45 protein-coding genes and 1 pseudogene are annotated in these 49,156 nt (G+C 28.5%); 2 read left to right on the forward strand and 44 right to left on the reverse strand.

Annotation, left to right across the window (positions count from 1 at the left end):
- Positions 1-151: 151 nt before the first annotated feature.
- The 20 genes from BN899_RS16600 to BN899_RS20220 form a co-directional block, all read right to left on the reverse strand.
- Positions 152-802 (reverse strand): glycoside hydrolase family 73 protein, encoded by a 651-nt coding sequence (locus tag BN899_RS16600; RefSeq protein WP_042277786.1) that lies wholly within the window; start codon positions 800-802, stop codon positions 152-154.
- A 101-nt stretch (positions 803-903) separates the two neighbouring features.
- Positions 904-1,956: an ABC transporter substrate-binding protein gene (locus tag BN899_RS16605; protein WP_042277788.1), complete on the reverse strand. Its 1,053-nt coding sequence runs from the start codon at positions 1,954-1,956 to the stop codon at positions 904-906.
- Positions 1,956-2,630, reverse strand: coding sequence for an ABC transporter permease (locus BN899_RS16610; RefSeq protein WP_147568598.1), 675 nt, complete (start codon positions 2,628-2,630; stop codon positions 1,956-1,958). The genes BN899_RS16605 and BN899_RS16610 overlap by 1 nt, the downstream gene beginning before the upstream one ends.
- A 104-nt stretch (positions 2,631-2,734) precedes the next feature.
- Positions 2,735-3,571 carry an ABC transporter permease gene (locus BN899_RS16615; protein ID WP_042277792.1) on the reverse strand — a complete coding sequence of 279 codons (837 nt, stop codon included), beginning with the start codon at positions 3,569-3,571 and terminating at the stop codon, positions 2,735-2,737.
- Between the two features lies 1 nt (position 3,572).
- Positions 3,573-4,616, reverse strand: a complete 1,044-nt coding sequence (potA, locus tag BN899_RS16620) for a spermidine/putrescine ABC transporter ATP-binding protein (protein ID WP_042277794.1) — start codon at positions 4,614-4,616, stop codon at positions 3,573-3,575.
- Between the two features lie 17 nt (positions 4,617-4,633).
- Complete coding sequence (locus BN899_RS16625; RefSeq protein ID WP_042277796.1) at positions 4,634-5,173, reverse strand: helix-turn-helix domain-containing protein; 540 nt, start codon at positions 5,171-5,173, stop codon at positions 4,634-4,636.
- A 323-nt stretch (positions 5,174-5,496) separates the two neighbouring features.
- Positions 5,497-6,189, reverse strand: coding sequence for a YczE/YyaS/YitT family protein (locus tag BN899_RS16630; protein WP_042277799.1), 693 nt, complete (start codon positions 6,187-6,189; stop codon positions 5,497-5,499).
- Between the two features lie 94 nt (positions 6,190-6,283).
- Positions 6,284-7,624 carry an MATE family efflux transporter gene (locus BN899_RS16635; protein ID WP_042277801.1) on the reverse strand — a complete coding sequence of 447 codons (1,341 nt, stop codon included), beginning with the start codon at positions 7,622-7,624 and terminating at the stop codon, positions 6,284-6,286.
- A gap of 11 nt (positions 7,625-7,635) precedes the next feature.
- A complete protein-coding gene (locus BN899_RS16640; RefSeq protein WP_042277803.1) occupies positions 7,636-8,418 on the reverse strand; it encodes an ABC transporter ATP-binding protein in 783 nt (260 codons plus the stop codon).
- A gap of 15 nt (positions 8,419-8,433) precedes the next feature.
- Positions 8,434-9,447: a FecCD family ABC transporter permease gene (locus BN899_RS16645; RefSeq protein ID WP_042277806.1), complete on the reverse strand. Its 1,014-nt coding sequence runs from the start codon at positions 9,445-9,447 to the stop codon at positions 8,434-8,436.
- 3 nt (positions 9,448-9,450) lie between these two features.
- Positions 9,451-10,464 (reverse strand): FecCD family ABC transporter permease, encoded by a 1,014-nt coding sequence (locus BN899_RS16650; RefSeq protein WP_042277808.1) that lies wholly within the window; start codon positions 10,462-10,464, stop codon positions 9,451-9,453.
- 134 nt (positions 10,465-10,598) lie between these two features.
- Positions 10,599-11,534: an ABC transporter substrate-binding protein gene (locus tag BN899_RS16655; RefSeq protein ID WP_042277811.1), complete on the reverse strand. Its 936-nt coding sequence runs from the start codon at positions 11,532-11,534 to the stop codon at positions 10,599-10,601.
- A 164-nt stretch (positions 11,535-11,698) separates the two neighbouring features.
- Positions 11,699-13,495: a CotH kinase family protein gene (locus BN899_RS16660; RefSeq protein WP_042277813.1), complete on the reverse strand. Its 1,797-nt coding sequence runs from the start codon at positions 13,493-13,495 to the stop codon at positions 11,699-11,701.
- Between the two features lie 16 nt (positions 13,496-13,511).
- Complete coding sequence (locus BN899_RS16665; protein ID WP_042277815.1) at positions 13,512-14,186, reverse strand: DUF4956 domain-containing protein; 675 nt, start codon at positions 14,184-14,186, stop codon at positions 13,512-13,514.
- 24 nt (positions 14,187-14,210) lie between these two features.
- Positions 14,211-14,897: a polyphosphate polymerase domain-containing protein gene (locus BN899_RS16670; protein WP_042277817.1), complete on the reverse strand. Its 687-nt coding sequence runs from the start codon at positions 14,895-14,897 to the stop codon at positions 14,211-14,213.
- Between the two features lie 116 nt (positions 14,898-15,013).
- The gene (locus BN899_RS16675; protein ID WP_042277819.1) at positions 15,014-16,456 is read right to left on the reverse strand and encodes a sensor histidine kinase; all 1,443 of its coding nucleotides are present in this window, start codon (positions 16,454-16,456) and stop codon (positions 15,014-15,016) included.
- Complete coding sequence (locus BN899_RS16680; protein WP_042277821.1) at positions 16,446-17,144, reverse strand: response regulator transcription factor; 699 nt, start codon at positions 17,142-17,144, stop codon at positions 16,446-16,448. The genes BN899_RS16675 and BN899_RS16680 overlap by 11 nt, the downstream gene beginning before the upstream one ends.
- Positions 17,145-17,390: 246 nt before the next feature.
- The gene (gene nagB, locus BN899_RS16685) at positions 17,391-18,140 is read right to left on the reverse strand and encodes a glucosamine-6-phosphate deaminase (protein ID WP_042277823.1); all 750 of its coding nucleotides are present in this window, start codon (positions 18,138-18,140) and stop codon (positions 17,391-17,393) included.
- Between the two features lie 17 nt (positions 18,141-18,157).
- Positions 18,158-19,288, reverse strand: a complete 1,131-nt coding sequence (gene nagA, locus BN899_RS16690; protein WP_042277825.1) for an N-acetylglucosamine-6-phosphate deacetylase — start codon at positions 19,286-19,288, stop codon at positions 18,158-18,160.
- Between the two features lie 9 nt (positions 19,289-19,297).
- Positions 19,298-20,032: a GntR family transcriptional regulator gene (locus BN899_RS20220; protein WP_042277826.1), complete on the reverse strand. Its 735-nt coding sequence runs from the start codon at positions 20,030-20,032 to the stop codon at positions 19,298-19,300.
- A gap of 173 nt (positions 20,033-20,205) precedes the next feature.
- On the opposite strand from BN899_RS20220, the gene BN899_RS16700 reads away from it, so the two are divergent.
- Entirely contained in the window at positions 20,206-21,045 is an 840-nt protein-coding gene (locus BN899_RS16700; RefSeq protein ID WP_042277828.1) for a CvfB family protein, read from the forward strand.
- Positions 21,046-21,146: 101 nt separating this feature from the next.
- Here BN899_RS16700 and BN899_RS16705 read toward each other — a convergent pair whose 3' ends face one another.
- The 23 genes and pseudogenes from BN899_RS16705 to BN899_RS16805 form a co-directional block, all read right to left on the reverse strand.
- Positions 21,147-21,461, reverse strand: coding sequence for a PTS lactose/cellobiose transporter subunit IIA (locus tag BN899_RS16705; protein ID WP_042277830.1), 315 nt, complete (start codon positions 21,459-21,461; stop codon positions 21,147-21,149).
- A 19-nt stretch (positions 21,462-21,480) separates the two neighbouring features.
- Positions 21,481-22,791 carry a 6-phospho-beta-glucosidase gene (locus tag BN899_RS16710; protein WP_042277833.1) on the reverse strand — a complete coding sequence of 437 codons (1,311 nt, stop codon included), beginning with the start codon at positions 22,789-22,791 and terminating at the stop codon, positions 21,481-21,483.
- Positions 22,792-22,819: 28 nt separating this feature from the next.
- On the reverse strand, positions 22,820-24,139 hold the full coding sequence (locus tag BN899_RS16715) for a PTS sugar transporter subunit IIC (RefSeq protein WP_042277835.1): 1,320 nt from the start codon (positions 24,137-24,139) through the stop codon (positions 22,820-22,822).
- A 165-nt stretch (positions 24,140-24,304) separates the two neighbouring features.
- A complete protein-coding gene (locus BN899_RS16720) occupies positions 24,305-25,009 on the reverse strand; it encodes a GntR family transcriptional regulator (RefSeq protein ID WP_042277837.1) in 705 nt (234 codons plus the stop codon).
- Between the two features lie 196 nt (positions 25,010-25,205).
- A pseudogene (locus tag BN899_RS16725) lies at positions 25,206-26,389 on the reverse strand (NAD(P)-dependent malic enzyme).
- Positions 26,376-26,924 (reverse strand): Fe-S-containing hydro-lyase, encoded by a 549-nt coding sequence (locus tag BN899_RS16730; protein ID WP_042277841.1) that lies wholly within the window; start codon positions 26,922-26,924, stop codon positions 26,376-26,378. Before BN899_RS16730 ends, BN899_RS16725 begins: the two are co-directional and overlap by 14 nt.
- Before the next feature lie 18 nt (positions 26,925-26,942).
- The gene (locus tag BN899_RS16735) at positions 26,943-27,773 is read right to left on the reverse strand and encodes a fumarate hydratase (protein WP_042277843.1); all 831 of its coding nucleotides are present in this window, start codon (positions 27,771-27,773) and stop codon (positions 26,943-26,945) included.
- Positions 27,774-27,895: 122 nt separating this feature from the next.
- Positions 27,896-28,375, reverse strand: coding sequence for a Cys-tRNA(Pro) deacylase (gene ybaK, locus BN899_RS16740; protein ID WP_042277845.1), 480 nt, complete (start codon positions 28,373-28,375; stop codon positions 27,896-27,898).
- 159 nt (positions 28,376-28,534) lie between these two features.
- Positions 28,535-30,328 (reverse strand): aminopeptidase P family protein, encoded by a 1,794-nt coding sequence (locus BN899_RS16745; RefSeq protein ID WP_081712305.1) that lies wholly within the window; start codon positions 30,326-30,328, stop codon positions 28,535-28,537.
- Positions 30,329-30,408: 80 nt separating this feature from the next.
- Positions 30,409-31,089 (reverse strand): ABC transporter ATP-binding protein, encoded by a 681-nt coding sequence (locus tag BN899_RS16750; RefSeq protein WP_147568597.1) that lies wholly within the window; start codon positions 31,087-31,089, stop codon positions 30,409-30,411.
- Entirely contained in the window at positions 31,077-31,514 is a 438-nt protein-coding gene (locus BN899_RS19965; RefSeq protein ID WP_242824220.1) for an ABC transporter permease subunit, read from the reverse strand. Before BN899_RS19965 ends, BN899_RS16750 begins: the two co-directional genes overlap by 13 nt.
- A 26-nt stretch (positions 31,515-31,540) precedes the next feature.
- Positions 31,541-31,852, reverse strand: a complete 312-nt coding sequence (locus BN899_RS19970) for a hypothetical protein (protein ID WP_242824221.1) — start codon at positions 31,850-31,852, stop codon at positions 31,541-31,543.
- On the reverse strand, positions 31,824-32,822 hold the full coding sequence (locus tag BN899_RS16760; RefSeq protein ID WP_042277849.1) for an ABC transporter substrate-binding protein: 999 nt from the start codon (positions 32,820-32,822) through the stop codon (positions 31,824-31,826). Before BN899_RS16760 ends, BN899_RS19970 begins: the two co-directional genes overlap by 29 nt.
- A 191-nt stretch (positions 32,823-33,013) precedes the next feature.
- The gene (locus BN899_RS16765; protein WP_042277851.1) at positions 33,014-33,844 is read right to left on the reverse strand and encodes an energy-coupling factor transporter transmembrane component T family protein; all 831 of its coding nucleotides are present in this window, start codon (positions 33,842-33,844) and stop codon (positions 33,014-33,016) included.
- Complete coding sequence (locus BN899_RS20680; protein WP_330362591.1) at positions 33,841-34,890, reverse strand: DUF3744 domain-containing protein; 1,050 nt, start codon at positions 34,888-34,890, stop codon at positions 33,841-33,843. Before BN899_RS20680 ends, BN899_RS16765 begins: the two co-directional genes overlap by 4 nt.
- A 43-nt stretch (positions 34,891-34,933) precedes the next feature.
- Complete coding sequence (locus BN899_RS20685) at positions 34,934-35,548, reverse strand: ABC transporter ATP-binding protein (protein ID WP_330362592.1); 615 nt, start codon at positions 35,546-35,548, stop codon at positions 34,934-34,936.
- A gap of 21 nt (positions 35,549-35,569) precedes the next feature.
- A complete protein-coding gene (locus BN899_RS16775) occupies positions 35,570-36,127 on the reverse strand; it encodes an ECF-type riboflavin transporter substrate-binding protein (RefSeq protein WP_042277854.1) in 558 nt (185 codons plus the stop codon).
- A gap of 251 nt (positions 36,128-36,378) precedes the next feature.
- On the reverse strand, positions 36,379-36,843 hold the full coding sequence (locus tag BN899_RS16780; RefSeq protein WP_042277856.1) for an S-Ena type endospore appendage: 465 nt from the start codon (positions 36,841-36,843) through the stop codon (positions 36,379-36,381).
- A gap of 152 nt (positions 36,844-36,995) precedes the next feature.
- A complete protein-coding gene (locus BN899_RS16785; RefSeq protein ID WP_042277858.1) occupies positions 36,996-39,011 on the reverse strand; it encodes a YgiQ family radical SAM protein in 2,016 nt (671 codons plus the stop codon).
- Between the two features lie 202 nt (positions 39,012-39,213).
- The gene (locus tag BN899_RS16790) at positions 39,214-40,557 is read right to left on the reverse strand and encodes a hypothetical protein (RefSeq protein ID WP_042277860.1); all 1,344 of its coding nucleotides are present in this window, start codon (positions 40,555-40,557) and stop codon (positions 39,214-39,216) included.
- 321 nt (positions 40,558-40,878) lie between these two features.
- Positions 40,879-42,510 (reverse strand): amidohydrolase, encoded by a 1,632-nt coding sequence (locus tag BN899_RS16795; protein WP_042277863.1) that lies wholly within the window; start codon positions 42,508-42,510, stop codon positions 40,879-40,881.
- 63 nt (positions 42,511-42,573) lie between these two features.
- A complete protein-coding gene (locus BN899_RS16800) occupies positions 42,574-43,908 on the reverse strand; it encodes an alanine:cation symporter family protein (protein ID WP_042277865.1) in 1,335 nt (444 codons plus the stop codon).
- A 295-nt stretch (positions 43,909-44,203) separates the two neighbouring features.
- Positions 44,204-45,718, reverse strand: coding sequence for a hypothetical protein (locus BN899_RS16805; RefSeq protein ID WP_042277867.1), 1,515 nt, complete (start codon positions 45,716-45,718; stop codon positions 44,204-44,206).
- A 267-nt stretch (positions 45,719-45,985) separates the two neighbouring features.
- Between BN899_RS16805 and BN899_RS16810 the strand changes: the two genes are divergently transcribed.
- The gene (locus BN899_RS16810) at positions 45,986-47,293 is read left to right on the forward strand and encodes a conjugated bile salt MFS transporter (protein ID WP_042277869.1); all 1,308 of its coding nucleotides are present in this window, start codon (positions 45,986-45,988) and stop codon (positions 47,291-47,293) included.
- Between the two features lie 50 nt (positions 47,294-47,343).
- Here the strand turns inward: BN899_RS16810 and BN899_RS16815 are convergent, their stop codons facing one another.
- A complete protein-coding gene (locus BN899_RS16815; RefSeq protein ID WP_042277872.1) occupies positions 47,344-48,978 on the reverse strand; it encodes an EAL domain-containing protein in 1,635 nt (544 codons plus the stop codon).
- Positions 48,979-49,156: the final 178 nt, after the last annotated feature.

The following is a 49,156-nucleotide window of genomic DNA, read 5'->3' on the forward strand; positions in this document are numbered from 1 at the left end:
ATTTAGCAACTTACTTGTTGCTATCTTTTATTTGTCGTCCGTATCTCTTGGACAAGTAATACTATATCACCTTAAATATATATCGTCAACACTTTTTGTAAAACTTTTTTTATTTTTGTCGTATTTTGTTTAAATTATTGTATTATAATCTTTATATTTTATAGTCCAATTCCTGTAAATTGTAACGTTTTATCACACTTATAAGCATATCAGCATAAACAGGATTACCTTTTTTATCTTTCTTTGTGCTATACCCTGCATCTTCTAAAACCTGCGCTTGCTCTTTATAATTTTTAGCTTTAAATAATCCATTTTCTTCATACCTCTTATTTTCTGTTAGAAACTCTCCATGATCATATATAGATTCATTAACGTGATTGTACTTTCTAAACTTTGCGTTTATTCTATCATTATGATTTTCTAAAGTGCTTACTTCTACAAATTCGCCATCCCAACTATTATCAGCTTTTATACCAAATAAATTATTACTCTTCTTCGCTAATTCTGATTCTCCCCATCCAGATTCTAGTATAGCTTGAGCCACTGTTATAGATGGTAATATTTTATGTTTTTTATAGTTTTTCTTAGCTCCAGACTCAATTTTTTTTATAAAATCATTTTGTTCTTGTGTAATACTTATTTCTTCTTTACCTTTTACATCCTCTATATCTTTTGTTACATTAAAAAGCGCATATATACTCAATAATACACCTATTGTAATTAATATCTTATTAGAAACAAATTTAATTCTATTTTTTATTCTTTTATTTTTTCCAAGATGTTTTATTTTCTTCTTCCCCATAGTTTCCCCCTAAACATATCACTAATTTTGTAATGTAAAAATATTTCCTATGTAATTTATATTATAACAAAATAAAAAAGAGTAGAATATTCTACTCTCTTTTATTTTGATTTTAATTCTATCCATGCTCTGTCATATACTTTTATATCATTACCAATATCTATAAATGTCTCAGACTTATCAAGTACATCCTGTGGAGGATATGCTACTGGATTACTTGTTATTTCTTCATCTAATAATTCTAATGCTCCTATATTAGGTATTGAATAACCTATATACTCTGCATTTACCTTAGCATTTTCAGGGTCTAATAAAAAGTTTATAAACATCTCTGCTTCTTTTTTATGCTTTGCTGTAGTTGGTATACACATTGCATCAACCCACTTATTACTACCTTCTTTTGGTATTGAATATTCTAGATTAGGATTTTCTTCCATTAAAGTTACTGCATCTCCTGAGTATATTATCCCCATTGCAGCTTCTTCTCCAAGTAATCTATCTTTTCCTTCATCATTTACGTATGCTAATACTAAGTCTTTTTGCTTCATAAGAAGCTCTTTTGCTTCATTTATTTCTTTTGGATTAGTAGTGTTCATACTATATCCAAGTTTTTTAAGTGCGATTCCCATAGTATCTCTTACAGAGTCAAACATCATTATATTACTTTTATATTTAGGGTTCCAAAGTATATCCCAGCTATCTACTGGCTCATCTACCATTTTTTTGTTATATAAAATTCCAAATGTTCCCCACATGTAAGGTACACTATATTCATTAGTTTCATCGTATATAGGATTTTTGAAATTTTTATCTATATACTTAAAGTTTGGTATATTTTTAAAATCTATTTTTTGAAGAAGCTTCTCACTTTTCATCTTTTCTACCATGTAATCAGATGGAAAAACTAAATCATAGCTTGTACTTCCACTTTTTACTTTTTGATACATCATTTCATTCGTATCATAAGTTTCATATTGTACTTCTATTCCTGTCTCTTCTTCAAATTTTCCTATAAGGCTTTCGTCTATATAATCTCCGACATTATATACACTAAGAACATTTTTGGGTTCATTACTCTTCCCACATCCTACTGTAAGTCCTAAGCTTAATCCAGTAATAGTTAAAAGTGATATTATTTTTTTTGATATAGCCATTACTTCTCACCTCTTACTATAGATTGTTTTTTATTTGATAGTAAAAGTAAACCTAAAACTACAACGAACATTATAGTTGATAATGCATTTATTTCAGGTTTTATACCTCTTCTAGCCATACCATATATCTCTATAGAAAGATTACTAACACCATTTCCTGTATTAAAGAAACTTATTATGAAATCATCTATAGACATAGTAAAAGCAATTAAAAATCCAGATATTATACCTGGCTTTATTTGAGGAAGTATTACTTTTCTAAGGGCATACATAGGTTTTGCTCCTAAATCCATAGCTGCTTCTTCAATATTTTGTGGTAATTGCTTTACTCTAGGTAAAACCGATAGTATTACATATGGTATATTAAACATTATGTGAGCTAAAAGCATAGTAGTAAATCCAAATTCTACATTTAAAAATACAAATAAACTCATAAGTGCTACTGCTGTAACTATATCTGGGTTTAATACTGGTAGATAGTTAATGTTTAACATTAACTTTCTGTTTTTACTTCTCATCTTCTGTATCCCTATTGCGCTTATAGTTCCAACTATTGTAGCTATTATAGATGAAATTAATGCTACTACAATTGTATAATATAAAGCGCTCATAATACTTTCATTATGAATTAGTCTTTCATACCACTTAAATGTAAATCCGCCCCAGTGAGCCATTGATTTAGAATCATTAAATGAAAATACAACTAATGCAAATATTGGTGCATATAAGAATATAAACACTAAAAATAAATATATATTAGATATTGATTTTCTTAACTTTAAAATAATAACCCACCGCCTTCCTTGTCTGATTCATCTTCAAACTTAGCCATAATAGCCATAGATATTAATATAACTATCATCATAAATATTGATACAGCAGATCCGAAGTTCCAATCTCCTACTACTGTAAATTGTTGTTCTATTAAATCTCCAAGTAACATAAACTTACCGCCACCTAATAGTCTTGATATAGCAAATGTTGTAACTGCTGGCATAAATACCATTGTTATCCCAGATATAACTCCTGGTAGACTAAGTGGGAAAATAACTTTTGTGAAAACTTGGAATTTATTTGCTCCTAGGTCATGTGCTGCATTAACTAAATCATTATCCATTTTTGATAATGATGTAAATATTGGTAACACCATAAATGGTAGGAAGTTATATACCATACCAAGAAGTATTGCAAAATTAGTATATAAGATACTTATTGGCTCCACTCCAAATAATCCAAGGAAAGAATTTAACAAACCATTTTTACCTAGTATTGCTACCCAAGCATAAGTTCTTAAAAGGAAATTCATCCACATCGGTAGAATAAATAATAATATTAAAGTTCCTCTTTTACTTATAGGTGCTTTAGAAATTATATAAGCAACTGGGTAACCAACTATAAGGCATATTAATGTTGCTATTCCTGCTAACATAATTGATCTAAAAAATACTGTAAAGTATATTGGGTCCATTAGTTCTTTATAATTTGCTAAAGAAAATACATATTTACCATCTACTTCTGCACTAAAACTGAAAAATATTACTAATATTAAAGGGATTACTATGAATATTGCACTCCATATTACGTATGGATAAGCTAAGAATGATTTTTTCTTCATATTACTCAGCTACTTTTCTCATAATATGAATATCTTCTGGATATATATCCATACCAAGAGTTGAACCTACTTCAGCATTTTTAGTATTGTGAAGTATCCAACTTCTGTCATTTTCTTTTACTGTTATTTCATAGTGAACTCCTTTAAATACTGTAGATGTAACTGTTCCCTTTAACATACCATCTTCGGCATTAACCATTTTTATATCCTCTGGTCTTATTACAACTTCTATATCTTCATTTTTTTCAAAACCTTTATCTACGCAATCAAACTCTTTGTCACAAAATACTACTTTAAAATCATCAAGCATAACTCCATCAAATATATTACTTTCACCTATAAATCTAGCTACAAATGAGTTTTCTGGCTCATTATATATATCTTCTGGTGTTCCCATTTGTTGAATTTTTCCTTTGTTCATAACTATTATAGTGTCTGACATACTTAGTGCTTCCTCTTGGTCATGAGTTACAAATATAAAAGTTATTCCTAATTTTTGTTGCATTCTTTTTAGTTCTATTTGCATCTCTTGTCTTAGTTTTAAATCTAGTGCTCCTAAAGGCTCATCTAGTAAAAGAACTTTAGGTTCATTAACTAATGCTCTAGCTATAGCAATTCTTTGTTGTTGACCACCACTTAAAGAATCAACATTTCTATTTTCGAAACCTTCTAATGCAACTAGCTTTAGCATTTCTTTTACCTTTTTATCTATTTCTGTCTTTGGCATTTTCTTAATCTTAAGACCGAATGCTATATTTTCATAAATATTCATATGTGGAAATAACGCATACTTTTGGAATACTGTATTTACTTGTCTTTCATATGGAGGAAGGTTGTTCATTTCCTTACCTTCAAATAAAACTTGACCTTCATCTGCATATTCAAAACCTGCTATTATTTTTAAAGTTGTAGTTTTACCACAACCACTTGGACCTAGTAATGTTAAAAATTCATTTTTCTTTATATCTAAACTTAATTTATCTAAAACTGTGTTATCGTCGTATGTTTTAGATATGTTGTGTAATTCTATTATATTTTCTACCAATTATTAACACCTCTTCTCTAGAATGACGGTGGCGTACTCACCCAAATCACCTTTGCTGTAGTTTTTCCTGCATTTGATATATAATGATTGGCTCTTGGTTTAAAATAAAAACTTTCGCCTTTTCTTACTTTACTTTTTTTGTCACCTATATGTAAATATATAGCTCCAGCAAGTACATATCCGAATTCTTCTCCCTCATGTGGCTTTTCTTCTTTATATTGCCCACCAGGATATAAAGTTATTATTACAGGTTCCATTTCATTTTTTTGTGAATTTGGGATTAGCCATGTAAATGTGTATTTTAAGTCCTCATCTTCTGTTTCAAACATATCATCTTTTGTGAAAGAAATTCTTTCATCATCTATTTCATTAAAAAATTCCCTTAAATTTGTACCTAATATTTCAAGTATATCTATAAGGGTAGCAATGGATGGTGATGTTAAGTTGTTTTCTAATTGAGATATAAATCCTTTTGACAACTCACATCTATTTGCTAATTCTTCTTGGGTCAGTTGCTTTTCTATTCTCATTCGTTTTATTTTTTCACCGATATCCATAGTTCCACCTCCTAAGGTTTTGTTATTATAACTAAACACTATGTTTAAAATTTCTAAACAACAAAATTTATTATATAAAAATTCATACTATAATTCAATAGATTTTAGTTATTTTTTTATTTTTTATTTTCACATATAAAAAGTAGTATTTTACACACTTTGTCTAATATCTCTTATTAAGCGTGTTTATATTAATATTTATAAAGTTTAGTATCCCTAATTTATATAAATTAATTTATATAATAATAAAAATTAATTTAATATATTTTTTGATTATTTTTATATATAAAAATAACATCTTTATTCAAAGATGTTATTTTTGGTTAATCATTTTCAATCACTTCTTCTATCATATCATTTTCTCTATTTAAATGTTTTCTAATTCCTATTACATTATCTTCAATAGACTTATGATTAATTTTAGAAGAGTCAAATTTACAAATTTTAAATACTATTTGCATAATATATCCTAAGCTTAAAGCAGCTATAATTGTTCCTATTCCAGTTTTTCCTCCTAAAATAATTCCAACTAATAAGGCTCCTAGTTCTATACATCCTCTTATTAATTTTACTGGTTTTTTTGTCTTCTTTTGAAGAGCAACCATCAAACCATCCCTCGGACCGCTACCAAGGCCACATCCCATATAAAATACTGTGCCAAGAGATAAAAATATCATACCTATTATTAATGTAACAAATCCTGTTACTTTATTATTTGGCAATGGTACCATATTATTAAAAGCTATTATATCCATAAAAATTCCAATAAATATCATATTTAATACAGTAGCAATACCTATTTTTTCTCCAAGTAGTGCATCTATAATTACAATAAGTAATCCTACTATAATACTAGCTGTACCTATAGTTATACCCGTTCTATATGACACACCTTGATGGAACACATCCCATGGTGCAGCACCTAGACTCGAATTTATAACACATATAGTACCATAAGAACACATAAAAAAGCCTACGAAAAGCCTTAACACCTTCAATAAAATTTTACCCAACAATGCCTATCCCTCCATTTTTATCCAACAATCTAGTCACCTATTATAATACATTACCATTATAAAAATAACTAGTTAAAACGATTTTATTCTGTAATTATTTAGCTTGAGATTTAAATTCTTTAATTAAGAATATACTAACTATAATAACTGCCATTATATCTGCTATTGGTTGTGATATCCATACTCCATCTAACCCTAAAATTCTTGGTAAAGTTAATATTAATGGTACTAATATTATAAATTGTCTAAGTAGTGTTAAAAACATAGATTGCTTAACTTTTCCTATAGATTGGAAATATACCGGACCAATTATAGCTATAGAAACTATCGGCATTGCAAATAAATTTATATTTATACCTTTTTTAGCTAAATCTATAAGCGCTTCATCTTTATTAAAAATACCTATAAAGAATTCTGGGAATATTTTTATCAATATAAATCCAGTCGTCAATATAAATATAGCCGTTATTATTGCTAAAATTAACGCTTTTTTACTTCTATCATACTGCTTAGCTCCATAATTATAAGCTATTATTGTTTGCATACCTTGACTTAATCCAAATACAGGCATCATAAATAAAAGATATATAGAAGTTACACAAGTCATTGCCCCTATTGCAAAGTCCCCTCCATACACTTTTAAAGAAGTATTACTTATTACATGTATTAATCCATTTGCCATTTCCATTAAAAAAGGAGCTAAACCTACCGCTATAATTACTTTTACTATTTTAAAATCCAGTTTAAGATTTGATTTTTTTAGTTCTAAGCTTGATTTCCTTCTTAAGAAATAGCTTAATACCCACATCGATATTATTATTTGACATAATACTGTAGCTATAGCTGCCCCCTTTATGCCTAAATCAAATACAAATATAAATATAGGATCTAATATTACATTTAATATACATCCTACTATCATAGTCTTAGCAGCTAATTTAGGATTACCTTCTGCTCTAATTGCATTATTTAAACTAAATGCAATTAAATTAAATGGCGTTCCTAAAAATATAACTCCTATATAATCTCTTGCATAAGAAATTGTATGCTCACTTGCACCAAATAAGTAAAGTATTTTATCTATAAATAAAATACCTATTATCATTACTATTAAAGATATAATAATAGCTAGCATTAATGTATTTCCTAAAACTTTTTCTGCATTTTCTTTGTCTTGTTCACCAAGCTTTATAGAAATATTCGTACTTCCTCCAACTGATATTAAAACACCAAAACCTACTATTATTGTAAATATTGGCATAGTAATCCCAAGGCCAGATATAGCAAGTGCCCCTACACCATCAATAGAGCCTATAAAGGCCCTATCTACAGTGTTATAAAGAGATGTTACCATCATAGCAAGTATTGCAGGTACTGAATATTTTATTAATAACTTACTTATACTTTCATGTCTTAACGATTCTTGATTGTCCACTTTTTCACCTTTTAAACCATATCATAAGTTATACATACCGGCCTCTCAGTTCTTGGATCTTTAACAATTTCTGCATCTATATTAAATATTTCTCTAAGATTTTCTTTTGTCATAACCTGATTAGCACTACCTTCACATACTATTTTACCTTTTTTAACTCCTATCATATGATCGGCAAACCTAGCAGCATTATTAAGCTCATGTATAACCATTACAATGGTTCTTCCTTCTTTTTTATTTAATTCTTCTAATAACTTTAAAATTTCAAGCTGATGAGCTAAATCTAAATAAGTAGTCGGCTCATCAAGTAAAAGTATATCCGTTTCTTGAGCTAAAGCCATAGCTATCCAAGCTCTCTGTCTTTGTCCACCTGATAAATCATCTATATCTCTATCCTTAAAATCTAAAATTCCTGTTACTTCTAAAGCCCACTTTACAATGTCTTTATCTTCTTTCTTAGCTTTTCCAAATCCACTTTGATGCGGAAATCTTCCATAAGAAATTAATTCTTCAACAGTCAATCCACTTGGTGCTTGAGGACTTTGAGGAAGTACTGCCATTTCTTTAGCTAAATCTTTTGGGTTTTGTTTGTGTATATCCTTACCGTTTACGTAGATATTTCCACTTTTAGGATTTATAATTCTACCAATAGTTTTTAATATAGTAGATTTACCACATCCATTTGCACCTATTATTGTAGTTATTTTTCCTTTTGGTATGTTTAAGTTTAAATCTTTAACAATATCTATATTTCCATAACTTATATTCAAATTTTTCGTAGTAATACAATTCATATTTATTCCCTCTTTCTAGTTTGATAGCATTAAATAAATGAAATATGGTACACCTATTATAGATACTACGATACCTACTGGTATCTCTATAGGTGCTAATAAGTTTCTTGATATAGTATCAGAAACTAATAATATCAATGTTCCCATAAGTGCCGCTGTTGGTATTAACTTTTTATGCTTAGGACCAACTAGTTTTCTCGCAATGTGAGGTGAAACTAATCCTAAAAATGCTATACTACCTGCCACTGATGTAGCAACTCCAGATAATATAACTGCGTAAACAATTAATTTTCTTCTTTCCTTTTCAACATTTATACCCAACCCAGTAGATATCTCATCTCCTAGGTTTATTGCATCTAAGTATCTGGCCTTATAAATAGTAAGTGCCATAAATAGTAATATAAATGGTAAAACCGCAAGTACATACTTCCAGCTAGTTCCCCATATACTTCCTGATGTCCATGCCATAACTCTATTAAATTCTTGTGTTGTAAACTTCAATTGGAATATTGTTAAAATAGATGTAAATGCTACATTTATTCCTATTCCTATTAGTAATAATCTCGATGAACTTATACCATTTTTCCAAGCTAACATATATATTAAAAACGCTCCAAATAAAGCACCACCTAGTGCCACTATTGGCATTGTAAATATCGTAAAATCACTAACTCCATCATACACATTTCCATTCATTAAAAAAATATATACTACTACAAATAATGCTGCTCCTGAATTTATACCTAATATACCTGAGTCTGCTAAATCATTTTTTGTTACACCTTGAAGTATTGTCCCTGCTGTTGCAAGTGCAGTCCCTACTAATATAGCCATTACAATTCTAGGCAGTCTTAATTTAAATATAGCTATTTCATGATTTCTTTGCCCTTGCCCAATTAATGTTTTTATAACATCATCTGGACTTATAGCAAATGAACCTAAGTTTAAACTTACTAAAAATGTAATAAATATTAATGCTATCAGAATTACACTTATAAGTACAAATTTTTTATTTTTGTTCATTTTCATAGTCTATTTAGTTTCCTTTCTTACAAGATATATAAATACTGGAACGCCTAAAAGTGCAGTTAATGAACCTATTGGTGTTTCAAATGGTGGATTTATCATTCTTGCCATAATATCACTATATACTAACAGTATTGCTCCTAATACTAAAGAACAAGGAATTATATACTTGTAATCCGCTCCAACTATCGCTTTAACAATTTGAGGTACTATAAGACCAACAAACACTATATTTCCAGCAACTGCTACTGATGAACCAGCTAATAGTATAACTAGTACTAGGCATATAAACCTTACTAAATTTGTATTCTGTCCAAGTCCTATCGCTACTTCTTCACCTAAACTTAGTATAGTTATCTTAGGTGCCATTATCATAGCTAATATAGTAGATACTCCTCCTACTATGAAAAGCAATTTAACACCTTCCCATTTAGCACTTGTAAGACCACCTGCTATCCAAAAACTTAATTGTTGTGATAAATTAAAGTACATTGATACCGCCATTGCCAATGATACTAATAATGTACCTAGAGCAGTTCCTGCTAAAGCAAGCTTTACAGGATCAACCTTACCTCTTGATTTAGAGCTTACAAAGTAAACTAATAAACCACTAATACTTGCGCCTAAAAAAGCAAATATCATAAGACCAAAACTTCCAAGTGCAAACCCAGGAATTAATACTTGTAATACTAGGGCTATTGCTATTGTAAATGTAGCTCCTTGAGTTATCCCCATAACAGATGGATCTGCAATTGGATTTCTAGTTATCCCCTGCATTATAGCACCGGATACTGCTAAAAATCCTCCTACCAATACTGCTGCTAATGCTCTTGGTAATCTTATATCTTTAACTATATTTGTATTTATATCAACATTTGATGAAAATAAGCTTTGTATCGTTGTTTTAAAACTCATATCATTCGCCCCAAGAGATATTGATAGCAAAACTCCTAATGTAAGAATGATAAGTCCAAAAACAATTAACAGATATGCTTTTTTCTTTTTATTCAACTTAACCATATTTCCCTCCAAAACTTTATTAGCTTAAAATTCGATTTTTTCATATACCAATTCATTTGTATTTTATAAAATTCCTTAAATATAAAATAAGGTGTGAAAAAATGTATACATTATCTCACACCTGTATTAATCAATTATTTTGTTAAAGCTTCCATCATTGGCTCTAATAACATTTCTCTTCCTATTGGGTTATAGCATTGAGTAAAGTATGGGATAGCATCAAGTATTGTTGCATTGTCTTCTTTAACAGCTCTTACTTGTGACCATACACTACTTTTATCTAAATCTTTTTTATCAGATTCAGTAGCTATTGCTACTATATGGTCTGAATCTATTTTAGTTAAACCTTCCATAGTAACAGTTGGTAATGTTATACCATCTTGTTTTGGCATATTTTCTGGTCTAGCTAATTTCATATCTTCATTGATTATAGTTCCTATACCTGCATCACTAAATACCATGAAGCTTCCTGTTGTTGATAATACTGGTAAGTATGATTTATTTCCATTTTTAGCTATTACTTCTTTACCCATTTTTTCTGCTTTTTCATCATATTTTTTTAACCAATCATTTGCAACATTTTCTTGATCAAATAATTTAGCTACGTCAACTAACTTAGTTTTCCAATCATTTGCATAGTCTTTCATCATAACTACTGGAGCAATTTCTTTTAATTGGTCATATATTTTTTCTTGTCTTTGGCTCATTATTATTAAATCTGGATTTAATGATAATATAGCTTCCATATCCATAGTGTCCATCATAGAATGACCAACTATTTTTGTTCCTTCTAATTTATTTTCTATGTATGATGGGAATTTATCAGTTTGATAAGAATCTACATTCGCTGATCCAACTGGCTTTTTATCTAATATTAATAATTCCTCTGTTGATCCTGATATATCTACTATTTTTTGTGGATTAGCTGGTATTTCAACTTCACCTTTTACACTTTGAACCTTTCTTGTTTCATTGCTAGATTTATTTATACTTTTACTTGAACATCCACTTAAAACACCCATTGTTAAAACTGATGTTAAAAGTAATGCTAATGATTTTTTCTTTAACATGAATATTCCTCCTAATTGTTTTCCGTTTATATTTGATACTAATTATCATTCCGTATTTTATTATAACATTTCTTCGCATTTAGTCAATATTTTTATAAAATTTTATCTTTTACCAAATTTATGCATAGAAATAAAACTAGATTTAATATATAGTTTTATTTCTATCACTTTTTAATTACTCTTCTTCTTTTATATCTAGATGATACAATAACCACTATTATCATACATGAAATGTATATTATACTTAATTTATTTTTTTGTAAGCTAATATTTTTTTCATTTGGATTTTTATGTTGCCCCTTTATATCATTTAGTTTATTACCATCTTTGTTGAAAGCTTCTTTAGAGTTTTCCATACTAGAATTTTGGTTCATATCACCTTGATTGTTAATCATTTTATTAGGAGGTTTATTCATATTACCTTGAGGATTTTCCATTCCGTCAGGAGGGCTAGGTCTTTCTCCTTGATTATCTACCATACTTTCTGGTAAATTAGGCATACCACCCATGGATTCTTCTTTATTTTGATTATCATTTGAGCTTTGATTACTATTAACACTACTTAATTCTCCGCTTAACTGTTTAGTAATAGTTTCACTCATAGTTTTAGATATTGCCAATAATCCAGGAATATTTTTGCCACCTTTACCTTCCATATCTTTATTATTTTCTTGATTATTTATATTTTCATTATCTTGATTTTTATTATTTAAGTTGCTTTGTTCTCTATTTTTTCCCATTTTATTTTCAGATGTATCTTCTATAGATGACTTTATATTAGCCTCAAATTGTTCATATGTATAAAATGCTGTTGGATCTTCTTTCACATATGATGCTATCAAGCTATGTAATTTACTTGTTATTTTTTCCATATAATCTGAGCTTAAATAATTTTCAACTATTTCCTTCAGATATCCGTGGTATATTTTTTTATACTCTTCATTTTCTAACAACTTAGCTACAAGGGGTCTTTGGCTTATATTTCCTGTTGTTGGAGTATCAATATATATAGGTTGTCCATTACCATCTTTTGATGCCCCCTGCATAAACCCTCCAAAAGACATATTCATATCCCATGGTAATATAGTAAATACTCCATCTTGTTCATATAAATAATAGTTATGCCCAAAATTACCTTGGTAGCTATCAAGATTTAAAAGTGATGTGTTTAGAGCTATATATTTTAATGCACTATCTACATCAAGATACTTTTCAATATCCTCTCCACTTTCTAAGGCTTTCATCATTTTTGTTAGTTTAGACCAATCTGCTGATTTTCTATCACTTTTCACTTCAAGACCATTATAATTTTTTTCATCGTCTCCTTTATATTCTAAGGTTGAACCAGATCCACTAAGAGCTTTATATAAATCTCCGGTTATATTTCCAAAATTATTTTCCAAATATGGCTCTAATATACTTTCAACAGCTAAATATAATCCATGATATTTTCCATTTATAGATACTTTTGCATATGCAAACTTAGGTGTTGGCATACCCATATCTTCCATTATGCTATACGTTATAAACTCCCTCATATATGTTGGGTCTGAATAATTATTATTTAGATTTAACTGAGTTAATCCTTCCAAGCTTTGTCCACTTATATATTCATCAAAGTTTATTTTAAAGCTATATCTATTACTGTCACTTCCTACAACTGCATTAAGGCTTGAATTCCCTTTAGGTCTTATTGAAATATTACTGTATTCATCTCCATTTACAGTTATATTAGCAACTTTAGACTCTTCACTTTTTGCATTTTCATACATTTCATTTAAATCATTTTCATTTATTTTTATATTAATATCCATTACTTCATCTCTGTTAAAATACTTTTCAATATAATTATCGCTATATACATCAATAGTAGAATTACCATATTTATTATACAAAGCAATCATTAAAAATAATAATACAATCATAGATAAAGTAACTATTATAATTTTTTTATTCTTCATAAGGAATTACTCCTTTCTATGCAACATAATCTCCATTGTAACTTACAAGCACTGCATTAGTTACTCCTTCTACTTGACTTAAATCATTTATAAAGCTTGTTTCTCCATTTTTCATTCTAACTTCAAATACTAATTCTATTCCTTTTTGTGCTGTAACACTTTTTGACTTAACTTGATATTTAGAAAATACTGACTTAACTTTATCTGTTACTACAAACTCTGCATTTTCATTAGTACAATTTATCATTAGTATGTATGGTGTTTCTAAAACAGTTTTATTAGCAAATAATATTAATACTAATCCCATAACTATAGAACCAAGTATAGCAAGTGGTATAAGTCCTGCCCCTAAAACTATTCCTGATGCTATTGACCAAAATAAAAATACTAAATCCATTGGATCTTTAATCGCCGTTCTAAAGCGTACAATAGATAGCGCGCCTACCATACCTAGTGATAATACAACATTAGATGTTACTGCTAATATAACAAATGTTGTAAGCATTGTTAGTGCTATTAAAGATATATTAAACGGCCTTGAATACATAACACCCATAAAAGTCTTTTTATACACAATATATATAAATAAGCCTACTAAAAAAGCTGCTCCTAAAGCTAAAATACTATCTATAGCAGAAAACCCTGCTACTTTATCTACAAAACTTGATTTAAAAATATCATTGAATGTCATAATAAAATTTCTCCTTTTCATTTATTACATGTATTGCCTACTTGTTGCATACTTTGATACTGCAGTTGCACTACACTTATTTATTTGAACTAAATCTAATATAAAGTCTGGTATAAACTCATCATATTTAATTTCTAAAACACTCATATTACTTTCCAATATTTCTACCATTGGAAGCTTTGGATTAAATAGTTCACATGAATTTATAGATGTTTTAATTTCACTATCAATAGTAATCCTTACATTTCCTAGAGGAAACACAAAAGCTTCCCTTTTATAATCAACAATTGATTTTGGCAACAACCTTTCACATTTTAACTTTATATAAAACTCTCTAAGTAATGAATTTGAAGATTCTTTTAAGAAATCTATATCATTGTTAATAATTTTATTTACTTCTCCTTTTGTTAAAGGTGCTGATAATTTTGCAGTCATACTATTTTGTTTTAATTTTTTTTCTAATCTTATAAAAGAAGTGTCGTGATTATAAAATCTTATTCTAAATTTTTCTCTATAAGCTATCCCATTTATTTTATCTAATAGAGCCTTATCTTCTGGAGTATCAAAATAAAGACTTCTTATTAAATATTCTCCATCTTCACAATTCTTATCTTTTTTAACTATTCCTGATATTCTTGATTTCATAGTTAATGCATCGATATTCATAATTTTATGTTTTAGTTCAAACCTATAGTTTAATTCTTTTGTCATTTTCTCACCTCCATACCTTAAGTTATATTTAAAGTATAAATATTTTTAACTTTTATAGTTACCGTATATACAAGGCATGTTTGTGGCATATTTGTGGCACTCTAAAAAAAGACCTACTATTGTAGGTCTTTAATCTTATTAAATACTATTGTAAATTTTGCTCCTTGTTTTTTATTCTCAGCATATATCCTTCCATTGTGTTTGTTTATTATGGATTTTACTATAGATAATCCTATTCCATGCTTACCTTTATTTCCTTTATAAAATCTATCAAATATATAAGGCATGTCTTTTTCATCTATTCCCATACCATCATCTTCTATACTGATTAATATAATGTTATCTTCATAATATTTGCATGTTAACTTAATTTCATTTTTTGCATATCTAATTCCATTTTCAATAAGATTTAAAAATGCTCGACTCAAGTTTTTTTCATCACAAATATATTCTACCGCTTCTTCATCAAAATCATATGAAAAACTTATTCCCTTATTTATAGCATTTATATTTTGTCTTAATACACAGTTAGATAATACCTCTCTTAAATCACAACTTACTAATTCATAATCTTTACTTATATTATCCATCTTAGATAGATACAATAAATCTTCAACCATTTCCTTTAATCTATCACTTTCCTGTAATATAATATCACTTGCTTTATTTTTATCCATTACATCATACTTTATAGCCTCTGCATATCCTTTTATAGACATTAATGGAGTTCTTAGTTCATGTGATACATTTTGAAAAAATGTTTTTTGTTCTTTATCATATTTATTAAGATAATCTGCACTCTGGTTCATAACTTTTGATAATTCTATTAGTTCCTTATCATCAAAATCAAAGTATGATTTACTAAAGTCTCCTCTACCTATTTTTTGAGCAGATTTACTTATCTCCTTTATTGGTCTTGATATTTTCTCTGATAAAAATACTGCTGTAAATATGGTTAGTATTCCAGCTATACATATTACAAAAATTAAAAGTGTATTAATACTTCTTGCTAATAATAATTGGCTTGATATATCTATAAATAGTACTAAATATAATTGCTCATTTTTTACCAAGCTATTTATTTTTACTGTTGATATATAGTAACTTTTACTTTCCGTTGATATTTTAATATTACCTTTATAATTTAAACTTATTTTATTACTTTTAATAGAGCTAATTATATCTTCCATTTCATCAATGTCTTTTAAAAAATCTTCTTGCCTATTTGGAAAAACAAGTTCATAATTCGAATTTATAACCATAGCTCCTGCACTTGACCTAACCTCTGCCATTCTAACTTTCTCTTGAATATCTCTCATAAAATTAGGAAATATATTCGGCTCATTTCTTCCCATTTCCGGAGGTGGCTTAATACCTTTTTTATTATAGTCAAATTTTTCAACTACTTCAGTAGCTTTTGTTAACTCTTCATTAGCATTTACCTCTATGTACTGATTTACTAAAATATTAAACGCTATCCATATTCCTAATAATATAAGACATATAAGACTTAATATGCTAACCAATATCCTTGTCTTTATACTTATTTTAGTTTTCATCAGCTTCTCTTTTCTTTAACCTAAACCCATATCCCCAAACAGTCTCTATAGATATATTAGTATTTGCTATTTTTTTTCTAAGCCTTTTTACTGTATCATCTGCTGCTCTTGTCTCTACTTCCGCATCATATCCCCAAACTTTATTTAGTAATTCTTCTCTTGATACTGCTTTATCTTTATTTTCGAATAGATATGTTAACAGACTGTATTCATTTGGAGTTAGGTCTATAATATCATTTTTATAACTTACAAGTTTTGTATTAATATTTATTATTATGTCTCCAAATTTTAATTCCTTATTTTCATTTTTATTGTTATTTTCAAAGTCTATCCTTCTAAATATAGATTTAACTCTCATTACCAATGACATTGGGCTAAATGGTTTTGTAAAATAATCATCACTTCCTAAAGTTATTCCTGTTATATAATCTATATCTGTATCTCTTGCTGTTAGCATTATTATTGGAACTATACTTATTTGTCTTATCTTTGTACAAATTTCAAATCCATTAGACCCTGGCATCATAATATCTAATATAACTAAGTCACATTCTCTTTTTTTAAATTCTTCTAGTAACAGATCTCCATTTTCAAAATCTAACACTTCATACCCAGAAGTTTCTAAAAATGTTTTAACTAAAGATCTGATATTATTTTCATCATCTGCTATATATATTAATTTTGACATTTTAATTCTCCTATTTATTATAACGCATAGGAAATTATAATCTTTTTAAGTTATGAGTAAATATAATTTCCGTTAGTGCGTTTCAAAAAAGTCACCCTTTAAATTCTTTAATAAAATACTTTTTTATTTGCTTTAAATTATATCAGTTTTAAGTCTAAAAATATCATTTTGAATTTAGGCAATTTTGTGGCAAAATATAAAAAGACCATGATGTATTATTTTCATCATAGCCTCTTTATATTTATATTAAACTATTTTATAATCTTCTGGATTTAATTTGCTTGCAGCTTCTTCATCTAATATTAATACTATATCATTGTGGAATTGTAATATTGATGCTGGAACTTCTGGTATAACTTTTCCATATACAGTGTTGTATATAGCTTCTGCTTTACCTTCTCCACAAGCTAGTAACATTATTTTTCTAGCCTTAAATATAGATCCAGTTCCCATTGTTATAGCTTTTCTAGGAACATCTTCTATCTTATCAAAGAATCTTGCGTTAGCTTCTATTGTACTCTCTTTTAAGTCAACTAAATGAGTTCCTCTTTCAAAGTTTATAGTTGGTTCATTAAATCCTATATGAGCATTGTGACCTATACCTAAAACTTGTATATCTATACCACCAGATTCCTTTATAAAGTTATCGTATCGGCTACATTCCGCTTCTATATCTTTAACCATACCATTTGGTACATGTATATTTTCTTTTTTAACATTTATATGATTAAATAAATTTTCATGCATGAAATAATGATAACTTTGGTCATTAGTTATAGGTAATTGATAGTATTCATCTAAATTAAATGTAGTTACTTCACTAAAATCTATAACTTTATTTTTATACATACTTACTAATTCTTTATACATACCCATAGGAGTACTTCCTGTTGCTAATCCTAAAACCGAATTTGGCTTTAATGTAACTTGGCTTAATATCATTTGTGCTGCTTTTTTGCTCATTTCTTCATAGTTCTTACATACTAATATTCTCATGTTTTTCCCCCTATATATTATTTTTTAAATATAACGTTTCCTTTGTTTATAGTCATACAGCAATTTATATTTTCATCAAATATAGCTATATCTGCATCTTTTCCAATTTCTATACTTCCTTTAGTTTTATCAACACCTATTGATTTAGCTGGATTTAATGAAGCAAGCTTTACAACTTTTCTTACATCTAAATCAGTATTGTTTAGGAAATTATATACCATTTTATTAAGTGGCATTACACTTCCTGCTAAAGACCCACTTTCAAGTCTTGCTTGACTATCTTTTACTATGACTTTTTGACCACCTAAAGAATATTCTCCATCTTCAAGTCCACCAGCTTCTATAGAATCTGTTATAAGTATTATTTTATCTTCACCTTTATTGTCTAATATAAACTGGAATAAATCTGTAGTTATATGAATTGTATCTGCTATTATCTCACAGTATGCATTACTTGTAAGAGCAGCACCTACTACACCAGGGTTTCTATGATTAAGAGGTGTCATACCATTAAACATATGAGTTATATTTCTAGCTCCTAAATTTATAGCATCCATAGCTTGTTTATATGTCGACTTGCTATGTCCTATTGATAATGCTATATCTGTATTTCTAACTACTTCTTTAGTAAATTCATAATTTTCATCATTTTCTGGAGCATAAGTTATTACCTTGATTACATCTTTATACTTTTTAATAAACTCATAGCTTGGGTTTGCTATAAATTCTTCATTTTGAGCACCTTTATATTTTTGGTGTATAAATGGACCTTCTAAATGAGCGCCTAATATTTCTGCTCTGCCTTCTCCACTTCCCATTAATCTTTCAACAACATCTAATGAATTATATATAGATTCCTTATCCATTGTCATAGTTGTTGGTAAGAATGATGTTACACCATATCTAGCAACAGATTTTGCTATAGTTGTAACTGATTCTTCAGCTGCATCCATTGTATCTTTTCCCATATTTCCATGAATATGTATATCTATAAATCCTGGAGATACAAATTGTCCCTTAGCATCAATAATTTCACAACCTTCAGGTACATTATTACTTATATCTACTATCTTTTCATCAAATACTAATACTTTATCTTCTAGTATTTTATTTTCTAATATTATCTTCCCATTAACTATACATTTCATATCAATCACCTACTCACTTAATATTAATTCATATTGGAACTTATCACTTCTAAACACTGAAATAGTATATTCTATAGGTTCTTTGTTTATGTCGTATGAATTTCTTTGTATCTTAAGTGCTAATGAACCTTCTTCAGCTTCTAAAAGCCTGCATTCTTCTTTTGATAAAACTATTGGTTCTATGCTTTGGTTTGCTTTTGTAATTTTATGATTATATGTTTCATTTAGTATTTTATATAATGAATTATTATCAATCATACCTTTAGTAAAACCTTTGCATGAAGCTTCTGATAAATATACTGTTTCTATAGCAAATGGCTCTCCATCTGTATATCTTAATCTAACAATTTTATATATATTAGTTTTATCATCTCTTATTCCTAATTTTCTTTTTATTAGTTCACTTGGAATTTCCATCTCGAAGGAAAGTATATCAGTCCTTATATCTATTCCCTTTTCTTTCATTACATCTGTAAATCCTCTTATATTTGAGAATTGGTATTTTTTTTTATTTTTTGCCACAAATGTACCCCTACCTTGAACTCTATAAAGTAAACCTTCTGAAACTAATGTAGATATTGCTTTATTTACTGTCATTCTACTAACATCTTGCATGCTACATAGTTCTCTTTCGGCAGTTATAGAATCACCTTCTTTTAACTCTCCTTCTTCTATCATTTTTCTTATTATAGAACTAAGTTGAGTGTGTATAGGTACTGTACTATTTTTATTTACCTTATCCATTTGTTCATTACCTCTTTATAATTGGTATATACCAATTATACATTATTTTATCTATTTTTATCAATACTTTCCTTGAATTCTTAACAAAATTTTTGTGTATAATATATTTCTTATATATGGTATTATATTAAATTATAACTAAGTAATAATAACAACTAAGGAGATGATATAAATTGATAAAAATAGGTGATTTTAATACACTTGAAGTAAAAAGAAAAACTGACTTCGGATATTTCTTAGACGCTAAAACTGGAAACACTAAAGACGATGTATTACTTCATAATAGATTATTAGGTAAAAATAAAATTGAAGTTGGTCAACAAGTTAATGCTTTCATATATAAAGATTCTGAAGGTAGACCTTCTGCAACTTTAATAGCGCCTAAAGCTAAAGTCGGTGATGTAGCTTATCTAAAGGTAGTTGCTCATACACAAATAGGTAGTTTTATAGATGTAGGTCTTCAAAAAGACATATTAGTACCTTTCAGTGCTAAAACTTATGAACTTGAAAAAGGTTCTAGATACCCATTCTACATTTACCTAGATAAGTCAGGAAGAATAGCTGCAACTACTGATATAAACGAACATCTTACAACAGACCATGAATACAATATAGGTGATAGTGTAACTGGTGTAGTTTACGGGTTCCAAACTAATAACTCTGCTATGATTTGTGTAGATAACAAATATGCAGGTGTTATACTTCATAACGAATACTTCACTGAATTAAAAATAGGTGATGAATTAAACTTAAACGTTATAAAAATATACGAAGATGGTAAATTAGGGCTTACTCCTAGAGCGGGAAGAAAAGATGAACTAGATTCTCTGGAAAGTTCAATCATGAGTTATCTAGAAGGTTCTGATGGTCATATGAGATTTAATGATAAATCAACACCTGAAGAAATCTCTACTGTTTTTAATAGCAGTAAAAAGAACTTCAAGCGTGCCCTTGGTGTTTTAATGAAAAAAGGATTAATAACTCAAGATGAAAATGGAACTTCTATAAAGTAGTTCGTCCACACGTGACTCAAAGTACACGTGACTCAAAGTAGTTCTCCCACGCAGTGGCTCAAAAAAGACTAGTCTAATGACTAGTCTTTTTTATTTTATAATTAATTTCCTATTCTTTCATATAAATCTATGAACTCTTCAGCTAATTGTTGGAAATTCATAGCATTCATAAGATGATCTTGTGCATGAACTAATATAACACTCATCTCTGTTTTATTTCCACTTGCTTCATTTTGTATTAATTCAGTTTGGAATCTATGAGCTACAACCATACCTTCTTTAGATTTAGCTATATTTTCTCTAGCTGCTTCTATATTTCCAGCTTTAGCCTCTCTTATAGCTTCAAAAGCTAATCCTTTAGCATCTCCTGCATGAGCTATAATATTAAATGATATTTCAATTATTTTTTCATCCATTATAAATTTCCTCCTTATGTTATCTATTAAACTGTGGTAAATATTCTTTATGTGCTTCTAACATTTCGTCTAATAATACCTTAGCAGTATCATCAGATGGTATTAATGGATTTATAGAAAGTGCAAGAAGCGCTGTATCATAATCTCCATATACAGCAGCTTTTGCTGCTAATAATTCAAATGATTTTATCTCACTAACTAATCCATGAACAGCTTCAGGTAAGTAACCTATTGATAAAGGCTTTGGACCATTTTTAGTGATAACACTACTTACTTCTACACTTTGATCATCTTTAAAATCTCTTATAGCTCCATTATTTAAGGTATTTACTACTTGTATATCACCCTTGTCGTTATATATAGAACTTATTAAGTTACATGCTGCATCACTATAGTATGCCCCACCTCTTTTTTCTAATTGAGGAGGTTTTACATCTAAATTTTCATCTTTATATAATTCAAATAGTTGATCTTCTAATTCTTTAACTACTTGACCTCTAGCTTTTCCTTTTGAGAACTCATGAAGTTCTTCTTCTAACATCTCTTTAGATTTGTAGTAGTATCTATGATAAGGACAAGGTATTACTCCTAAAGCTTTAACAAATTCAGGATTAAAATCTATAGCTTTAATATTTTGCATAGATATTTTTGAATTTGTAAATTTCTCTATAGCTTCCTCTGTCACATCTATACCATCTAAAGATACATTTAGACCATAAACCATATGGTTAAGCCCTGCAAAGTCCATATGAATTCTTTCATGTTCAACTTCAAATTCCTTTGCTATACCATTTCTCATACCTATAGGTACATTACATAAACCTATATAGTTTTTAAAATTAGTGTATCTAAATACAGCTTCAGTTATTATACCTGTTGGATTTGTAAAGTTTATAAGCCATGCATTTGGACATAATTCTTGAATATCTTTAACTATATCTAATACTACAGGAACTGTTCTTAAAGCTTTGAAAAGCCCTCCTGCACCATTAGTTTCTTGACCTATTATCCCATGAGATAAAGGAATACTTTCATCCTTTATTCTAGCATCTAATAACCCAACTCTTAATTGAGTTGTTACAAAGTCAGCATCTTTTAAAGCTTCTCTTCTATCTAATGTTAAATGTACATCTATATCTAATCCTGCTTTTTTTACCATTCTTTTTGCAAGATTTCCAACTATATTAAGTTTTTCTTTTCCTTCTTCTATATCCACTAACCAAATTTCGCTTAGAGGAAGTTCTTCACATCTTTTTATAAAACCTTCTATAAGTTCCGGTGTGTAACTAGACCCACCGCCTATAGTTACTATCTTCAGTCCTTTTTTCATAAATGTCTACCACCTTATCTATAGATTATTAATTTGCGTTTTGTTTATCTAATTTTTTCTTTGCCATTCTTTCATCAGCTGCAACGAATGGTAAGTAAATACCTATAGATATTAATAAGTTTACTGCTGCTAATGCTCCACCTGTCCAGTGACCTGTAGCCATTAATCCTCCCATTATTGGTGGTGTAACCCATGGTATTTTAGACATTATTACTGGATGAACTAATCCTGATGATATTGCAAAATACGAAAGTGCTGCACATATAATCGGCGCTAGTACAAATGGTATTGCATACATTGGATTTAATACTATTGGTAAACCAAATATCATAGGTTCACTTATATTGAATAATGATGGTGGTCCACCTAAAGCTATCATTTCTTTACGTCTTCTACCTGCTATTAATAATGCTATTATAAGACCAAGTATCATACCTGATCCACCTAAGTATACGAATGCATCAAGGAATGCTCCTGCAAATACATTGTATCCTTCTGTAGCTCCTGCTGCTGCTAAAGCTTCATTGTGTCCTCCTAATTGAAGTAATATTGGCTCAACAACTGGTAAAGCTATATTTGAACCATGAAGTCCAAATATCCAAAGTACATGAATAAATAATACTACTACTATTGCTCCTATAAATGAATCAGCTACTCCTACTAATGGCATTGATAAATATTTTGATAATAAATCATTTAGGTATAATCCACCTGAGAATTTATTAATAAATATCCCTATAATACCCATTATAAATAATGTTATTACTCCTGGTAATAATTTTGCAAATGATCTTGAAACTGCTGGTGGTACACTATCAGGCATCTTAATTGTTAACCATGATACTTTTGATAATTTAACGTATAATTCAGTTGCTATTATTGCTACTATAATTGCTGTAAATAATGCATCAGTTGATATATATCCCTTCGGAATGAATCCCCATCCTTCAGCTACAACTGCTCCAGCTTCATCCACTACCTTAGCTACTTGAGGAGCTAATAATAAGAATGAGCTTAAAGATATAAGTCCTGCTTGTAATTCATTTTCGTTATATGATTTCGCTAAGAAATATGCTACTGAAACTGCTAAGAATAAAGCCATTGTGGCAATTGATGCCCACCATATATTTCCCCCTAGTGTAGTCCATCCTTCACCAAATATACTAGCCATCATATTTTTGTATGCTTGAACTGGTAAGTTATTAATAAGCGTTGCAAATGCACCAGCCATTGTTATAGGTATCATCGCAACGAATCCATCTCTTACTGCTACTAGATGTCTTTGTGATCCTATTTTTGCGGCTACTGGTACTAAGTATTTTTCCATAAAAGCCATTAGTTTTTCCATTACTATACCTGCCTTCCCTCATCTTATTTTTGTTTTAGGGTTTGGATAACATTTTCCTACCCCTTTGTATATAATTGTATTTCAAATGTATATACATTTCAACTGTTTTTTTTACATTTCAATATTTTTTTTGAAAGGCAGAGTAAAGTTAGCAATAGTTTCTATTTATTTTGGCACTGCATTTAACGTTAATGTGTATCCATAGTGATATGTATGAGAGTATTCAAATGCTTCACTATTTTGTAATTTACATACCTGAGCTATATATAATAAAGCTTGAGGACCATCTAATTCTAAAGCTTCTTCTGTTTCTGAATCAGACATAATCGCTGTTACTTCTCTTTCAGACATAGCTATTTTATATCCACAATCTTCCTCTACATATTTATATAAAGATCCATTACAACGTTCTTTGCTTAAATTAGGAAATAATTTTACAGGCATATATGTTACCATGTATGAAACTCTTTCATCGTCAGCAATTCTTACTCTTTTGATTTCCCATACATTATCATTTTCTTCTAGGTTTAACTTTTCTTTAAGTGTTTCATCAGCTTGGACAATATTAAGATCAAGTACTATATTAGAAACTTTATATCCTTTACTCTCCATCTCTCTTGTAAATCCACTTATTGTAGATATATTGTCATATATATTATTTCCTAGTACTATGCTACCTATTCCTCTTCTTCTTGCTATGTATCCTCCGTTAACTAAGTTATTAAGAGCTGATCTTACAGTCATTCTAGTTACATTAAATTTTTCTGTTAATTGTTTCTCAGATGGTATCAAGTCACCTTCTTGTAATTGTCCACTTTCTATTAGGTTCATTACGTAATTTTCAATATTTTTATAAATAGGTTCTTTCATTTCAATATTTTCCTCTCTCGTTTTTATTTTCTATATTTTATCTCTATAAAAATTCATATCACTATTTTCGACATTTATATCAAATATAAGCAATCGTCCTTTAATGCATAAAATTCTAATAATAAAAGTATATTATAATTTTATATAAATTTAAAGGCTAGCAAAATTATAGTAACTTTACTAGCCTTATTTTTAATTATATTTTATTAACTTTAGTGTCAATAGCCGCTCTTTTAACTGCATTTGAAACATTTTCAACTACATTTTGTTAAATGCATCTGGTAAAATATAATCTACTGATATTTCTTCTTCACTTATAGTATTTGCAATAGCATAAGCTGCTGCTATTTTCATTTCTTCATTTATTTCTTTAGCTCTAACATCTAATGCCCCTCTAAATATTCCAGGGAATGCTAATACATTATTAACTTGGTTTGGAAAATCTGAACGTCCTGTTCCAACTACTAATGCTCCACCTAATTTAGCTTCATCTGGCATTATCTCAGGAGTTGGGTTTGCCATAGCTAATACCATTGATTTATCATTCATAGTTTCTACCATTTCTTTATTTAACATATTTGGTCCTGAAACTCCAATAAAAATATCTTTTCCTTTTATTACTTCTTTTAGGCATCCTTTTTCATTATTTATATTAGTTTTATCTAGCATTTCTCTTTGTGCCCAATTTAAGTCATTCATGTTTTCTTCAAGTGCGCCTTGCTTGTTACAGAATATTACATTTTTTACATTCATACTTAATAATATCTTTCCTATTGCAATACCTGCAGCACCTGGACCATTTATTACTATTTCTAAATCTTCAATTTTTTTAGATGATAATTTAACATAGTTAATTACAGCAGCTGCTACAACTATTGCTGTACCATGTTGATCATCATGAAATACTGGTATATCTAATTCTTTCTTTAATCTATTTTCTATCTCAAAACATCTTGGAGAACTTATATCTTCTAGGTTTATTCCTCCAAATACAGGTTCTAATAATTTTACAGTCTTTACTATTTCCTCTACATCATTAGTTTTTAAGCATATTGGAAATGCATCAACATCTGCAAACTGCTTAAATAATATTGCCTTTCCCTCCATAACTGGGATAGATGCATGTGCTCCTATATCTCCAAGTCCAAGAACTGCACTTCCATCACTTACTACTGCAACAGTATTTCCTTTTGATGTATATTTATATGTATTATCTATATCTTTATGTATTTCTCTACAAGGCTCAGCTACACCTGGAGTGTATGCTGTAGATAAATCATCTCTAGTTTCTATTTTAACTTTACTTTCTACACTAATTTTACCTTTATTTTCTTCATGCATCTTAAGTGCTAATTGAGAATAATCCTTATTGTTTTTCATACATCTTTCTCCCTTTTTCATATATATTATTACCTTTAGTATCTATAGCTACAATTAATTGAAGATTTTCAACTTCTAATTTTCTTATAGCTTCTGCGTCTAAATCATCATAGGCTATTACTTCGCAAGATTTTATAGAATTTGATATATATGCACCAGCTCCACCGATAGCTATAAGGTAGATGGCATTATATTTTTTTATACCTTCTATAACTTCATTACTTCTTTTTCCCTTGCCTATCATTACCTTTAACCCTCTTTCTAAAAGAGGAATTGTTAAGTCATCCATTCTATAAGATGTTGTTGGCCCTGCAGATCCTATTACTTCTCCTGGTTTACTTGGTGTTGGCCCAACATAATATATTCCTTGGTCTTTAATATTAAATGGTAATTCTTTATCTTTATTTATACAATCTATTAGTCTTTTATGAGCAGCATCTCTAGCAGTGTATATAGTTCCACTTAAGCTTATTATATCTCCACAATTTAGTTTTTTTATTTCATCTTCTTTTATAGGCATACTTAAATTTATCATATTAACTCTCCTATATAATTATTTTTTATGTCTTGAAGCATGACAATTTATATTAACTACAACAGGTAAACCCGCTATATGTGTTGGATATGTTTCTATATTAATAGCTAGTGCAGTAGTATTTCCTCCTACACCTTGTGGTCCTATACCTAATTTATTAATTTCAGTTAATAACTCTCTTTCTAATATTTCTATATCTTTATTTTCATTATGCATCCCTATTTCTCTAAGTAAAGATTTTTTAGCTATTTGAGCGCATTTTTCTACCGTTCCACCTATTCCAACTCCTACAACTATTGGAGGACATGGATTTGGGCCAGCTTCTGAAACTGTATCTATTACAAATTCTTTTATTCCTTCTATCCCATCTGATGGTTTTAGCATTTTTAATTTACTCATATTTTCACTACCAAATCCCTTTGGTGCAAAATCTATTATTATTTTATCTCCCTTAATAATTTCATAGTGTATTATTGCAGGAGTATTATCTTTAGTATTTATTCTACTTAGTGGGTCCACAACAGACTTTCTTAAATATCCGTCTTTATATCCTTGTCTAACTCCCTCATTTATTGCATCTGTTATTGTATCTCCTTCGATAATTACATCACTTCCTAGTTTTACGAAAAATACAGCCATTCCAGTATCTTGGCATATAGGAGTTTTCTTTTCTTTTGCAATATTTGAATTATCTATTATTATATTTAATATGTTTTTTCCTAATTGACTTTCCTCTTTTTCTAGGTTTGACTTTAATGAATTTACTACATCATTTCCTAGATGAATATTTGCTTCTATACAGATTTCTTTTACTTTTTCCGTAATTTCATGAGATTCTATCACTCTCACTCGAACATCCCCCCATGCATTTAATTTTAATATTCGTCTATTTATACTTTACCATTTTTTGTTTTTTACTACAAGTTATAAAAATCAAATAAAAAAGAGTTAGCTTATTACTAACTCTTTTTTTATTTAATTATATCTATAAATTCACAATCAGTTATTTTTTGTAAGTCAATAGGATTTAATTGCACTTGATATCCTATTTTACCAGCACTTACTATAATTTGCTCTAAATCAGATGCAGTATCATTTACAAAAGTTTTATATTTCTTTTTCATTCCTACAGGAGAACATCCTCCTCTTATATACCCTGTAAACTTATTTATATCAGCTACATGTATCATTTCCACCTTTTTTTCTTTAGCTACATTTGCGGCTTTTTTAAGGTCTAAACTTTCGTTTACTGGTATTACGTATACATATATCTCCTTGCTATTACCTTGTGCTACTAATGTTTTGTAAACTTCTTTTTCATCTTTTCCTATTTGTTTAGCTACTTCAACTCCATCTACATGTTCTCCTTTTTTTACATCATAAGAAAACATGTTATAGCTTATTTTACTAGAGTCTAATATTCTCATAGCATTAGTTTTTACTTTAGACATAACTCCTCCTAGTGTATAACTTTAATTTTAAATTTTTAAATCCCTTTATTTATTATATCAAATTTTTAAATTATTCTTTTTATATTATTTTCATTATGATAGTTTTTAAATTTGTTTATAAATCAAAAAGATATTGATTAAATATCAATATCTTTTGATTTATATTTCTCTAGTATATTCTTTTAACCAAATTTTTTCTTCTTCATTTAGATATGGACTTATCTTATCATAAACGTTCTTATGGTAAGAATTTAAGTAATCTATTTCATCTTTTAGCATAATATCTTTATCTATAGCATCTAAATCTATAGGTGCAAATGTAACTACTTCAAAATCCATAAATTGACCATATTCATTTTTCTCAGCTTTTCTTACTACTATTTCATTCTCTATTCTTATACCATGAGAACCTTCTATATAAACTCCAGGTTCATTTGTAGTAACCATACCTTCTTCAAGTATACAGCTATCATCTCTATCTGCAACTACTCTCCATCTAAATCCATTAGGTGCTTCATGTACATTTAAAACAAATCCTATACCATGACCTGTTCCACATTTATAATCTATACCCAAATCCCAAAGTGGCCCTCTTGCAAGCATATCTAAATTATATCCTCTACATCCATATAAAAACTTAGCTTTTGATAATCTTATCATACCTCTAGCTACACTTGTAAAATGAGTTTTTACTTCTTTTGATATTTCTCCTAGTTCTATAGTTCTTGTTATATCTGTAGTTCCATCAAAATATTGTCCTCCAGAATCTACTAAGAATAAATCTTTTGGCTCTAATTTGTAGTTACTTTCTTCATTTGCGCTATAATGCATCATCGCTGCATGTTCTTTATATGCTGCAATAGTGTCAAAACTTGGCTCTATAAATTTATCTTGTTGTCTTCTAAAATCTTCTAATTTCTTAGTAGCACTTATTTCACTTATTTCTATTTTTCCTACATTATTTTTTAACCAATACATAAATTTAGTAAATGCTACACCATCTTTTATATGGCTATTCCTAATGTTTTCTAATTCTATTTCATTTTTTATAGCCTTAAACATTATAGTAGGATTAGTACCTTCTATTTTTTGAATATTACTAGAAATATTATTATATATTGCATAGTTTACCTTATTTGGATCAAGTAAAACAACCTCATTTTCATTTAATTCTTTTACAAATTCATAAATTGAATCATAAGGCTTTATAACTACATTTTCTTTACTTAATTCTTCTTTTATCTCATTATTAAGTTTACTATCATCAACAAATAAGTAAACATTATTCAAACCTATAACTGCATATGAAAGTACAACAGGATTTGATTTTACATCTCCTCCTCTTATATTAAATAACCAAGCTATATCATCTAATGTAGTGATTATATGAGTTGTTGCATTCTTTTCTTTCATAACTTCTCTTACTCTAGATAATTTTTCACTAAAGCTTGCACCGCTATATTCTGTTCCTAATAAAAATGCTGGTTTACTAGGTAAAGCATATCTATCTTCCCATATACTATCTATTAAATCATAAGAGTACTCTATTGATACATTTTTAAATTCTAGCTTCTTAGCTAATTTTTCCCCTTCTTTAGTACATATTACTTTACCATCAAATCCTAATTTAGAATCATTTGGCATTTTATCTACTAAGTACTCTTCTACTGTTGGTACATCTTCTTCTCCCATTTTAAATAATTTTATATCACTATTTTTTAATTGGTTTTCAGCTTGTATAAAATATCTTCCATCTGTCCATAAACCTGCTTCTTCTTGAGTCACTACAACAGTTCCAGCAGACCCTGTAAATCCTGATATAAATTCTCTACTTTTAAAATAATCGCCTACATATTCACTTTGATGATAATCTGAAGATGGTATTATGTAAGCAAAAATGTTTTTTTCTTTCATTATATTTCTTAATTTATTAATTCTTTCTTTTATCATAATTACTGCCTCCTTATAATAAAAATCTTACCCTACAATAATTATTGTATATTATAACCTAAACAATACATAGTCTTAAACCTTTAATTTATATATCTACATATATCTTCTTTATTAATGCTACTGGAATTATCCAATGTAGCCTTTATTTCAATAGGCCTATTTCCTAATATGAATATTTTATCTCCTAAATATAATGCTTCATCAATGTCATGAGTTACAAGTATTACTGTTCTCTTTTCTATTTTTAGTATATCATTAAAATTATCTATTATAATTTTCTTATTTGATATATCAATAGACTTAAATGGCTCATCCATTATAATAATATTAGAAGGACAAATTAATCCCCTTGCAATATTTACTCTCTGTCTTATTCCTCCGCTAAGCATTTGAGGATAGTAATTTTTATAATCATAAATTCCTACTAAACTTAAGTATTTATGTATCTCTTTATCTAATTCATGTTTTTTATAATAGCTTTTAGCTATTAATCTAATATTTTCTTCAACTGTTAACCAATCAATTAATCTATCATCTTGAAATATATAGCTTATCCCAAACTTTTCTAATGTTTCAAACTTACTACTATCATTTTTAATAATTCCACTTATAATATTTAAAAGTGTACTTTTTCCACATCCTGATTTTCCAAGAATACAATTTACTTTGTTTTTATAAAATTTCATATTAAAATCTTTAAATATTACATTTTCATTATAACTTTTATTTATATTATTAATTTCAAGTATCATCTCTTCCATATAAAAGTTCTCCTTAATAATACTTTTTGAAATATATCTAAAATTATAGAGATTAATAGTATTATTACAATCCATGCAAATATCCCTGATGTATTAAAATTAATTTTTTCGACTTGTATCATAGTTCCAATTCCATATGTTGGTTGGCCATATACTTCTCCTGCTATAACTACTTTTAAAGCTAATGAAAATGTTGATATTAAAATTGGCATTAAACTATATTTTATAGATGGCAAATATAATTTTAATATTTTATCATTCATTTTTATTTTATATACTTCACTCATTTCAAGTAACTTTTTATCTATATTTAACATTGCTCCTAATACAGCATCATATAGTATTGGTACCACTATTGAAAATCCAACTATAAATGGCGCTTTATCTTTGTTAAACCAAATCAACACAAGTAAAACCAGTATCATAGTAGGTATAGATTCTAGAATTTTACTTATTGGTATAAAAAATTTCTAATAAATTTATTACTATATGATAATATTCCTATAGTAATCGCTAAAACTAATGCAAGCAAAAAGCTACACAAACTTCTTCCTATGGAATAAGCCATATCTAAGTAAAATCTTTGAGATAAAATTATTTCTTTCATGCTATTTAATGTTTGATTTATAGTAGGTAGATATATTTCATTGTTTATTAATTTAGATATAATTTGCCATAAAAATAATAGGAGAATACATGAAAGTGCTATCTCCACTTTGTCTTTATTTTTAGAATTATTTAGAAATGAAGTATATACCTTCATCTGGTAACTTCCCTCCCACAGATTTAGAATCAAAATCAAACAGCTTTTTATAATAATCATTATAGTCGTCAGTCATATCTTTAATAGGAACAAATTTCAAATTAGCTCTTTCCATAGCTTTTCCTATAATAGTTGATTCAATGGAAATTCCTATTTCCTTAGCATATTCCCCTACTTTATCTGAATTTGTATTAGCCCATTTTACACTATCTGATATTTGATTTATAAATGAATCTACAAACTCTTTATTTTCTTTAGCAAAATCAGTTTTTACTATTATTGTAGACTGCGGATATCCTTCCTTAGAGTTATTAATTTCTTTCCATTCATCATTTAAACTTTTTATTATTTTTATTTTTTTATTTGTGTTTAGTAATCCTGTTAATGCTGGTTCTGGAATGAATGCTGTACTAAGTTTATTCGTTGCTAAAATTGGAACTAATTCATTTACTGAATTAACATAACTAAAATTTATTTTTTCTAAATCTACACCTCTATCTTTTAAAATAGCCTGAGCAGTTATATCTGGCGTTAGGCCTTTGCCTGTATTTCCAACTTCACATTCTTCTAAATCTTTTAGCTCCTTAATATCTTCTATAGATACTAAATAAAATGAACCCATACCCACAGTTCCGGCTATTTGATAGTTAGATGTTTTATTATAAGCTATAGCTGCCATGTTTGATGGTACTATGGCTATATCAACATCTTCTTTCATAACTGATGTTGATAATGATTCTGGAGTTTTTTCTATTGTATATTTAGTATCATATCCTTCTTTTATTTTTATATCTTCATTTATTAATTTAGCTAGTGCTATTGACGGTAATCCATCAGGGGCAGATATTTTTATTTCCTTATTATCTAATTTACCCTCTGAGTTAGTCATATCTTTAGATGTTTGACTACATCCCATTAGCAATATAGAACTCATCACTACTGACAGTAAAATACTTATTCTTCTTTTCATTTTCGCTTACCCCCTAAAAATTATACTAAACTAATAATTTCTTCTATTTCTATAAATATTCCTTCTTTATATAAATAATAAAAATCTTGCTTAGCTAATATCGCCAACGACCTACAAACCAGATAAAATATAATTTCCTTATATTAAAAAAGAACTTATATGCAAATTACATATAAGTTCTTTCTATTATTTTATATAAACGGATTATAAAATCTTGACCCATTTATTTTTACCATATATATAGATATAATTAATATAATCATTAAAAATATTATTGCAATATAGTCTTGTTTTTCAAATTTTCTCATACTATACCATGTACGCTTTTTGCCATTTCCAAATGCTCTTAATTCCATAGCTAAACTTATTTTATCTATTCTCTCTAAACTTGAAAATATTAAAGGAATTAATATAGCCGATGAATTTTTTATTCTTTTTATTAACTTTTCATTTCTAGATAAGTCTATTCCTCTTGCCTGCTGAGCAAATGATATATCCTTATAATCTCTTTGAACATCTGGTATATATCTTAAAGCAATTGATACAGTATATGCTGCTTTATAATTTATTCCTATTTTATTTAAAGATGCTGCAAACTCACTAGGTTCTGTAGTAAGTATAAATAAAAGAGCCATTGGAATTGTAGAAAAATACTTAAGTACTACATTTAGTTCATAAAATAATTGCTCTTTTGTTAATGTATATGGACCTAGTATATTAAATATATCATGTCTAGTACCATATATATCTACTCCTTGATATGGAGCAAATATAAATATCATAATTGCATTTAAAACTAAGAAAAATAGTATGAAGTAAAGTACAAAAGATACCTCTTTAAATTCTATCTTAGATACCTTAAATGTAATTAATCCTATTATAAAAAATCCTAATAAAACTCTTGTATCATATGTTATCATAGCAGCAATTGTCCAAATTAAAAAACATATTAATTTAGTAGCCCCTGTTAACTTATGAATAGGTGAGTCTTTCTTTATATATGACAACATTTCTGTATTCATATGTTTCTAACCCTCCTATCATATTCTATAAATCTATTTACAAATTCAACCGAATCTTCTATACCACATTTTATAGCAAGCTCATGTAGTGATGTTTCTTTTAAGTTTGCTTTTTTTATTATATCTTCATTAGTTAATATATTAGTAGCATTATCATCGGCTAATTTTTCACCTTCTGATAATACAATTACATTGTTAGTATACTCTAACATAAGATGCATATCATGAGTTACCATTATAACTGTAACTCCTTTTTTATTTAATTCAACTAGAAATTCCATTATTTCTGTATAATGTTTAAAATCTTGACCAGATGTAGGTTCATCTAAAATTATCACTTCTGGATTTAATACAAGTATTGATGCTATTGTTACTCTTTTCTTTTGACCGTAGCTAAGTGCTGAAATTGGCCAATTTCTATATCCATATAATCCACATGTTTTAAGTGTTTTATATACTTTTTCTTTAATTTTATCTTCTTTAATACCTTTTATTTTTAGTCCAAAAGCAACTTCATCAAATACCATTGTCTTAGATATCATTTGATTTGGATTTTGCATTACAAATCCTATCTTTTCTGAACGTTTTTTTATAGATTCATCTATTATATCTTTAGTATCAAATAGAATTCTCCCTGATACAGGCTTATAAAAACCACATATTAATTTTGATATAGTTGATTTTCCCGCACCATTTCTTCCAACTATACTTACCATATCTCCTTTATCTACTTTAAAAGAAAGATTTTTTAAAACTTGCTTTTCATTTCCATATGAAAAACTTACCTTGTCAAATTCTAAAATAGTATTAGTTTTAGGCTTTTGTATAGGTCTTTGAGCACTTTCATACCAAGTATTAATCTTATCCTTACAAGCATTAAAATCCAAAGTCTTTATACTAGAAGGCTTTAGTTTTGGATTTATATTACAATTTGCATATTTTAATGCTGTTATGTATAATGGTTCCCTTACTCCAACTTCTGATAATATATTACTTGAAAGAAGTTCATTAGGAGTAGTATCTGCTATGATTTCACCTTTATCCATTACTACAATTCTATCTACATCACAATGTAGAACATCTTCTAATCTATGCTCTATTATAACAATTGTCTTTTCTCCATTTTTTTTGAATGCTATCTATTAATTCTATAGCACTTTTACCTGTTGCTGGATCTAAACTTGCTAGTGGTTCGTCAAATAATAATACTTTAACTTCATCTACTGTTACTCCAGCTAAAGTAACTCTTTGCTTTTGCCCACCTGACAATTTATATGGAGATTCATTTATCTCTTTATCTATATCAACTAACTTTGCTGATTTCTCTACTTTTTCTATCATTTCATCTTGATCTACACAGTAATTTTCTAACTTAAAAGCTATATCTTCTCCTACTGTAAGACCTATAAATTGACTATCTGGATCCTGTAGTACCGTTCCTACAATTTTAGATAGTTCAAATATATTTTTAGTTTCTATATCTTCATTATTTATTTTTAATTGTCCTGTCATTTTTCCATCATAATAAAATGGAACTAATCCGTTAAGACAATGAGCTAATGTACTTTTTCCAGATCCTGATGGACCCACTATAAGAACTTTTTCACCTTCATATATAGTTAGATTTATATTTTTAAGAGTCGGCTCTGCTTGCACTCTATATTGAAAGTTAAAATCTTTAAACTCTATTATCTTTCTTTTCATCTAAGGTCTCCTTATTAAATTTTAATCTTCTACTCTTAAACTTCCACTCTTTATTTTCGTCTTAGAATAAGTTAATAATATTAAAGTACCTAGTATACCTATAGTTAACATATTAGATATACCACCTATCATACCTTGAATATAAACTTTATCAGCTGGTTCTACATATATAACTATATCTAATGTAGGTGCCACTAAAAACCATGCAATTACGTTTGCTATAACTTGCGTTATATTAAATAGTATTATTTGTTTAGTACCAAAAATTCCATCATTAATCTTTAATCTCTTCCATACTAATCCTATTATCAAACCAACTATTGCTGATGATATAACCCAGCTAAACCATGGCATTCCATAAAATACTAAATCCTTTAATCCATGCCCTATAAGTCCAATTAAAAATCCTGCTACTGGTCCATATAATATTGCCATTAATGCAAGATATGCATATGCAGTTTCTATATTAGTATTTGGTATACCAGTTGGTATAGACCCAAATCTACCTAATATCATAAATACTGCAGCTCCAATTCCTATAGCAACTATAGTTTTTATTGAAAATTTACTTTTATTCATACTTATACCTCTCTATTTTAGATGTATACATTTATATTTATTTAAATTAAACACAAATTTTAGTATAAACTTTACTAAAAAAAATGTCAATATGAGTCGATTATTTAGCCATTCTTCTACCTTTATTATTTGCGATATTCTTTTATGTATCCTTAACTTTTTAGCTAAATAAAAAGGCAGAGAAAAATCTCTGCCTAGTATATATTAGATATAGTTCTCTTTATAATTTTGATTTACATTAGTGCTTACTATTAATCAGATTCTGGGCAACATGAAAGTGTTGTACCAGCTGGACAGCATGCAGGTCCAAGTGAAGCAACTTGTAAGTCAAAGCAAAGTAATACTCTTGCTGTTGCTGCTAATGGTGATCCTGGTGCAGTTGTAATTACTACGGTATCTAATTGCGCTGCTGTAAATGCAGCTTCTTGATTTGGTGCTACTATAAGGTCAATACCATTTGATTGAACCCTAATACTTACCATTGATGATAAATTTCTAATTTTCACTGTAGCACGTGTAGCAGTCGGAACAGTTGAGTCGTAAACAACTAATGGAGTACTTGTAGCAGTTGATCTTATAGTAAATTGTTCCTTAACAAATCCATTGCAGCATTTACTTTCAATATCACAAATGTCTTCCTTTTTATCATCATGTTTATGATCATGTTCTGGTCTTTGTGAACATCCACAGTTACTACTTTTATACATATCATACATATTATATACATCTCCTTTTAATATAGGACAATTTTTTTGCCCTTAATATATAATATGATTTATATAAAACTTGGTTACACTAAAAACGACTTTTTTTTACTTTTTCCGACATTCTGTATTAAATACCATACACATACATAAAGGATATGAGTTTACCTCATATCCCTTTTATGATTATCTTTTTTCTTTTTTATAGGCTTAGCATTTTTAGAAAACTTTTTGCCTGCTTGGCTATTTCTATCGTTTCCTCTTCTATCTCTTGATTCATTATCTTTAGGATTATTCTTTCCTTTTGAGATTTTGTTATTTGATTTTTTTGAGTTATTATTTCTACTATTAGAGTTTGAGCTTCTATTACTATATCCTCTTTCTCCTCTAGGTTTTATTAAACATCTATGTCCAAGACCTATTAAATCTTCTCTTCCAGCTTCTACTAAAGCTTGATGAACTAAATCATAGTTTCTTGGAGCTCTATATTGAAGTAATGCTCTTTGCATTGCTTTTTCTTGTTTTGATTTTGGAACATATACTGGCTTCATTGTAAGTGGATCTATTCCTGTATAGAACATTGTAGTAGATAATGTTCCTGGCGTTGGATAGAAGTCCTGTACTTGTTCTGGTTGATACTGAGTATCTCTTAAATATTCCGCTAATTCAATTGCACTATTTAATGTCGAACCAGGATGACTTGACATTAAGTATGGTATTAAGTATTGTTTCTTACCTAACTGTTCATTTATAGCGAAGAACTTTTGTCTAAACTTATCATAAGTGTTACCTGCTGGCTTTTGCATATGATGTAGGACTTCTTCTGCAACGTGTTCTGGTGCAACTTTAAGTTGTCCACTAACGTGATGTTCTATTAATTCTCTAAGGAATTTATTATCTTTATCTGCCATAACATAATCGTATCTTATTCCTGAACGAACAAATACTTTCTTTATATTAGGAAGCTTTCTTAATCTTCTTAATAACTGTAAGTACTCACTATGATCTACAGTTAAATTTTTACAAGGTTCTGGGTGTAAACATTGTTTATGCTTACAAGCTCCCTTTGTAATTTGTTTTTTACACGCTTCTTTTCTAAAGTTTGCAGTAGGACCACCTACGTCATGTATATATCCTTTAAAGTCAGGAAGTGTAGTTATCCATTTTGCTTCATCTACTATAGATTCTTGACTTCTACTTTGCACCGCTCTACCTTGATGGAAAGTTATAGCGCAGAAAGCACAACTTCCAAAGCATCCTCTAGAACTTACTATACCAAATTTAACTTCTTCAATAGCTGGTATTCCTCCATCCTTTTTGTATATAGGATGATATGTCTTTTGATAAGGAAGTGCATATACCGCATCTAATTCTTCTCTATTTAAAGGTCTTTCTGGTTTATTTTGTACAACATATTTGTCTCCATGTTTTTGTACTATAGCTTTACCTCTGTATGGGTCTTGTTCATCATATTGAACCTTAAATGCTTCTACATACTTTATTTTATCATCACATACATCTTTATATGATGGTATTAATGTGTAGTCATCATATATTTCGTCTAAAGTATCTGCTATATAACATGTTCCATTTATATGTCTTATATATTTAGGATCAAATCCATCGTTAAGCGCATCTGCCACTTCTACGATTTGCTTTTCACTCATACCGTAAACTAATAAATCCGCTCCACTATCTATAAGCATCGACTTTCTTACTTTATCACTCCAATAGTCATAGTGAGCAAATCTTCTTAAACTAGCTTCTAAACCACCAATTACTATAGAGATATTTTTATATGCTTCTCTTATTTTATTACAATATACTATTGTAGCTCTATCTGGTCTAAGACCCATTTTAGCTCCTGGAGAATACATGTCTTTGTCTCTATGCTTTTTACTAACTGAATAGTGATTAACCATAGAGTCCATATTTCCACCGTTTACTAAAAATCCTAATCTTGGTCTTCCTAACTTCATAAAATCATCTGTAGTTTTCCAGTTAGGTTGTGCTATTATACCTACTTTATATCCTGCATTTTCTAATACTCTTGATATTATAGCTGTTCCAAAACTATGATGGTCAACATAAGCATCTCCCGTAACTATTATAAAATCTAGCTCGTCCCATCCTCTATCTATCATATCTTGCTTGCATATCGGTAAAAATTTATTTTCCATTTTATCACCTGCTTTTTATATCATTAAATTTATTATATCCTAATTAAATCCAAACGAAACTATAGTCTCTATTTTAAGCCTCTAAATTGTAATTATACCACAAAATATGATTTAATTCGTCATATTCTATAATTTATTTAAATAGTATTTTAAGGAATAAAATAATAAAAAAGCATGGATAAAATTCATGCTTTTTTATTATTTAAGATACTCTTTCATTATATATATAGTTTTTTATTTTATATTTACTCCATTCAAACTCAGTAAACATTGCTAAAGCAGTTATATTTATTGAAGTTGCTATAAATAATAATATATTTAATAAGTTAAACAATATATCAAATTTAAATACTGATAAAGCTCCTGCTACTACTAAAAGTGCTATATATAAAGTGTTTTTCTTTATATTTTCTTTTTCTATTAAATTATTTAAAAGAATATAAGCTCCTAATAATGTAGTCATTCCTGATAATATTATAAATATAAATAATATTGCAAATCCAAAACTTCCTGTCACGCTAATAACAGTTTCAAAATACGAAACTAATCTATACACCCCTACTTCAGAAAAAGTTATTATACCTTTATCAAGTCCATAAGATGCTATATAAGATGTAACTACTATAGAGACAACTACTAGTGTAGTAGTTAAAATTAACGAGATTGTTCCAGCCACTCTAGGGTTTGAATCTGATTTCATTGAAGCTAAAGCTAAAGTACCTAAACCTGGTTCAGCAATTTGTATAACTCTTTGCATTCCAAATATCAATCCTAGAGGAATTCCTAATATCATAGAAACAGGATTTTTAAATCCTATAATAACCCTTTCTATAAATACTGGAATATAGCTTGATGTCTTTGCTGCAAATAATCCAAAGAATATAAAGTATATAGTAATTGCTGCTAATATCATGCCTATCATACATTTTATGAATACATCTTGTCTATTTTTTAGTACTATAATCGTAATAATTCCTATTAATGGTATAACTATGTATAAATATCTTTGTAATTCACTAAGTTCAATACTAAATACTTTATCTAATGTTGTTATCATAATAGCCTCAATTCCACTAAATTGGATTCCACCTATTGCAAATACATATAGTAATATTAGTGCTACCATATAAACCTTTGCTGCACCTTTACATACAAATGCTTTAATATATTCTTTTGGCTCCATTCCTACAACTTTTGCTATTAAGGTCTCACAGTATGATATTGGTATTAATACAAATGATCCTAATAATGCCCAAATAGCAACCGCTTCTACATATATTTGACCACTTATTGCTAAATTACTTAAAGCACCTATAAAGCCTATTATTGTTCCAGTTCCCATCATAGCTCCCAATGCTACAGATGCTTGAGGAATTATATACTTTAAGTTTAGATTACTTTTTTTAGTTGTAAGAGATCTTATATTAAATATTACTTGAGCACAAATATAAATTCCAACTAATAATAGAAATGGAATAAATATAGGCCAAACTACATTAGATACTATTGTTGTAAATCGCTCTAAATATGATAGTATATTTTCCAAAGTGCGCCCCCCTTTATTAAATTATTTTAAATAAATACTACTCTATATTTAATTTTTAATATATACGATCTTTTTTAGTTCAAATTCAAACATTGTTTGTATTTAACCTATTTTTAGCTAATCCATAGAGTATTATATCACGTTAAATACTATCTTTCATCCCTAAAATACGATTTTTTAAAACAAATTATATTTTATTATTTAACCTATTTTTTAGAGATTTATTTGATTATTATTTAGATATATTCTAGCTTTATTTTTAACAAAAAAGAGTATAGACTTAGCCTATACTCTTCTTAAGTTATAATAAACAATTAAAAACTATTTTTTAAAAACTGTATTTCCTTCTTTTATGGTTTCTAAAACATTTATATTTTTTATTTCTGATACTTCAACTTCTAATGGGTTTTTATCAAGTATAACTAAGTCTGCTAATTTACCAGGCTCTATACTTCCTTTTATATCTTCTTCGAAGTATTGGTAAGCTCCGTTTATAGTTACAGCTTTTATAGCTTCTATAACAGGTATTCTTTGATGTTTTCCTAATACTCTTCCACTTTCTGTCATTCTAGTTACTGCAGTATGTATAGCAACTAATTGATTAGGCATCTTAACTGGTGGGTCTTGGTGTAGAGTAAACTTTATACCTTTTTCTAATGCCCAACCTATTGGAGATATATTTTGAGATCTTTCTGGTCCAAATACTTGGTCATGATGTAAGTCTCCCCAGAATGCTACGTGGTCATTAAAGAAAGTAGGTACAGCTCCAACAGCTATAACATCATCTAATTGATCTTTTCTTAAAGCTTGGCAATGAACCATAACCGGTCTTAATTCAGCACCATGTCCTGTTATTTCCATAGCCTTTTTATAGCATCTTAAGAATTGAGCACATGCCTCATCTCCATTTACGTGAACATGAACTTGTATATTTAAGTTTATACAATCAACAAAGTATTGAGTTACAACTTCGTCAGTTTGAGTTCCGTATCCGCAATAATCAGCAGGTTGTCCTTCAGGTACAACATGATAAGGTTCACTTAACCAAGCTGTAAATCCTTGAGGTGAACCATCTAGCCAAGTCTTACCTCCAGCTAACTTATAATGATTTTTGTACTCTCTCTTTGGAGTACATTCATCTGTCATAAGTTTAGTTGTTACTGGTTGAGTTGCTAACCCAACTATATCTATAATTAATTTACCTGTATTAGCACACGTATCTAGTATATGAGTATATCCATTAGCTATTTCAACAGAAGCATCTTGAGTAGTTGTTACACCTAAAGATGCATATACTTTTTGAACTCTTTCAACAGCTCTTAAAACATCTTCAAATCCTGGTGATATTACTACTTTTTTCTTTTCACTATCAAGTATAGCATTTTCTTCTAAAACTCCATTTGGTTCTTTAGAATCTGGAGATACAGTTCTTACAACTCCACCTTCTGGTACTATATAATCATCTCCTACATATCCATATAACTCTAAAGCCTTTGAGTTAACAGATGCTAAATGTCCAGATGCATGAGATACAGTTATAGGTATATCTTTGCTTACTGAATCTAAATCAAATTTTGTAGGATGTTGACCGTCTTCAAATTTCGTATTGTCGTATCCGAATCCTATTAACCATTTATCTCCTTGTGGAGGATTTTCCTCTAATTCTTTCTTTAATTTATCTAATAATTCTTCTCTTGAAGTAACATCTCCTAAAGTGACTATCATTAAAGTTTGAGCTGTGGCTACTATATGCCCATGAGGATCTATAAATCCAGGAAGTATAGTTTTTCCTTCAAGATCAACTAAATTAACGTTTTCATCTTTTAAGGATAGAATTTCTTCATTGTTTCCAACTTTAGATATTTTTCCATTTTCAACTAAAACCGCTTCTGCTATTGTGTTGTTATTATCTACCGTAACAACTTTACCATTAAAATAAATAGTCTTTTGCATAATACTGTCTCCTTAGTTCTATAATTAATTTGAGAGCACCTATTAGAAGATGCTCTCTATATATTAAGATACTTTCTTATCTTCTAATGAATTTTCTAACTTATGCTCTTGCCATTTCTTTAAACTGAATATTAATAACGCAGTTACGTTTATTCCAGAAAGAACGAATAGTAATAAGTCAACAGCTTCAAATACTACATTAGCTCCAAATACTGCTAATGTTCCAGCAGCTATTATTAATGCTAAGTATATAGCTATGTTTTTGTTTATTGGATTTTGTTTGAATAACTTTGTCATATAGTAGTACGATCCAAGTATTGTAGTTAAAGCTGATAATACTGTAAATACACATAATACTACTAATCCAAATGTTCCTGTTACTGCTTCTGCAGTTGCAAAGTATTGAGATAATCTAGTGACAGCATCCGCTGGAAATTCTATTATTCCATTGTTTAATCCATAAGATGCTATATAAGAAGTAACTACTATAGATACTACAACTGTAACTACTGTAGGTATTAAAGATATCATAGCTGCTTCTCTTGGCTTAGAATCTGATTCTTGAGCAGCCATAGCTAATGCTCCTAAACCTGTTTCAGCTGTTTGTATTATCTTTTGCATTCCTAATACAAATCCTAATACTATACCAGCAAATCCATTAACTGGATTAGTCATACCTTGAATTATTCCTTCAACATAAGTAGGTATATATCCTGAAGTTTTTATAACGAACATTGTGAAGAATATGAAATATCCTGCAACAGCTGTTCCTATCATGTAAGTCATAGCTCCCATGAATAACTCATGCTTTTTAGATAATACTAATGCAGCAACTACAGCTATTACTGGTACTACTATAAACATATATCTTTGAACTAAACTAAGTTCCATACCAAATTTATCAAATACTATGGCAGAAACTGAGTCTATACCACTAAACTGGAATCCTCCGAACCCAAATACAGCTAATGCTACGAAACATACTGCATATAATAAACCAAGCTTTGGTGATATTAATGATGATATATACTCTTTTGGAGTTTTACCCATTATTTTAGAGTTTAATGTTTCTGCATAAGAAACTGGGACCATTATACATGCTCCTATTAAAGCCCATATAGCCATTGCTTCTATGTTTCTTTCTCCTGATGCAGCTAATTTTGATAATGCACCTAAAACACCTATTATTGCTCCTGTACCTATCATTGCTCCTAATGATATAGATGCTGGACCTATAACATTCTTTATTTGTAACTTAGCAGGCGTTGTAGCCTTCTTTTGAATCATAAATATCGTTCTTATAGACATCATTGCACCAGTTATTAATATAAATGGTAAGAATACTGGCCATATCATATCCGATATTTTAGTTATTACAGCTTCTAATTGATGTAACATTTTCCCTTGACTCCTTTTCTTTAGCTTTATTAGCTTTGATGAATTAATAAAATATAAAAAAATAGCTAAATAATATTTTTATTATATTTCTTCTAGCTCTTAATTACATAAACCACTTTATTACACTTACAAATAAATCAATTTTATTTTCATAAATAAAATCAATTTATTTGTCTGAACATGTAATTTCATAACTTAAAGTGCCTATTTACGATTAGAAGTTTATCAATTCACATCGATAAAAGTCAACGGAGTATTTTTCGCAATAATTTTTTTTTCAATAAATTCAATTTTACTATTCAATTGTTCGGTTAAATTTCTCATTTATTAGTTTTGCATATATTCGAGTTTTTGATATTCTATCTATAACTTCATCTTTATCCTCTATAACAACATCTTTTCTCTCATTCCAAAGTTTATCAAACACGTTGCTACAAATATCTCCAAATTCATTATTCTTTATTATAGCGTAGTCATTTATATCTTGAGTTGGATGTACCTTTGTAAACTTTATCGTCTTAGATAAATATAAAGATGGTGCTTTATTATGTCTAAACTCTTCTACAAAATTCCCTCCAACGAGCTTTATATTTATTTTGTCAGATTCATGTAAGATTCTTTCTATATACTCTATATGTCTTTCTCTTTGCTCAAAGCTTAAAGTAATTGGTATGTTAAAGAAGTTCATTTTTCCTGTAGATATATAGTCTCTTAGCTCTGATTCATAAATAAGTATTTTTATTTCTGAGCTATAAGTTACATTTTGAAGGAATAAATTTATTTTTTGTAATTCATCTATAATTTCTGTATTATCACCAAAGATTTGTCTCCCAATCTCCATAAATAAATCTCCTGGCATCAATAATTCATTTATAGAGCCCATTAGCCACCTTAAACCACTTCCCATTATGTATTGAACATATTTTTGATTCTTTATTATGGATAATGAATCTAACCTTTCGAACATCTTTTTACCTCTATTTTTAAGTATATCTTCTAAACTATAATACATATCATCTACAACTTCTTTTTCCTTTGACATGTTAGTAAGTAAACATCTTTTATCCTTTGTAAATAAAGCACTATGAAATATATTATCTTTTATTACTGATAATATAGATCCTGATTCTACTTCACAATTATATATTTCAAAATCCATTTCTGGATGAGCTATAACCATATTTATAGTCAATATGGTATTAAATATAGAATCTTCATTCATGTCATCAAATCCCATAAGAAATCTTACCCTTACTTCATTTTCATCTTGTAACTCAGATAACGCTTGCTTCATAGCCGATATAGATCTTTTATCATCATTATTTATATGGTATAGATTGGCTGATATAATCATATCCAATTTTCCTGATTTGCTTAAAAATAACTCTGCATCATTTGTTAAATACTGTTTTCTAAGACTCGGATTAATATGAGTTGCACTATTATAATTATCCTCTGATCGAGTACCTTTATATATATTTATGTTCTTTACTTCAGCTGTAGCCATATATGCACTTTTTAAACTTCTATCTATATATTGAACTAATACCTCATCATTACATATCTCCTTTCCTAACTCAAAGTAATCTAGTAGACCTTGCTTTGACTTTTCACTTAATGAACTTACTATAAATCTTGCTGTAGTTTTACAGATTTCTGAAATATTTTTTTGACTTGGTAAGTTTTTTGTATTAATCCATTTACTAATATATGATATGTCATACCCTAGTTCTTTAGCTAGCGTTCCTTTTTTCTGATTTGATAAATATAATAATTTTTCTAATAATTGCCCAAACGTTGTACTATTCATATAAATACCTCTCTCCATATGTTTTTTATGTTATTTATAATTGCTTTTTTATTTTATAAACTCGTTGATATATTATATATTAAAATCATAAGCTAAATTTATTTGATTTTTTTTTGATTTTTTTGAAATTATTTTATTTTTTATTCAAATTACTTCAGCCACTTTCCCTTCATTCAATCTATAGGTGTATGTTATCCTATAATTGTTCAAAATATTTCTTTTAATAGGTGCCTATTTACAAAACACAAATTAAAAGGAGAAATCATTATGAGTACTTTAAATCAAAGTAAAAAGAAATTTGCAACTGGTTGGTTAATAGTTGTTGCATGTATGCTTATACAAGCTATACCATTTGGTGTCGCAGCAAACATACAACCTCAATTCATGAGTTATGTTATGAAGGATCACGGGTTTACACTTGCTGGATTCTCTTTAATATTTACATTAGGTACTGTAGTATCTGCTATAGCTTCACCTATAATAGGTATGATGTTTAACAAGATAAATGCAAAAGTTATGTATTTATTAGGATGTATACTTTCTGGTGGAGGATTCTTAGCATTCTCTATGTGTCAAGAATTATGGCAATTCTATTTAGTTGCTGGTATAGTTCAAGTTGGTACTGCGGCTATATCTTCAATAGGTGTTCCACTTTTAATAAACGGATGGTTCGATGAATTATCTAAAGGTAAAGCTATGGGTCTTGCTTTCGCTGGTGGGTCTATAGGTAATATATTCCTTCAACAAATGACTGCTTTCTCATTAGCTAGTAACGGAGCTAGTAAGTCTTATATGTTGTTTGGTGCTTTATCACTAATAGTAGGTATACCTGTTACTTTATTATTCTTAAGAATGCCTAAGAATGATAGCGAAATAGTTAGAGGTTCTAAAAAAGTAGACGGAAAAGAAGGAAGTTCTAAAAGTGCAGTTTCAGTAGACTGGGGATATTCATTTAAAGAAGCTAAAAATGTTAAGTTTTTCTGGTTATTCGGATTTGGTTTATTCTTCTTAGGAATGTATGTATCTGCTTTAGCAGTACAATATCCAGCATACTTAAAAGTACATTTAAAATTAGCTCCTGTTATAGTTGGTTCTGTTGGATCAATATTTGCTTTATTCTCTTTAGGTGGAAACTTATTCGGTGGAATAATATTTGATAAATTAGGTGTAACTAAAGGTCTTATGGTAGCCTCTGTATTAGCATTTGTTTCATGTGTAGCTTTAATATTTGCTGGTAATATACCTCAACTTGCATTCGTATTTGCTGCACTAAAAGGTTTATCAGTATTCGCTTACATGATGGGACCTTCTTTACTTACAGGTTCATTTTTCGGTAAAAAAGATTTCGGTGCTATATTGGGTGTAGTTCAAATATTCTTTGCTATAGGATTTGCTGCTGGTTCATCAGTATTCGGAGCTTTAGTTGATAATTTAGGATACGGTTTTGCTTGGTCAGCTATATTAGTATTCATCGTAATATGCTACGGTTCATTAATAGTAGCTTCTATAGGTATGGCGAAATTAAATAAAGAAAGAATATCAAAGTTAGAACTTGAAGCTAAAAAAGTTGGATAAATTTTATATAAAAAAAATGATATCTGTATCATACAGATATCATTTTTATTTTAACTTTTATTAATTTTAATATCTTGTATCTCATCTATAGATACTGGCTTTGAATAAATGTATCCTTGTATATAAAATTTATCATTTTTTATTCTTTTTATAGCATCCCTTTGCGATATTTTTTCAACACCCTCTGCTATTATAGTTTTTCCCATAATTATAGTTAACTGTGAAAGAAAATTCATTATTAATTTTCTCACTTCAGAGCCTTCCATACCATCTATAAAATATTTATCCAATTTTATTATATCAAAATCAAGTTTTTCTAATATATCTAAATTAGAATACTCAACTCCAAAATCATCTATTGCAATCATAAATCCTGCTTCTTTTAAATTTTTTATAGATTTTTGTATTTTTTCTAGGTCATTTATACCTACTTTTTCTATAATTTCTAGACAAATTTTATCTTTTCCTATTTTACTACTCAATAAACAATTTATGATTTCATTAATAAATTTTTCATTTTCAATTTCTTTTAATGATACATTCATCGATATATAAAAATTATCACTTATCATATTATTTGATTTTTTTACTAAATCATACTCTTTAATAACTCTTTTAAGTACCCATATAGAAATATCAAATAGCATATCATTTTCTTCGATTTCTTTTATAAACAAATATGGAGGCACTATACCTATCTTTCTATCTCTTAACCTTAATAATGCTTCAAATCCAACTATATTATTTTTTTTAGGATTTACTATCGGTTGATAAAATAGTAAATATTCATTATTATTCATTCGTTCTTTAATATTAATTTTAATTTTTTTCTTCTTAATCTTTGGGCGTAGATAAATACACACTATGAATATAGATATAGCTGATATTAATAAACTAATATCTAATATAACTTTAGTTTCTTTAGAATCCGTATTTAAATTTTTTGCAAAGTACTTATTTTGTATATCTCTGATAGGATTTTTATTTGACTTAGCATATCTTTCTAAGATTTTATCAAATTCATTTATTACATATTCATTGTTTTTACTTCCAGCTATATAAACAGGGCCTGCTGAGTACTCATATATTTTCTTTTTATTTTCGAGAACATTATTTTTAATTGCTGCAACGGTTACATCTACTTTGTTATCTTGTAATAATTTTATAGATTCGTCATATGATTTAGCTCTAACTGGAACTATATTTATACCTTTTTTTTCTAGAAATTTAATCATCCACTCTGAATTTAATTCATGTTCTATAAAAGCAAAATTTAATCCCTCTAATTTATCTAAATCTCCATATAAAATCTCTTTATTTGTATATACTCCATATGTTTCTGTACCTATATAGTGATCCGTATATATAAGTTTACCTTCTCTTTCTTTACTATGACGTATACCTACTAGCAAATCTAATTCTCCACTTTCCAACTTTTTAATACCTTGTGAAAGCTCATAATCTACATACTCAAATTTAATCCCTAAATCTTTTGCAAGTAATTCTAGTACATCGTGATAGTAACCATCTGGGGATCCATCTTTGTTAATAAAGTAATAAGGCTTATATTCATAAAATCCAACTTTAAATACTTTTTCATAGGTATTATCTGCACATACACTACTGGGGGTAATACAGCCAATAAAAATAACAAGAGTAAAAATTCTTTTTAATAATTTATTCATAGATTATTCCACCTTACTCAATTATCTTATTTATTATAAAGTTACAATATAAATAGTACTACATTTTTATACAAAAAACATCATTTTCTACTACCTTTTCCTTTTTTACCACTTATTTCATTATTTTATGATATTTTTTCTTTTTGTACCCATTTATTTAATTTTTTAAAATATTTTT

Origin of the sequence: Faecalimicrobium dakarense (assembly GCF_000499525.1) — a bacterium.
GTDB classification, from domain to species: Bacteria; Bacillota; Clostridia; order Peptostreptococcales; family Peptostreptococcaceae; genus Faecalimicrobium; species Faecalimicrobium dakarense.

What these genes read in the sequence shown, in the direction of transcription:
- BN899_RS16600 (WP_042277786.1), bottom strand. Translation starts at nt 802, where the DNA reads ATGGGGAAGAAGAAAATAAAACATCTTGGAAAAAATAAAAGAATAAAA.
- BN899_RS16605 (WP_042277788.1), bottom strand. Translation starts at nt 1,956, where the DNA reads ATGGCTATATCAAAAAAAATAATATCACTTTTAACTATTACTGGATTA.
- BN899_RS16610 (WP_147568598.1), bottom strand. Translation starts at nt 2,630, where the DNA reads ATGGCTCACTGGGGCGGATTTACATTTAAGTGGTATGAAAGACTAATT.
- BN899_RS16615 (WP_042277792.1), bottom strand. Translation starts at nt 3,571, where the DNA reads ATGAAGAAAAAATCATTCTTAGCTTATCCATACGTAATATGGAGTGCA.
- BN899_RS16625 (WP_042277796.1), bottom strand. Translation starts at nt 5,173, where the DNA reads ATGGATATCGGTGAAAAAATAAAACGAATGAGAATAGAAAAGCAACTG.
- BN899_RS16640 (WP_042277803.1), bottom strand. Translation starts at nt 8,418, where the DNA reads ATGAATTGTATTACTACGAAAAATTTGAATATAAGTTATGGAAATATA.
- BN899_RS16645 (WP_042277806.1), bottom strand. Translation starts at nt 9,447, where the DNA reads ATGAAAATGAACAAAAATAAAAAATTTGTACTTATAAGTGTAATTCTG.
- BN899_RS16650 (WP_042277808.1), bottom strand. Translation starts at nt 10,464, where the DNA reads ATGGTTAAGTTGAATAAAAAGAAAAAAGCATATCTGTTAATTGTTTTT.
- BN899_RS16655 (WP_042277811.1), bottom strand. Translation starts at nt 11,534, where the DNA reads ATGTTAAAGAAAAAATCATTAGCATTACTTTTAACATCAGTTTTAACA.
- BN899_RS16660 (WP_042277813.1), bottom strand. Translation starts at nt 13,495, where the DNA reads ATGAAGAATAAAAAAATTATAATAGTTACTTTATCTATGATTGTATTA.
- BN899_RS16665 (WP_042277815.1), bottom strand. Translation starts at nt 14,186, where the DNA reads ATGACATTCAATGATATTTTTAAATCAAGTTTTGTAGATAAAGTAGCA.
- BN899_RS16670 (WP_042277817.1), bottom strand. Translation starts at nt 14,897, where the DNA reads ATGACAAAAGAATTAAACTATAGGTTTGAACTAAAACATAAAATTATG.
- BN899_RS16675 (WP_042277819.1), bottom strand. Translation starts at nt 16,456, where the DNA reads ATGAAAACTAAAATAAGTATAAAGACAAGGATATTGGTTAGCATATTA.
- BN899_RS16680 (WP_042277821.1), bottom strand. Translation starts at nt 17,144, where the DNA reads ATGTCAAAATTAATATATATAGCAGATGATGAAAATAATATCAGATCT.
- nagB (WP_042277823.1), bottom strand. Translation starts at nt 18,140, where the DNA reads ATGAGAATATTAGTATGTAAGAACTATGAAGAAATGAGCAAAAAAGCA.
- nagA (WP_042277825.1), bottom strand. Translation starts at nt 19,288, where the DNA reads ATGAAATGTATAGTTAATGGGAAGATAATATTAGAAAATAAAATACTA.
- BN899_RS20220 (WP_042277826.1), bottom strand. Translation starts at nt 20,032, where the DNA reads ATGGATAAGGTAAATAAAAATAGTACAGTACCTATACACACTCAACTT.
- BN899_RS16705 (WP_042277830.1), bottom strand. Translation starts at nt 21,461, where the DNA reads ATGGATGAAAAAATAATTGAAATATCATTTAATATTATAGCTCATGCA.
- BN899_RS16710 (WP_042277833.1), bottom strand. Translation starts at nt 22,791, where the DNA reads ATGAAAAAAGGACTGAAGATAGTAACTATAGGCGGTGGGTCTAGTTAC.
- BN899_RS16715 (WP_042277835.1), bottom strand. Translation starts at nt 24,139, where the DNA reads ATGGAAAAACTAATGGCTTTTATGGAAAAATACTTAGTACCAGTAGCC.
- BN899_RS16720 (WP_042277837.1), bottom strand. Translation starts at nt 25,009, where the DNA reads ATGAAAGAACCTATTTATAAAAATATTGAAAATTACGTAATGAACCTA.
- BN899_RS16730 (WP_042277841.1), bottom strand. Translation starts at nt 26,924, where the DNA reads ATGATAAATTTAAGTATGCCTATAAAAGAAGATGAAATAAAAAAACTA.
- ybaK (WP_042277845.1), bottom strand. Translation starts at nt 28,375, where the DNA reads ATGTCTAAAGTAAAAACTAATGCTATGAGAATATTAGACTCTAGTAAA.
- BN899_RS16750 (WP_147568597.1), bottom strand. Translation starts at nt 31,089, where the DNA reads ATGGAAGAGATGATACTTGAAATTAATAATATAAATAAAAGTTATAAT.
- BN899_RS19965 (WP_242824220.1), bottom strand. Translation starts at nt 31,514, where the DNA reads ATGATACTGGTTTTACTTGTGTTGATTTGGTTTAACAAAGATAAAGCG.
- BN899_RS19970 (WP_242824221.1), bottom strand. Translation starts at nt 31,852, where the DNA reads ATGAAGGTATATACTTCATTTCTAAATAATTCTAAAAATAAAGACAAA.
- BN899_RS16760 (WP_042277849.1), bottom strand. Translation starts at nt 32,822, where the DNA reads ATGAAAAGAAGAATAAGTATTTTACTGTCAGTAGTGATGAGTTCTATA.
- BN899_RS16765 (WP_042277851.1), bottom strand. Translation starts at nt 33,844, where the DNA reads ATGAATACAGAAATGTTGTCATATATAAAGAAAGACTCACCTATTCAT.
- BN899_RS20680 (WP_330362591.1), bottom strand. Translation starts at nt 34,890, where the DNA reads ATGGATAAAGGTGAAATCATAGCAGATACTACTCCTAATGAACTTCTT.
- BN899_RS20685 (WP_330362592.1), bottom strand. Translation starts at nt 35,548, where the DNA reads ATGAAAAGAAAGATAATAGAGTTTAAAGATTTTAACTTTCAATATAGA.
- BN899_RS16775 (WP_042277854.1), bottom strand. Translation starts at nt 36,127, where the DNA reads ATGAATAAAAGTAAATTTTCAATAAAAACTATAGTTGCTATAGGAATT.
- BN899_RS16780 (WP_042277856.1), bottom strand. Translation starts at nt 36,843, where the DNA reads ATGTATGATATGTATAAAAGTAGTAACTGTGGATGTTCACAAAGACCA.
- BN899_RS16785 (WP_042277858.1), bottom strand. Translation starts at nt 39,011, where the DNA reads ATGGAAAATAAATTTTTACCGATATGCAAGCAAGATATGATAGATAGA.
- BN899_RS16795 (WP_042277863.1), bottom strand. Translation starts at nt 42,510, where the DNA reads ATGCAAAAGACTATTTATTTTAATGGTAAAGTTGTTACGGTAGATAAT.
- BN899_RS16800 (WP_042277865.1), bottom strand. Translation starts at nt 43,908, where the DNA reads ATGTTACATCAATTAGAAGCTGTAATAACTAAAATATCGGATATGATA.
- BN899_RS16805 (WP_042277867.1), bottom strand. Translation starts at nt 45,718, where the DNA reads ATGAATAGTACAACGTTTGGGCAATTATTAGAAAAATTATTATATTTA.
- BN899_RS16810 (WP_042277869.1), top strand. Translation starts at nt 45,986, where the DNA reads ATGAGTACTTTAAATCAAAGTAAAAAGAAATTTGCAACTGGTTGGTTA.
- BN899_RS16815 (WP_042277872.1), bottom strand. Translation starts at nt 48,978, where the DNA reads ATGAATAAATTATTAAAAAGAATTTTTACTCTTGTTATTTTTATTGGC.